At 62.5% G+C, this 56201-nt stretch carries 55 protein-coding genes; 8 read left to right on the top strand and 47 right to left on the bottom strand.

Annotation, left to right across the window (positions count from 1 at the left end; translation table 11 throughout):
• Both AAG821_RS17325 and AAG821_RS17320 read left to right on the top strand, forming a co-directional pair.
• Positions 1-999: ABC transporter ATP-binding protein (locus AAG821_RS17325; RefSeq protein WP_341916360.1), on the top strand; the 999-nt coding region annotated here is incomplete at its 5' end.
• Positions 1000-1001: 2 nt separating this feature from the next.
• The gene (locus tag AAG821_RS17320; protein WP_341911126.1) at positions 1002-1937 is read left to right on the top strand and encodes a glyoxylate/hydroxypyruvate reductase A; all 936 of its coding nucleotides are present in this window, start codon (positions 1002-1004) and stop codon (positions 1935-1937) included.
• A 4-nt stretch (positions 1938-1941) separates the two neighbouring features.
• Here AAG821_RS17320 and AAG821_RS17315 read toward each other — a convergent pair whose 3' ends face one another.
• Genes AAG821_RS17315 through AAG821_RS17260 form a run of 12 tightly spaced genes read right to left on the bottom strand, consistent with a single transcriptional unit; the run spans position 1942 to position 12485 of the window.
• On the bottom strand, positions 1942-2859 hold the full coding sequence (locus AAG821_RS17315; protein ID WP_341911124.1) for a VOC family protein: 918 nt from the start codon (positions 2857-2859) through the stop codon (positions 1942-1944).
• 16 nt (positions 2860-2875) lie between these two features.
• Positions 2876-3685 (bottom strand): aspartate dehydrogenase, encoded by an 810-nt coding sequence (locus AAG821_RS17310; RefSeq protein ID WP_341911122.1) that lies wholly within the window; start codon positions 3683-3685, stop codon positions 2876-2878.
• Positions 3685-5331: a thiamine pyrophosphate-binding protein gene (locus AAG821_RS17305; protein WP_341911121.1), complete on the bottom strand. Its 1647-nt coding sequence runs from the start codon at positions 5329-5331 to the stop codon at positions 3685-3687. The genes AAG821_RS17310 and AAG821_RS17305 overlap by 1 nt, the downstream gene beginning before the upstream one ends.
• The gene (locus AAG821_RS17300) at positions 5324-6190 is read right to left on the bottom strand and encodes an IclR family transcriptional regulator (protein WP_341911119.1); all 867 of its coding nucleotides are present in this window, start codon (positions 6188-6190) and stop codon (positions 5324-5326) included. Before AAG821_RS17300 ends, AAG821_RS17305 begins: the two co-directional genes overlap by 8 nt.
• Positions 6177-6929 (bottom strand): alpha/beta fold hydrolase, encoded by a 753-nt coding sequence (locus tag AAG821_RS17295; RefSeq protein ID WP_341911117.1) that lies wholly within the window; start codon positions 6927-6929, stop codon positions 6177-6179. Before AAG821_RS17295 ends, AAG821_RS17300 begins: the two co-directional genes overlap by 14 nt.
• Positions 6930-6987: 58 nt before the next feature.
• Positions 6988-7746 carry an SDR family oxidoreductase gene (locus AAG821_RS17290; RefSeq protein ID WP_341911114.1) on the bottom strand — a complete coding sequence of 253 codons (759 nt, stop codon included), beginning with the start codon at positions 7744-7746 and terminating at the stop codon, positions 6988-6990.
• Positions 7747-7761: 15 nt separating this feature from the next.
• A complete protein-coding gene (locus AAG821_RS17285) occupies positions 7762-8370 on the bottom strand; it encodes a cupin domain-containing protein (RefSeq protein WP_341911113.1) in 609 nt (202 codons plus the stop codon).
• Positions 8371-8410: 40 nt separating this feature from the next.
• The gene (locus AAG821_RS17280; RefSeq protein WP_341911112.1) at positions 8411-9478 is read right to left on the bottom strand and encodes an aromatic ring-hydroxylating dioxygenase subunit alpha; all 1068 of its coding nucleotides are present in this window, start codon (positions 9476-9478) and stop codon (positions 8411-8413) included.
• A 13-nt stretch (positions 9479-9491) separates the two neighbouring features.
• Complete coding sequence (locus AAG821_RS17275; RefSeq protein WP_341911110.1) at positions 9492-10286, bottom strand: ABC transporter permease; 795 nt, start codon at positions 10284-10286, stop codon at positions 9492-9494.
• Positions 10287-10316: 30 nt separating this feature from the next.
• Positions 10317-11351: an ABC transporter substrate-binding protein gene (locus AAG821_RS17270; RefSeq protein WP_341911108.1), complete on the bottom strand. Its 1035-nt coding sequence runs from the start codon at positions 11349-11351 to the stop codon at positions 10317-10319.
• Entirely contained in the window at positions 11329-12111 is a 783-nt protein-coding gene (locus AAG821_RS17265) for an ABC transporter ATP-binding protein (protein ID WP_341911105.1), read from the bottom strand. Before AAG821_RS17265 ends, AAG821_RS17270 begins: the two co-directional genes overlap by 23 nt.
• The gene (locus AAG821_RS17260; RefSeq protein WP_341911103.1) at positions 12108-12485 is read right to left on the bottom strand and encodes a recombinase-like helix-turn-helix domain-containing protein; all 378 of its coding nucleotides are present in this window, start codon (positions 12483-12485) and stop codon (positions 12108-12110) included. The genes AAG821_RS17265 and AAG821_RS17260 overlap by 4 nt, the downstream gene beginning before the upstream one ends.
• 65 nt (positions 12486-12550) lie before the next feature.
• On the opposite strand from AAG821_RS17260, the gene AAG821_RS17255 reads away from it, so the two are divergent.
• Positions 12551-14017, top strand: coding sequence for an aldehyde dehydrogenase (locus AAG821_RS17255; protein WP_341911101.1), 1467 nt, complete (start codon positions 12551-12553; stop codon positions 14015-14017).
• 10 nt (positions 14018-14027) lie between these two features.
• Positions 14028-14807 carry an SDR family oxidoreductase gene (locus AAG821_RS17250; protein WP_341911100.1) on the top strand — a complete coding sequence of 260 codons (780 nt, stop codon included), beginning with the start codon at positions 14028-14030 and terminating at the stop codon, positions 14805-14807.
• A gap of 2 nt (positions 14808-14809) precedes the next feature.
• Here AAG821_RS17250 and AAG821_RS17245 read toward each other — a convergent pair whose 3' ends face one another.
• The 8 genes from AAG821_RS17245 to AAG821_RS17210 all read right to left on the bottom strand — a co-directional run bounded on the left by AAG821_RS17245 (position 14810) and on the right by AAG821_RS17210 (position 22170).
• Positions 14810-15343, bottom strand: coding sequence for a 2,4'-dihydroxyacetophenone dioxygenase family protein (locus AAG821_RS17245; RefSeq protein WP_341911099.1), 534 nt, complete (start codon positions 15341-15343; stop codon positions 14810-14812).
• A gap of 33 nt (positions 15344-15376) precedes the next feature.
• Positions 15377-16141: an SDR family NAD(P)-dependent oxidoreductase gene (locus AAG821_RS17240; RefSeq protein ID WP_341911098.1), complete on the bottom strand. Its 765-nt coding sequence runs from the start codon at positions 16139-16141 to the stop codon at positions 15377-15379.
• Between the two features lie 8 nt (positions 16142-16149).
• Complete coding sequence (locus AAG821_RS17235) at positions 16150-17601, bottom strand: aldehyde dehydrogenase (protein ID WP_341911096.1); 1452 nt, start codon at positions 17599-17601, stop codon at positions 16150-16152.
• A gap of 27 nt (positions 17602-17628) precedes the next feature.
• A complete protein-coding gene (locus AAG821_RS17230; protein WP_341911094.1) occupies positions 17629-18351 on the bottom strand; it encodes an ABC transporter ATP-binding protein in 723 nt (240 codons plus the stop codon).
• Positions 18344-19078: an ABC transporter ATP-binding protein gene (locus tag AAG821_RS17225; protein WP_341911092.1), complete on the bottom strand. Its 735-nt coding sequence runs from the start codon at positions 19076-19078 to the stop codon at positions 18344-18346. Before AAG821_RS17225 ends, AAG821_RS17230 begins: the two co-directional genes overlap by 8 nt.
• Positions 19075-20004 carry a branched-chain amino acid ABC transporter permease gene (locus AAG821_RS17220; RefSeq protein WP_341911090.1) on the bottom strand — a complete coding sequence of 310 codons (930 nt, stop codon included), beginning with the start codon at positions 20002-20004 and terminating at the stop codon, positions 19075-19077. The genes AAG821_RS17225 and AAG821_RS17220 overlap by 4 nt, the downstream gene beginning before the upstream one ends.
• Positions 20001-20873, bottom strand: coding sequence for a branched-chain amino acid ABC transporter permease (locus tag AAG821_RS17215; protein ID WP_341911088.1), 873 nt, complete (start codon positions 20871-20873; stop codon positions 20001-20003). Before AAG821_RS17215 ends, AAG821_RS17220 begins: the two co-directional genes overlap by 4 nt.
• Before the next feature lie 76 nt (positions 20874-20949).
• The gene (locus tag AAG821_RS17210; protein WP_341911086.1) at positions 20950-22170 is read right to left on the bottom strand and encodes an amino acid ABC transporter substrate-binding protein; all 1221 of its coding nucleotides are present in this window, start codon (positions 22168-22170) and stop codon (positions 20950-20952) included.
• 274 nt (positions 22171-22444) lie between these two features.
• Between AAG821_RS17210 and AAG821_RS17205 the strand changes: the two genes are divergently transcribed.
• Positions 22445-23440 (top strand): helix-turn-helix domain-containing protein, encoded by a 996-nt coding sequence (locus AAG821_RS17205; protein ID WP_341911084.1) that lies wholly within the window; start codon positions 22445-22447, stop codon positions 23438-23440.
• On the opposite strand, the gene AAG821_RS17200 is transcribed toward AAG821_RS17205, so the two are convergent.
• The 21 genes from AAG821_RS17200 to AAG821_RS17100 form a co-directional block, all read right to left on the bottom strand.
• Positions 23407-23994, bottom strand: a complete 588-nt coding sequence (locus AAG821_RS17200) for a DUF4440 domain-containing protein (RefSeq protein ID WP_341911082.1) — start codon at positions 23992-23994, stop codon at positions 23407-23409. The two genes, AAG821_RS17205 and AAG821_RS17200, sit on opposite strands and share 34 nt — an antisense overlap.
• Position 23995: 1 nt before the next feature.
• On the bottom strand, positions 23996-25402 hold the full coding sequence (locus AAG821_RS17195; RefSeq protein WP_341911080.1) for an FAD-dependent oxidoreductase: 1407 nt from the start codon (positions 25400-25402) through the stop codon (positions 23996-23998).
• Positions 25399-26010 (bottom strand): isochorismatase family cysteine hydrolase, encoded by a 612-nt coding sequence (locus AAG821_RS17190; RefSeq protein WP_341911078.1) that lies wholly within the window; start codon positions 26008-26010, stop codon positions 25399-25401. Before AAG821_RS17190 ends, AAG821_RS17195 begins: the two co-directional genes overlap by 4 nt.
• A complete protein-coding gene (locus AAG821_RS17185) occupies positions 26007-28082 on the bottom strand; it encodes a hydantoinase/oxoprolinase family protein (protein ID WP_341916358.1) in 2076 nt (691 codons plus the stop codon). Before AAG821_RS17185 ends, AAG821_RS17190 begins: the two co-directional genes overlap by 4 nt.
• Positions 28079-29764, bottom strand: a complete 1686-nt coding sequence (locus tag AAG821_RS17180; RefSeq protein ID WP_341911074.1) for a hydantoinase B/oxoprolinase family protein — start codon at positions 29762-29764, stop codon at positions 28079-28081. The genes AAG821_RS17185 and AAG821_RS17180 overlap by 4 nt, the downstream gene beginning before the upstream one ends.
• Complete coding sequence (locus tag AAG821_RS17175) at positions 29761-30642, bottom strand: isocitrate lyase/PEP mutase family protein (RefSeq protein ID WP_341911072.1); 882 nt, start codon at positions 30640-30642, stop codon at positions 29761-29763. The genes AAG821_RS17180 and AAG821_RS17175 overlap by 4 nt, the downstream gene beginning before the upstream one ends.
• The gene (locus AAG821_RS17170) at positions 30639-31157 is read right to left on the bottom strand and encodes a 3-isopropylmalate dehydratase (RefSeq protein WP_341911070.1); all 519 of its coding nucleotides are present in this window, start codon (positions 31155-31157) and stop codon (positions 30639-30641) included. The genes AAG821_RS17175 and AAG821_RS17170 overlap by 4 nt, the downstream gene beginning before the upstream one ends.
• Complete coding sequence (locus AAG821_RS17165; protein ID WP_341911068.1) at positions 31154-32431, bottom strand: 3-isopropylmalate dehydratase large subunit; 1278 nt, start codon at positions 32429-32431, stop codon at positions 31154-31156. The genes AAG821_RS17170 and AAG821_RS17165 overlap by 4 nt, the downstream gene beginning before the upstream one ends.
• A gap of 2 nt (positions 32432-32433) precedes the next feature.
• Positions 32434-33135 (bottom strand): ABC transporter ATP-binding protein, encoded by a 702-nt coding sequence (locus AAG821_RS17160; RefSeq protein WP_341911066.1) that lies wholly within the window; start codon positions 33133-33135, stop codon positions 32434-32436.
• A complete protein-coding gene (locus AAG821_RS17155; RefSeq protein WP_341911065.1) occupies positions 33128-33880 on the bottom strand; it encodes an ABC transporter ATP-binding protein in 753 nt (250 codons plus the stop codon). The genes AAG821_RS17160 and AAG821_RS17155 overlap by 8 nt, the downstream gene beginning before the upstream one ends.
• Positions 33873-34853, bottom strand: coding sequence for a branched-chain amino acid ABC transporter permease (locus AAG821_RS17150; protein WP_341911063.1), 981 nt, complete (start codon positions 34851-34853; stop codon positions 33873-33875). The genes AAG821_RS17155 and AAG821_RS17150 overlap by 8 nt, the downstream gene beginning before the upstream one ends.
• Before the next feature lie 4 nt (positions 34854-34857).
• The gene (locus AAG821_RS17145) at positions 34858-35730 is read right to left on the bottom strand and encodes a branched-chain amino acid ABC transporter permease (protein ID WP_341911061.1); all 873 of its coding nucleotides are present in this window, start codon (positions 35728-35730) and stop codon (positions 34858-34860) included.
• Positions 35731-35786: 56 nt separating this feature from the next.
• The gene (locus AAG821_RS17140) at positions 35787-37016 is read right to left on the bottom strand and encodes an ABC transporter substrate-binding protein (protein ID WP_341911059.1); all 1230 of its coding nucleotides are present in this window, start codon (positions 37014-37016) and stop codon (positions 35787-35789) included.
• Complete coding sequence (locus tag AAG821_RS17135; RefSeq protein WP_341911057.1) at positions 37016-37864, bottom strand: GntR family transcriptional regulator; 849 nt, start codon at positions 37862-37864, stop codon at positions 37016-37018. Before AAG821_RS17135 ends, AAG821_RS17140 begins: the two co-directional genes overlap by 1 nt.
• Before the next feature lie 90 nt (positions 37865-37954).
• The gene (locus tag AAG821_RS17130) at positions 37955-40588 is read right to left on the bottom strand and encodes a cation-transporting P-type ATPase (RefSeq protein WP_341911055.1); all 2634 of its coding nucleotides are present in this window, start codon (positions 40586-40588) and stop codon (positions 37955-37957) included.
• A 91-nt stretch (positions 40589-40679) separates the two neighbouring features.
• Entirely contained in the window at positions 40680-41582 is a 903-nt protein-coding gene (locus tag AAG821_RS17125) for a polysaccharide deacetylase family protein (RefSeq protein ID WP_341911053.1), read from the bottom strand.
• A gap of 4 nt (positions 41583-41586) precedes the next feature.
• Positions 41587-42396, bottom strand: a complete 810-nt coding sequence (locus AAG821_RS17120) for an ABC transporter permease (RefSeq protein WP_341911052.1) — start codon at positions 42394-42396, stop codon at positions 41587-41589.
• Entirely contained in the window at positions 42386-43240 is an 855-nt protein-coding gene (locus AAG821_RS17115) for an ABC transporter permease (protein ID WP_341911050.1), read from the bottom strand. Before AAG821_RS17115 ends, AAG821_RS17120 begins: the two co-directional genes overlap by 11 nt.
• 18 nt (positions 43241-43258) lie before the next feature.
• Positions 43259-44314: an extracellular solute-binding protein gene (locus AAG821_RS17110; RefSeq protein ID WP_341911048.1), complete on the bottom strand. Its 1056-nt coding sequence runs from the start codon at positions 44312-44314 to the stop codon at positions 43259-43261.
• A gap of 21 nt (positions 44315-44335) precedes the next feature.
• The gene (locus tag AAG821_RS17105; protein ID WP_341911046.1) at positions 44336-45427 is read right to left on the bottom strand and encodes an ABC transporter ATP-binding protein; all 1092 of its coding nucleotides are present in this window, start codon (positions 45425-45427) and stop codon (positions 44336-44338) included.
• Entirely contained in the window at positions 45427-46953 is a 1527-nt protein-coding gene (locus tag AAG821_RS17100) for an amidohydrolase family protein (protein ID WP_341911044.1), read from the bottom strand. The genes AAG821_RS17105 and AAG821_RS17100 overlap by 1 nt, the downstream gene beginning before the upstream one ends.
• A 264-nt stretch (positions 46954-47217) precedes the next feature.
• Here AAG821_RS17100 and AAG821_RS17095 point away from each other — a divergent pair, with 264 nt between their 5' ends.
• From AAG821_RS17095 to AAG821_RS17085, 3 genes are read left to right on the top strand one after another with little or no spacing between them, the layout of a single operon-like run.
• Positions 47218-47910: a GntR family transcriptional regulator gene (locus AAG821_RS17095; RefSeq protein ID WP_341911042.1), complete on the top strand. Its 693-nt coding sequence runs from the start codon at positions 47218-47220 to the stop codon at positions 47908-47910.
• A gap of 3 nt (positions 47911-47913) precedes the next feature.
• Positions 47914-49290: an amidase gene (locus AAG821_RS17090; RefSeq protein WP_341911040.1), complete on the top strand. Its 1377-nt coding sequence runs from the start codon at positions 47914-47916 to the stop codon at positions 49288-49290.
• Positions 49290-50006 carry an aspartate/glutamate racemase family protein gene (locus AAG821_RS17085; protein ID WP_341911038.1) on the top strand — a complete coding sequence of 239 codons (717 nt, stop codon included), beginning with the start codon at positions 49290-49292 and terminating at the stop codon, positions 50004-50006. Before AAG821_RS17090 ends, AAG821_RS17085 begins: the two co-directional genes overlap by 1 nt.
• Before the next feature lie 6 nt (positions 50007-50012).
• Here AAG821_RS17085 and AAG821_RS17080 read toward each other — a convergent pair whose 3' ends face one another.
• From AAG821_RS17080 to AAG821_RS17055, 6 genes are all read right to left on the bottom strand, one after another.
• Positions 50013-51917, bottom strand: a complete 1905-nt coding sequence (locus AAG821_RS17080) for a TIM barrel protein (RefSeq protein WP_341911036.1) — start codon at positions 51915-51917, stop codon at positions 50013-50015.
• Positions 51918-51937: 20 nt separating this feature from the next.
• The gene (locus tag AAG821_RS17075) at positions 51938-52810 is read right to left on the bottom strand and encodes an SMP-30/gluconolactonase/LRE family protein (protein WP_341911034.1); all 873 of its coding nucleotides are present in this window, start codon (positions 52808-52810) and stop codon (positions 51938-51940) included.
• Complete coding sequence (locus AAG821_RS17070; RefSeq protein ID WP_341911032.1) at positions 52803-53684, bottom strand: shikimate dehydrogenase; 882 nt, start codon at positions 53682-53684, stop codon at positions 52803-52805. Before AAG821_RS17070 ends, AAG821_RS17075 begins: the two co-directional genes overlap by 8 nt.
• Before the next feature lie 83 nt (positions 53685-53767).
• Positions 53768-54481 (bottom strand): TetR/AcrR family transcriptional regulator, encoded by a 714-nt coding sequence (locus tag AAG821_RS17065; protein WP_341911031.1) that lies wholly within the window; start codon positions 54479-54481, stop codon positions 53768-53770.
• Between the two features lie 40 nt (positions 54482-54521).
• Complete coding sequence (locus AAG821_RS17060) at positions 54522-55421, bottom strand: alpha/beta hydrolase (protein WP_341911029.1); 900 nt, start codon at positions 55419-55421, stop codon at positions 54522-54524.
• 88 nt (positions 55422-55509) lie between these two features.
• On the bottom strand, positions 55510-56201 hold a 692-nt coding region (locus AAG821_RS17055; RefSeq protein WP_341916357.1), incomplete at its 5' end, for a DctP family TRAP transporter solute-binding subunit.

Raw genomic sequence — 56201 nt, 5'->3', positions numbered from 1 at the left:
CAGCGCCGCAATATGGCTGTGATGTTCATCACCCATGATTTCGGCGTGGTGGCGGAAATCGCCGACCGCGTCGTGGTGCTGCAGCATGGCAAGCTGGTTGAGCAGGGCGATGCCGACAGTGTGCTGCTACGCCCGCAGCATCCCTATACGCAAACCCTGCTGGCCGCAGTACCCACCATGGACCCGCCGGTGCGGCAGCCGCTGGATGATCGTCGCAAGGCGGTCGAGGTCATCAGCCTGAACAAGACCTATGTCACCGCCAACGGCTGGTTCCGTCCGGCCCGCCGTGTCGAAGCCGCGAAGAATGTCAGTTTCTCCATCCGGCAGGGCGAAACCCTCGGCCTGGTGGGAGAGTCGGGTTCGGGCAAATCCTCCGTGGCTCGCCTGGTGATGCAGCTGATCAAGGCCGATGGCGGCAGTATCCGGCTGGGCGACACCGATCTCACCCTGCTGCGCGACCGGGCCCTGCGCAACCAGCGCAAGCGGATCCAGATGGTGTTCCAGGATCCGTTTGCCTCGCTCAATCCGCGCCGCCAGGTCGGCCGGATCATTGCCGATGGCCCGATTGCCCATGGCGAGGCGCCGGACCAGGCTTTGCAGCGGGCGCGCGACCTGCTGCAGATGGTGGGGCTGGATGCCGGCGCGATCGAACGCTACCCGCATGAATTCTCAGGCGGCCAGCGCCAGCGCATCGGCATTGCCCGCGCCCTGGCCCTCAATCCGGAAATCCTGGTCGCCGATGAGGCGGTATCTGCCCTCGATGTCTCGGTGCAGGCCCAGGTGCTGAAGCTGCTGGAAGACCTGAAATCGCGCCTTGGCCTGTCGATGCTGTTCATCACCCATGACCTGCGCGTGGCAGCGCAGATCTGCGACCGCATCGCCGTGATGCAGCGCGGCCAGATCGTGGAGCTGAAGCCGGCGGCAGCGCTGTTTGCCGCCCCCGAACATCCCTATACGCGGGAATTGCTGGCTGCCGTGCCCGGCCGGAAGACAGCCTGACCATGCGCTGTGCCGTCATCAGCCGGAAATTCGACCTGCGCGCCTATTACGGCAAGGCCCTGGCCCAGATCGCCGACCGCATCGAAAGCGTCGACCATCCGGTCACCGACGGTGCCGAAGCGGTGCGTATCGCCCTGGCCTGGCATCCGCATGCCGATGCCTTCGAGCGCTATCCCAATCTGAAGGCTGTCTGCACCATCGGCGCTGGCGCCGATAACGTGCTGGCCTGCCCCAGCCTGCCATCGGATGTGCATGTCGTCCGCGTGGTCGATCCGGGCCAGGCGCAGATGATGGCAGGCTTTGTTACCTGGCATGTGATCTGGCACCAGCGCAAATTTGCCACCTTCATGCAGCATCAGCGCGACCGTATCTGGCAGCGCCTGGAACAGCGCCCGGCCAGCACAGTTCCGGTTGCCATTCTGGGTTATGGCAAGATCGGTGAACGCGTTGCCACGCATCTCACCGGTCTGGGCTTTCCGGTGAAGGCCTGGAGCCGCACGCCAAAGCCGATGGCGCCGGATGTACAGGGTTTCCATGGCCGTGACGGCCTGTTCGCCATGCTGGCCGAAACCGAGGTTCTGGTGAATCTTCTGCCGCTGACTCCGGAAACTCGCGGCCTGCTCAACCGTGATGTCTTTGCCGCCATGAAACCGGGCGGCTATCTGATCCAGACCGGCCGCGGCGAGCAGATGGTGGAAGCCGATTTCCTGTCAGCGCTGGAAAGCGGCCAGCTCTCCGGCGCTTCGCTCGATGTCTTTGCCGTCGAGCCGCTGCCGACAGACCACGTGTTCTGGCATCACCCGAAGATCGTGATGACACCGCATGATGCCTGCGATGTCAGTTTCGCCGCCGTCGCCGATACACTGGTGGCCACAGCAGCCGCCATCGAAGCCGGCCAGCGACCGCCACACGCGGTCGACCGTAGCCGCGGCTATTGATCAGCTAGGCTTTGGCTTTCTGACGGCGGGTCTCGCCATCGATACCGCCGGTGACCGCCCATTCGGCGAAAATTTCCGGCTTCTTCTCAAATTCTCGTGGCTGCCATTTCTCGGTCAGGTAATCCTCGTCGGTGTAATACTCGACGAGGCCGCCGCAGGGCGCCTTCACATACCAGAAGAAGGCCGATGAGATCGGATGCCGGCCCGGCCCGAGCTGAGTTTCCCAGCCCTGACGGTTGATCTGCATGCCGCCGCCGATCACCTCATGCACATCGCGCACGGTGAAGGCGACATGGTTGATTCCGGCCTTGCCCGTGGGGCTTTTCAGCAGGAAGAAATTGTGATGCCCGCCTTCGGCGTTGCAGCGCAGGAACAGGCCGGTTCCGGGATAGCTGTCGGAAATATGGAAGCCCAGCAATCGGGTATAGAAATCCTGCATCGGCGCCACATCGGGCACGAACAGCACGTAATGCCCGATATTCACCGGCTCGGCCCGCTGGTAAATCGGGCTGGGCGTATCGATGCGGCGATGCTCGTCGATGGTGTTGCTCGGCGAACCGCTGACGGTGACCTTGCGGCGACGGCTGACACGGAAGGAAATCCGCAGCCCACAGGGATCGATGCAGGAAAAACCGTCCGGCGTTTTCGTGATCGCAACACCGGCGCCCTTCAGCGTCTGTTCGATCCCGGCCAGTGCCGCCGCGTCGCTCACACCCCAGATACCCTCACGCAGGGTCGAGCCCGGCTCGAAGGCCGGGGCCAGAGATGGGTCGTCCTTGGGCTTCAGAATCACTTCCGCGCCATCGAGCGTCTCGAACCGGCCTTCGGCACCTTCTTTCAGGCCCCAGTCGGTGAAGAAGCGCCGGCACAGCGCCATGTCTTCCACGCCATAGACAATCCCGTCGACACCGGTGATGGACATCGTAAGAACTCCTGACTCAGATTTCGGTCGCGCGGACCCGGTTGAGGATCGCGCGGATGGTGCTGTAGGCGGCGAGTGATGAGGTCTTCGGATTGCTCTTCAGCGGTTTCCCCTTGATCGTCAGGTGCATGTCGCCAAAGGCGCCGCTGGCCTCGATTTCGTGAATATTCGCAGCAACCGCCGGATCGGCGATCATGCGCACTTCCGTGGCATCAAAACCAAGCCCGGCCAGAGCCACAGTCGCCGCCACATTGGCATTCTTGGGATAATCCCGCGCCGCCGCGCGGGCCGTGCCGGTATAAAACGTCGTGGCGTCCCTGAGAGTATCAAGATCAAGCACAGCTTCTGCCGGCGTGCCTTTCCAGGCGGCCGGCGGCTTGCGCGAGATATAGGACACCCGATCCAGCCCGCCAAGCGTGGCCGCATTCAGGGCATCGATGCCCGGTACCGCCCCTGCCGGCAGGATCAACTTGGCACCGCCTTCCACAGCTGCGGCTTCCAGCGCGCGATGCAGTGCTTCATCGCTCAATGCCCCGATCGAGGCCACCACAAGATCAATCCCCTGTCGCAGCAAGGCAGGACCATACTGCCGCACGGCAGCGTGGCTGGCACATTCAGCCGCCAGCATTGGCTGGAAATCCAGATCATCCAGGCTGTCGATCACCCGGTAGCCATTCAGTTCAGCCTGAACCGAGCCAACCTTTTCATGCCGCACCAGTACAGCGCCGACATCGAACAGGCCGGTGCTGAGTGCCGCAGCCCGCACCTCGGCCGCCATGGCACCATGGCCGATCAGCAGGATCGACGGGCGTTTCGGGCGCGGCATCAGGAGGCCTTGCGCACCGGTGGACCGGCAAAGGCGGTGACATAGGGGCCGATCGCCACCATATCGACCTCCAGCATGCGCGGTCCGCTTTCGGCCATGGCCTGGGCAATGGTGCTTTCGGCCTTGGTGATATCGTTCAGCAGCATGTGCTTCCAGCCCAGGCTGCGCGCCAGATCCGGGAAAGATGGTGTATGCAGATCGACGAAATACTTGCGTCCGCCGAATTTGGCATCCTGGATATTGCGGATCACGCCATAGCCGCGATCGTTCATCACGATCAGCAGCATGTCGGCCTGCTCCTGCGCGGCCGTCGCCAACTCGCCGACGCAGAGCATCAGGCCGCCATCGCCCGATAGTACTACCGTCTTGCGCCCGCGTGAGCCGATGGCAGCACCCACTCCCATCGCCGCGCCCATGCCGATGCCGCCGCCCAGCGCATGCACGCCGTTGCGGGGATCGAACAGCTTGAGCATGCGATTGCCCCAGGTGCTGTTCGACACGGTGACATCGCGGACCCAGAGGTAGTCACGCGGCACGGCTTTCTGCAGGGCATCGACCAGCTTCTCGTAAGGCCCCAAACCCTTGCGCAGCTGGGCTTCGGCCTCATTGCGTGCAGCCTTCGCATCCTTGGCAAAGCTGTCAGCCACCTTCAGCTTGCCCTTCAGACGCGCGACCAGCCCGGCCAGCGCCGGTTTGGCATCGGCAGCCATGAACAGGTCGGCAGTATAGCCACGGCCATGCGCCTGCGGATCGGCATCGATCTGCAGCATCGGTTTGGGCAGTTTCAACGTATATTTCAGCGTCTCGTTGCCGCGCAGGCGCGACCCGACCACCAGCAGCGCATCGCAACTGGCATAGAAGCTCTCTACCGGCGGCGACAGATTGAAAGCGCCTAACGTGCGCGCGTCATCCTCGGGCAGCACACCACGACCCTGCACGCTGGTGACCACGGTGAAACCCAGATCGGCGAGCGCCTTGATTTCATCGGCCGCGTGGCGGGCACCGCCGCCGGCCCAGAGCAGCGGACGCTTGGCCTTGGTCAGCATCGCCGCCATGGCATCCAGCGCGGCCGGATCGGGTTGGGCGATGCTGAGCGGTACCGGTGCAATATGCGCCGGCAGGTCAATCAGGGCTTCCTGCACATCAATCGGGATTTCCACGCTGACCGGACCGGTCGGCGCGGTCAGTGCCGTGCGCACGGCTTCCTGCAGCACGCCCAATGCGGTTTCCGGCGACCACACGCGGAAAAATGCCTTCGACACGGCCTTCAGCATGGTCGGCTGATCGGTCGCTTCGTGGATATAGCTCCAGCGCTTGTCGAGATAGGCACGCTCGATCTGGCCGGTCAGATGCAGGACCGGGGTACCGGCAGTCTGCGCTTCCACCAAGGCCCCGGCGGCATTGCCGGCTGCCGTGCCCGTGCTGGTGATGGCAACGCCAAGATGGCCACGCACCCGGGCAAAAGCGTCAGCCATGTTGACCGCCCCGGCCTCGCCACGGCTGGGCACGAAACGGATGGTATTGCGCCGGCCGAAGGCATCGAGGATCGGCATGTTGTGGATCGAAATGACGCCAAAGGCGGTGTCGACGCCGCAGGACTCAAGGAAACGTGCAGCCAGTTCGCCGACGGTGATCTGCTCAGACATGAAGCGACTCTCTAATGGGGGTGACGGCGGGCTTGGCTGATTCAGCCGGAAGCGGTTGGGGAGCGCGCGGTGCCTCGCGGCGAATCCACTGGGTGATTTCGGCAGCGGCCTGCAGGATGGCGTCCTTCAGGCCGCCATGCATGGCCTCGAGATCGACATAGGCATCGACTGCCGTGATGTTGATCGCCGCGACAATACGGCCAGCGCCATCGCGCACCGGCGCCGCCACCGAGCTGACACCGCGCTCGAAGAAGGATTGGCTGGTGGCATATCCACGGCTGCGATCCTCGGCCAGGATCATCTTGAGGTCAGAAAGGGTGGTTGGTGTCTGCTCGCTGAAGCGCGGCAGATTGTCTTCCGGGAACAGGGCCTGCAGGGCGGCATCGTCATGTTCGACCAGCAACATGCGTCCCATCACCGTGGCATGGATAGGGAAGCGGGTGCCGATATTCACCGTGCTGGAAATCGTGGTACGAGCCGGATAGCGCGCCACATACACGATCTCACGGCCATCGGCGACCGCCATGTGCGACGACAAACCGGTTTCATCGCGCAGGCGCTGCAGGATCGGCTGAGCGGCCTCGACGATATCCAGCGATGCCAGATATTCGAAGCCATGGCCAAGTACGGCCGGGCCAAGCTTGAACTGTCGCTCATCATCTTCGCGGCGGACAAAGCCCATGGCCTGCAGGGTATGCAGCAGGCGAAACACCGTGGAGCGCGGCAACTGCAGCGCCTGGGCGATATCGGGTGCGCTCAGGCTCGGCCGCTGCCGCGAGAACAGGGCCAGCACCGCCAGGCCCTGGGCCAGAGCCGGCACGATATACTTGCCTTCGGGGATACGGTCAGTTCCGCTCATGATGAGCCTCCGCAAAATCGGCAAGGATGGCTGAAAACCGCTCGGGCTTTTCCAGATAGAGCGCATGGCCGGCATTGCTGACCACGTGCACCGGCGCTTGCGGCCGCAGGGCCGCAGCCTTCAGGTTGGCCGCCGGCGGCGTGATCACATCGGCGTCGCCGTATACAAACTGTATCGGCAGTGCCACTGGAATGCGGGCGATATCCGTCAGCGCATCACCGTTTGACAGCATGCGCGCGGCCTGGCCATAGCCTGGCATCTGCACCTGGGCCATGGCATCGATCACCGCCTGGCGCATCTCTGATGTCGCATCGGGACCGAGCAGGCGCGGCCCGCGTTTTTCCGCCATGGCACGCGTACCCAGCGTGGCAACATCCTCCAGGCGACTCTCCAGCAGGCGGCGGCGATCTTCCGGCGCCATATTGGCATGGCCGACAGCGATGCTGCTGAGCGTGAGCGATAGCAACCGATCCGCATGCAGGGTGGCGAAACGGGCCGCCATCAGTGTGCCCAGCGAATGGCCGACGAGATGGCAGCGACCGATCCCCAGTGAATCGAGGAATGCCAGCAGGGCCCCCGCATAATCGCCGGCATCCGGTGTTTCCGGCGTGAGCGGCGTCGACTGGGCATAGCCCGGGGCGTCCCAGGCAATGACACGAAAGCGATCGGCCAATCCGGCAAGCTGGTGCCGCCAGGACTTTGACGCCGAACCGATGCCATGCAGCAACACAAGCGGCACCCCCCGCCCGGTTTCCAGGTAGGAAATCCGGGCGTCACCAAGGGCCGCGATGCGCGGGTCAGTTAAAGACAAAGCCGCCATTGACAGGCAAAAGTTGGCCGGTGACGAAGCCGGCGCCGTCGCTCAGCAAATAAACGACGGCCCCCACGACATCCTCGGGCATTTGCGGGCGCGCCATGGCGCGGCCCTCGACATAGAGGCGCTTGCGCTCCTCCGGCACATATTCAGTGGCTTCCACCAGCACCAGGCCGGGCGCAATGGCATTCACGGCAATACGGTCCGGCCCCAGCTCGCGCGCCAGCGAGCGCGTCATGCTGATGATCGCCCCCTTGCTGGACACATAATGCAGCAGGCGCGGCGCGCCCCACAGCGCGGTATCGGAAGCGAGATTGACAATGCGACCGCCGGCCTTCGACTTGCGCAGCAGCGGCGCCAGCGCCTTCACCATCAACCAGGTGCCACGCACATTGACCGTCATCACCCGATCCCAGGTGGCTATGTCGATTTCCTCGAAGGTCTTGCCGCCAATACCGGTGGCAATCGCAGCATTGTTGACCAGGCCATCGATATGGCCATAGCGGCGGCCAAGCTCGACCCCAAAGGCCTCCACGGAGGACGGATCGCCCAGATCGACGGCTAGGAAGACGGCATCGGCGCCCGCCTTGTGCAGGTCCGCCACCGCCGCGGTGCCCCATTCAGCATTGATATCGGCAACGACGATCGTGGCTGCACCGGCAGCGGCGCAGGCATCGGCAAAGGCCTTGCCCAGTCCGCGCCCGGCGCCGGTTACCACCACGATGCGGTCCTGCAAAATCATCGCCGCCTGATCTCCTTACTCGGCTGCCGAGGAGGACTTGGCCGCTTCGGCCGCCGCTGCGATCTCGCGGCGACGCTTGCGCAGCTCCATCAGCGGGTGGCCTTCCGGATAATCAGGAACATTCGGCTTGGACACGCCAAGCATGACGCACATCAGGGCCTCTTCCTGACCCTCATTGCGCAGGCCACGGAAGACACCCGGCGGCACCGACACCACATCGCGATCCTTCAGGACGGTGTCGAAAGTCTCGCCCTCCAGCTCGAAAAAGAGCCGCAGCTTCTGCGCCTTGAGCACGAAAAACACCTCTTCGGCGTCATAATGCACATGCAGTGGCCCTTCGCAGCCGGCTGGCAGGATCATGGTCGAGAAGGTGAAATGCTCCGACGGGATCGTATTGGTATCGCTCCCCACCCCGGTGGCGCCGGTGCCGATATAACGGCACTGGGCACGACGGTATTTCGGGTCGAAGTCGGCCTGGAATTTCAGCGCATTCCAGTCATAGGTGCGGGTCTCGTAGCGGGCAATGCGCGACTCGATCCACTGCTGCAGCGACTTCTCCTTGGGCTTTTCCCAGGTCGGGAACCAGTCCTTGGCGAATTGGGCAATCTTCTCAGCTACGCTCATAGCATCCTCCTTCAGGAAGCTTTGGATAGTTCAGGGTCGCTCAGGCTGCACCGGCCGCACGCGGCGCTTCGCCGGCCGCGGTTTTAGCTGCATTCAACGCCTGCACCTGGTCGCGGGCGGCTTTCAGCAGCACCGTGCGCACACGGCCCAGGCCGGCGTCATGCTGGTAGAGGAATTCATGCTCGCGCGCCTGCGGCGCCATGTCTTCCAGCACCACGCGATCCTGCTCCAGTACAGCCCAGTGCAGGCCTTCAAGCCGGGCGCGGTAAAGGAACTTCCAGGTGTCGCGCTGCCAGCCTTTCGGGATCTTGCGGATGCGCCAGAAGAACACGCGGCAGTGATCCTCATCGACCGGCGCCACCATGCCCACGATCGTGAAGGCGCCGCCGGGACCGGCCTGCTTGCCATAGGGAATTTCCAGACGTAGCCAGAGCGCATCGGTAACGCCGAATTCGGTCCAGTCGAAATTCACGCCGCGCTGGCCTGCCTTTTCGAACACAAAACCTGTATCCGTTTTGCGCAGCTTCATCTCGGCATGCTTGTCGCCTTCCGCCATAGAATGCGACTGCGCATGCAGATAGGCGCCGTGCATCGGGTCCATCACATTGTCGATGGCATAGCGGTAATTGCACTTCCAGTGCGCCGTGCACAGGATGGCTTCGTAATCCTCGGATACCAGTTCCTCGGGCAGAACCAGCGGCGCCGGCTCGGCATGCAGGGCATCGCCGAACCATACGAAGATGGCGCCGGCCTTCTCCTGCACATGGTAGCTGCGCACACAGCGCTTGCCTTCCATCGGTGCATTGGCCTGGGCCGGCACGCGGGCGACCACGCCATCGCCCTTCACTTCCACGCCGTGATACCAGCAGGCCACGCGGTCGCCCAGGGCCCAGCCCAGCGACAGGCGCGCGCCGCGATGGGGGCAGCGGTCTTCCAGGGCGCGCACGGCACCATCGGCATCGCGCCACAGCACGATATTCTCGGACAGCCGCGTCAGTCCTACCGGCTTGTCGCGCACCATCCAACTAGGCGCTACCGGATACCAGTAATTGCGCAAACCCCGGTTGAGCAAGGTCTCGACTTCTTGCATTTCGCTGGCAGTGGCCATGGAGCGGCTCCTCTCAGACCGCCGTGCGCGAGCGCGCCGGCAGATAATGCAGCACACGATTTTCGATCAGCACGACGATGGCATAGAGCACAATGCCGATCAGGGTCAGCAGGATGATCGCCACAAAGACCATGGCGGTATTGCCGGCGCCCTCGCCGAAGGTAAGCAGATAGCCCAGACCGGTATTGCCACCGACCAGCTCGCCCACGACAACGCCGATCACGGCCAATGTGGCAGCGATGCGCAGGCCGGCAAACAGCGGCGGCAGGGCCGCTGGGAACTCGATCTTCCAGAAGACCTGGAAACGGTTGGCTGTGAATGACTTCGCCAGTCGCACGATATCGGGGTCGATGGCGCGCACGGCCCCCAGCACATTGATCATCACCGGGAAGAAAACGATCAGGATGCAGACCAGGATCTTGGGATAGACGGTATAACCGAACCAGATGATGAACAGCGGCGCGAAGGCCACCTTGGGCGCAATCTGCAGCGCCAGGATATAAGGCGAGAGCACGAATTCTGTCGTCGGCGACATGCCCAGCACAAAACCGGCAAAAATACCGAGCAACGCGCCAAGCAGGAAACCGACAGCAACCTGCATCGCCGTGATACCGGTGTGGAAGATCAGCTTGTCCTTGGCCAGCATGCGCAGGAACTCGTCCCAGACCAGACTGGCCGGCGGGATGATGAAATGCGGAATGCCGAACCAGCCCGGCGCCCATTGCCAGACCGCGACGAACACGACGAACAGCAGGAAGCTGCCGGCCATCATGCGGCGCAGATGGGGTTGGGTGAGGACCGCTTGCATTCTTACATCACTCCCGCCGGCCGATGCCGATTACTGGACGAACTGGTTGGTGTAGAGATCCTTCACCGGGGTCTTGTCGCGGATCACACCTTCCTTGACATAGAAATCCTGCAGCGCGGTCAGGCGGCTTTCATCCACCGCGCCCAGCTTGGCCTGGCCCGGATAGACATACTGGTTGTAGAGCTTGAAGGAGGCGACGATGAACGGCACGTTACCGCTATGCTCGGGCACGGCCTTGACATAGTCGGCGGCGGCGCCTTCCGGATTATCCATGATGTCCTTCATGCCCTTCAGCGTGGCGCGGACCAGCTTCTGGATCAGTTGCGGATTCTTCTGGATCACGTCGTCGGCCGCCACGATAGCCTGGGCCATGCTCTTGAAGTGCACATCCGACGGAATGACCTCGATATTCATCTTGGCCGCCATCGCCTGGGCGGTCCATTCCGGCACCGCCGCCATAGCATCGGCCTCGCCGGCAACAAACAGCTTCCAGACGTTGACCGGACCCGCGGCCTGGGCGTTCACGTCATTCTTGGTCATGCCCTGGGTGGCGAGCATGCCCAGCAGGGCAAAATATGTGGTGTCCTGATAGGCCATCGCGGTGATGGTCTTGCCCTTCAGATCCTTGACCGTCTTGACACCCTTGTCCTTGTTGAGGACCAGCTGCATCAGTGAGCCGCCGCCCAGCAGGGCGACAGTCTTCACCGGCACGCCATTCGGACGCACGATGATCGAGGTATCGCCGATACCGCCGCCGATCACCGCATTGCCGGCACCAACCTGCTTGGCGACATCAACACCGCCCTTGCCGATCTGGAAGTCGACATTCAGCCCTTCGGCTTTGAAGTAGCCGCGCTGCTGCGCCACCATCCAGGGACCGAAGGCCGGCAGCGACTTGGGCGCCGGCAGCAGATAGGTGACGTCCTGGGCGCGCACATCCTGCATGCCGGCAGCCGCCACAACGGCCAGGCCGAGACCGGCCAGTAAAGTCTTACGCATCGTCATCATCACATTCCCCTCCATGTTGATCACTGGTGTTGCGTTACGCTGCAGCCTGCTCGACATGCAGCAAATCCATCAGGCGCTTCACATAGTCTCCGACCTTCGAATCCTGGCGCCGGGTCATCGGGTTGTCGCGGCCTGGAATCTCGACCTGAATCTCCTCGATGATCCGTCCGGGCCGGTGACTCATCACCAGGATACGGTCGGACAGTGCAATTGCCTCAACCAGGTCATGGGTAATGAACAGGGCGGTCTTGCGCGTATCCGCCAGTGTGCGGCCGAGATCCTGCTGCAACACCATCTTGGTCTGCGCATCCAGCGCCGAGAACGGCTCGTCCATCAGCAGCACGACGGGATCGACGGCCAGCGTGCGCGCCAGTGCGGCGCGCTGGCGCATGCCGCCGGAGAGCTGGTGCGGATAATGCTCGACGAAATCGCTCAGCCGGCATTTCGCCAGCAGGGCCAGGGCGGTCTCGCGCCGCTGCGCTGCTGCCGTGCCCTGGATTTCCAGGCCAAGCTCGACATTTTCACGGATCGTGCGCCAGGGCAGCAGGAGATCTTTCTGCAGCATGAAGGCGACATGGCGGTTGGGTTTGGTCACCAGCTCGCCATCGACAAAGACCTGCCCCTCGGTGGCCGGGTCGAGGCCGGAGCCCATATTCAGCAGCGTGCTCTTGCCGCAACCCGACGGGCCGATCAGCGACACCACCTCGCCGTCGGCGATGCTGAAGGTGACGTCTTCCACCGCCACCACCACTCCGCCCTGGCGCGGATTGGCAAAGCGCTTGGTGACCTGGCGAAATTCGAGCCGCGGCACACTCATGCCGCCTGCCCCTGGGCCAGGCGCTGCATCAGGCTCTGGTAATTCGCTTCGGTCCAGCTGCCTTCCGGATGGCGCGGACCAGTGGCATTCAGCCTGGCGACAATCGCCGGCAACTCTTCCACGCCTTCGCGGAACATCGCCATCAGCGTATCGGCCAGCGTGCTTTCGAAATCGGTGAGAACTGCCGGGCGGGTCTGCCAGGGAATATTCGGCGTGCGTGCGGGATGTTCGATGGCGTCAGGGCCGCCCTTGTTGGCGTCACCGTCAGCGCCGGCGGAAACGCCGGCCAGATAGGGGTTGAACTCCATCGCATCGCCCTCGTAGAAATGCGTCAGACGTTTTATTAGTAAAACGTCATTTCCTATATGCAACATCGTAGGGTTCAGCTACCGTCCTTGTAAAGCTGAATCTGTCGCAATCCTTTCATCGATCTGACCGCATGACCGTCTTACCGCTCTATCGCGCTGGCACCTGGCGCCCAGGCCGCGGCGCCCCGCTGATCACACGCAACCCCGCCAATAATGCCCTGCTGGCCAGTGTCAGCACGGCATCCGTGGAGGATGTCGACGAAGCTGTCACAGCCGCACAAGTGGCCATGCAGGATCCGGCCTGGCGCGATCTGCTGCCGCATCAGCGCGCGACCTATCTGCATCGCATTGCCGCTCTAATCGAGCGTGACTCGGAAAAGCTGGCGCAGCTGCAGCGACAGGATAACGGCAAGCCGATCCTGGAAACCCGCGCCCTGGTGGCCAGTGCCGCCGGCACCTTCCGCTTCTTCGCCGCTGCCTGCGAAACCCTGGAAGGCGACATCACGCCTTCGCGGGGCTATTACCTTTCGCTCAGCCTGCATGAGCCGCTCGGCGTCATCGCCGCGATCACGCCGTGGAATTCACCGATCGCCAGCGAGGCCCAGAAAGTGGCGCCGGCCCTGGCCGCCGGCAATGCCGTGATCGTCAAGCCCTCGGAATTCTCGCCCCTGCTGGCGCTGGAACTCGCCAAGCTGGCCGAAGAGGCCGGCCTGCCGAAAGGCCTGCTCAGCGTGCTGCCTGGCACCGGCGCCGTGACCGGCGCAGCCCTGGTCGCTCATCCCGGCATTGCCAAGGTTACTTTCACCGGCGGCACGGCCACGGGCCGGGCCATCGGCCATGTGGCCGCCGAGAAGATCATGCCGGTGTCGCTGGAACTGGGCGGCAAGTCGCCGAATATCGTTTTTGCTGATGCTGACATCGAGCAGGCGATCAATGGCGTTCTGTTCGGCATCTTCTCCAGCCAGGGCCAGAGCTGCATTGCCGGTTCGCGCATTTTCATCGAGGACTCGATCTACAGCAGTTTCCGCGACCGCCTGGTGGAGCGCACCAGGGCTTTGCGCATCGGCGATCCGGTATCGGAGCGTACCCAGATCGGCCCACTGATCACGCCGCAGCAACGCGACAAGGTGGAAGGCTATGTCAGGCTGGCGCAGCAGGAAGGCGGCAGGCTGCTCTGCGGCGGAACCCGCCCCACCGATCCCGCGCTGCAGGAGGGCAACTATTTTATCCCGGCCCTGATCGAGGGTCTGGGCAATCGCACGCGCACGGCCCAGGAGGAAATCTTCGGTCCGGTGGGCATATTGCTGCCCTTCCGCGACGAAGCCGCGCTGGTCCATGATGCCAACGATACCGTCTTCGGCCTTGCCAGCGGCATCTGGACCGGCGATTTCCGCCGCGCCTGGCGCATTGGCCGCGCACTGAATGCCGGCACGGTCTGGGTCAATACCTACAAGCAGTTCAGCATCGCCACGGCCTTCGGCGGCAATGCCGAAAGCGGACTGGGCCGTGAAAAAGGCCGCGACGGCATCAAGGCCTATATGCGGCAGAAAAGCATTTATGTAGACATGTCCGGTCGGTCAATTCCCTGGGCGGATTAAGGAAGCAAACATGGATCTGGGAATTTCAGGACGCACTGCCATTGTCTGTGCCGCCAGCAAGGGCCTGGGCCGCGCCTGTGCCGAAGCCCTGGCCGCCGAAGGCGTGCATATCATCCTCAATGCGCGCGACCAGACATCACTTACGGCAACGGCTGGCGAGATCGCGGTCCGGCATGGCGTGCGGGTGATCCCCGTCGCCGCCGATCTCTCCACCGAAGCCGGGCGCGCCACCCTGCTGGCCGCCTGTCCCGCACCGGATATCCTGGTGAACAACGCCGGCGGGCCACCGCCGGGCGACTACCACAGCTGGACCACTGCCGACTGGGAGCAGGCTCTCAATACCAATATGCGCGCACCCATTGCACTGATCGCCGCCTATGCCGATGGCATGGCGGAGCGCAAGTTCGGCCGCATCGTCAACATCACCTCCAGCGTGGTGCGCCATCCCATCGATGCCCAGGGCCTGAGCGCTGCCGCACGCAGCGGCCTGCATGGCTTCGTCGCCACCATCGTGCGCGGCCTGGCCAGGAACAACGTCACGGTCAACAATCTGCTGCCGGGTCCGTTTGCCACCGACCGCCTGCTGTCAAACTTTGCCTTCCGCGCCAAACGCGAAGGCAAACCGGTGGAGGACGTGGTTGCGGCCCGCAAGGCCGAACTGCCGGCAGGCCGCTTTGGCGACCCAGCAGAACTCGGCCGGCTCTGCGCTTACCTCTGCAGTGCCGGCGCCGGTTATGTCAGCGGCCAGAGCATCGTGCTGGACGGCGCCGCGCACCCGCAGGCGCTTTAGGCCTAGCGGAACAGCGTGTCGATATAAGCGGCGCCAATCCCGATCTTCTCATAATGGTTCCGGCATAGCTCGATGTAGTTGTGCACATCGAAATAGCCGGCGGGCTCGCCATTCTCGTCCAGCCAGATCAATGGCCCGGTGACGGTAAAGAACACCTTCATGGGATCCTTATGCTCATAGGCGACCAGCGTATGACCCTCGCCCGGGGTCTCGTAGACAAAATCACCGGCCGTGGCAGTCCAGTCATGCTCCAGATAGCCCCACTTGCCCGAGATCGTATAGGCAAAGACCTCATGGGGATGGTAGTGGCGGTTCACCAGACCGGCGCTTTTCGCCATCAGGATGTCGCACCACTTGTTCTGCGACGGTGAAATCCACAGCGGCCGCGATGACACCGTGTCGGTGAACGGCACATAGAGCCGCTCATCCTCGGTCGGTGCATTTTTCAGATACACTTCCGGCAGGGCATCGGGCTGAAACACCTTGGCAATCGGCTTCAGGTCTTTCCAGAATTCGGTCGTGGCAAGTTCGGGCATGGGGCGCCCTCCTCTCCTGCTGCGGGTTAACGATCAGATATGCATGCCGCCATCGGCCATCAGCACGCTGCCGGTGGTGAAGCTGCCAAGCTCGGAGGCATGGAACAGCACTATGCGGGCGATCTCCTCCGGCCGGCCATGACGGCCGAGCGGAATGATGGAGTCGAGTAACTTGGTTCCGTCCCGCCCTGTGGCGGCGGTTATGCCCTTCTCGATATCAAGCTGGAATCCGTTGTCGATCGGGCCCGGTGCAATCACATTGACACGGATACGGCGGGGCGCGGCCTCCTTGGCCACCGTGCGCATCAGACCGATCACGGCATGCTTGGATGTCGCATAGGCGCAGATGCCGGGATCGCTGGTGACACCCACCACACTGGAGGTAATCAGGATGCTGCCACCATCGTTCATCTGCGGCAGGCCATATTTGCAGGCCAGGAACGAGGCCCGCACATTCACGGCCATCACCGCATCGAACACATCTTCCGGATAATCCGTCACCGGGCGGATCACCCCGCTGATGCCGGCATTGCTGAACAGAACATCGATCTTGCCCCAGCGCGACACCGTCTCATTGATATAGCGCTTGGTGCCTTCGGTGCTCGCCACATCGGCGGCGCAGGCGGCAATATCCTTGCCCGGCCCGCCGATCCTGGCGATGGCCGCCTCGATGGCCGCCATGTCGCGATCCACCAGCATGACGTGGCCACCCTCGCGGCGGAATTCCGCCACCGATGCCAGCCCGAGGCTGCCGGCACCGCCGGTGACGATACAGACCTTGCCATCCAGCAGAGCCATGACGGGCCTCAGATCGGGAAACGGCCGGGCTGCGTCTCGATGGTGATCCAGCGCAGCTCGGTGAATTGATCCATGCCGGCCTTGCCACCAAAACGGCCATACCCGGACGCCTTGGTGCCACCGAAGGGCATCTGCGCTTCGTCATGCACGGTCGGGCCATTCACATGGCAGATCCCGCTGTCGATACGTCGCGCCACATCCATGGCGCGGGCGATGTTGCGGCTGAACACTGCCGCCGAAAGCCCGTACTCCGTATCGTTGGCGATCCGCACGGCATCATCGGTATCCTGTGCGCGCACCACACAGACCACGGGACCAAACGATTCTTCGTAATAAATGCTCATGTCTGGCGTGACATGATCGAGCACGGTGGCATCCATGATGGCACCCTCGGCGCGGCCGCCCGCTACCAGCTTGGCGCCTTTTGAGGTCGCATCCTTGATCAAGCCCTGCACCTTCTGCACGGCTTCCTTGCTGACCACGGCGCCCAACGGCGTATTACCCTTATGTGGGTCGCCGGCCACCAGCGTGTTGGCCTTGGCGGCGAATTTGCCGACGAATTCGTCGGCCACCTTGCGGTCGACCACCAGGCGCTCGGTCGACATGCAGATCTGGCCCTGGTTCATGAAGGCGCCAAAGGCAGCGGCCTTCACGGCCTCGTCCAGATCGGCATCATCCAGCACCAGCATCGGCGCCTTGCCACCCAGTTCCAGCAGCACCGGCTTGAGATAACGGCCTGCGGTCTCCGCGATGATCCGCCCCACCTTGGTCGAGCCGGTGAAATTGATCCGCCGCACCGCCGGATGGGCAATCAATGCCTCCACAACGGCGGCAGCATCGGCCGGGGCATTGGTGACAACATTGACTACGCCGGCAGGAAGCCCCGCCTCGAGGAGGCATTCAGCGATCAGACGATGGGTGCCAGGGCAGAGCTCAGACGCCTTCAGCACCACGGTATTGCCGCAGGCCAGCGGCATCGCCAATGCGCGGGTACCCAGGATCACCGGCGCATTCCAGGGCGCGATACCCAGGATCACGCCAACCGGCTGGCGCACCGCCATGGCAATGCAGCCCGGCTTGTCGGACGGGATCACCTCGCCGCCAATCTGGGTGGTCATGGCAGCAGCCTCACGCAGCATGCCCGCTGCCAGATGTACGTTGAAACCTGCCCAGCCAGCCGTGGCGCCAATCTCGGCCGCCATGCGGGCGATGAAATCGGGGGTCCGTGCCGCCATCGCATCGGCCGCCTTGTTGAGCAGGGCACGCCGCTCGTTGGGGCCCATTGCCGACCAGGCGGGGAAAGCCTTGGCCGCCGCATCAGCCGCGGCGCGGGCGTCGGAGACATCCGCGGCAGCAGCCTTGCTGGCGACGCTGTCGTTCAGCGGATTGCGGCGCTCGAAGGTACGGCCTCCGGCCGCCGGGATGGTCTTGCCGTCAATCAGCAGGTCGATGTTGAACATGCTGTGCTCTCCATTTTTCAAGTGAAATCAGACAGCCGAATGGGCGACACCAAGATAGGCGCGCTGTACGGCGGGATCGTTCTGCAGTGAAGATGCTGAGCCCTGCCCAACGATGCGACCGTTTTCCAGCAGATAGCCGCGGTCGGCGATGGCGAGGCTGCGCTTGGCATTCTGTTCCACCAGCAGCACGCCGATGCCGGCCTGGCGGATACGGGTCAGTGCGCCGAACAGTTCGCCGCACATCAGCGGCGACAGGCCGAGCGACGGTTCATCCAGCAGCAGAATATCGGGCGCTGACATCAGGGCGCGGCCGATGGCGACCATCTGCTGCTCGCCGCCGCTCATGGTGCGGGCCGCCTGGGTCATGCGTTCGCCCAGACGCGGGAACAGCGTCAATACGCGATTGAGATTCTCTGCCTCACCGGCGCGGGCGCGCCGGGCATAGGCCCCGAGCATCAGGTTTTCGCGCACCGTCAGCTCGCCGAAAATGCCGCGACCCTCAGGCACCAGGGCCAGGCCAGCCTCGACGATGCTATGGGCACGCAGCCTAGTCAGGTCAGTGCCATTCAGCATGACCCGGGCACCGCCCGTTGCCAGCTGGATACCGCCAACCGTCTTGAGCAGCGAGGTCTTGCCACTGCCGTTGGCACCCAGGATGACGACAATCTCGGACTGCGCGACAGTCAGAGACACATCGTCAACCGCGCGATGCTTGCCATAGGAAACCGAGAGATTGGCGATCTCAAGCATCGCTGTCTCCCAGATAAGCGCGGATCACCTCAGGATCGGCCAACACGCTTGTTGGCGTTCCTTCAGCGATACGCCGGCCGGCATTCATCACCACACAGCGATCGCAGAGCGAGCGGATCGCATCCATCACATGCTCGACCATCAGGATGGCGATGCCATCGCTGCGCAAAGAGCGCACCAGCTCTATGCCTTGCAGCAGTTCCGTCGGATTGAGGCCGGCCAGCCATTCATCCAGCAGCAGCAGTTGCGGCCGGAGCGCGAGGGCTCGGGCCAACTCCAGCCGCTTCTGGTCGATATAGGTCAGCTCGGTGGTCATCACGGCGCTGCGGCCCGTAAGGCCGACGCGGTCCAGCAGGGCATCGGCATTGGCCTCGGCGCCAGAGCCCCATTCATTTCGGGTGCCGAAGGCAAGCCCGGCCAGTACGTTTTCGCGACAGGTCATCGACCCCAGGACGCGTACCAGCTGGAATGTGCGGGCAACACCCAGGCGTGCGATACGGAATGGTGCCAGGCCCTGGATCAGGCCGCCGCGCAGGGCAACCGTACCGCCGTCAGGTTTCAGCGCGCCGGAGATCAGGTTGAGTGCGGTGGTCTTGCCGGAGCCGTTCGGTCCCAACAGGCCGACAATCTCACCATTCCGGACTATAAGCTCCAGGTCATCAACGGCAACCAGGCCGCCGAAACGACGGGTCAGGCCTTTTACAGCCAGCAGGGGCGTTGCGTTCATGGCTGCGCCCCTTTCCGCCGCGAGAATAGTTTTTCCGCCAGACCAGCGATGCCATTCGGGATGGCATAGACGATCAGCATGAAGGCAATACCGATCAGAATGCTGAAGTGATTGGGGAAGTTGGCGAGCAGGAATTCGAACAGCAGGGTCAGCGGCACGACGCCGAGGACCGGGCCGTAGAGCCGATGCACACCGCCCAGCAACGCCATGATCAGAACCTGGAAGGACGTGACCGGGTTGAAGGCGATAGCGGGATCGATATAGCTCCAGCGTGGCGCCATCACGGCGCCGCAGAGTGTCATGAAGGCGGCACTGAGTATGAACAGAGCAACCTTCGCCGCCGTCACATTGATGCCGACATGGCGCGCGACGGTCTCGTCATCACCGATCACCCGCAAGGCGAGACCAAGCCGTGAGCGCCGGATCAGGAGGCCCGTGACAAAGACAAGAACAACAAGGCCGAGCAGTTGCCAGTAAATCTGGTCTGTCGTGATATCGACAAAGACATACCGGCCCAATGTGCGGGTCTTGTTGACCTCAAACCAGGTGACCAACTGGCGTACCAGTTCGGCCAGGCCGAAGGTGAAGATGACGAAATAGACGCCAGAGAGCCGCAGGGTGGCCAGACCGACAATCAAAGCAACGGCAGTGCCGATACCAAGTGCAATCAGCAGGACAAGCGGCCAGGCCAGTACTTCACCTAGCACGGCCACCGTATAGACACCGATGCCGAAGAAGGCGACGGTGGCAAGCGAGACGTAGCGCGTCGGGCCAGAGAACAGCGCCCAGGCCGTGGCCAGCACTGTGTAGTTCAGCAGGCTGATGGCAAGCGACAGGCGGTAGCCATCAGCCACCAGCGGCACACAGGCCAGCACCGCAATTAAAGCCAGGGCCACGATAATCTTTACAGGCAAGGGCAGCATCATCGCCCGCTCCTGCCGAACAGCCCCTGTGGACGTACCAACAGGATGATCAGGAAGATCGTGTAGGTGGCCGCCAGCGTCAGACCCGGGTCAATCCAGGTCGCCACGAAGGTTTCGGTCAGGCCAAGGATCAGGCCGGCGACCAATGCCCCCAGCATGTTTCCGACACCGCCCATGATGACAATGATCAGCGCCTTCATGGTGAAAACCACACCGATATTGGCATTGAAGGTGAGGAACATCGAGACCAGCACGCCGCCCGAGGCCACCAGGGCGCCGCCCAGGGCAAAGGCAATGGCCGCAGCCGCGCGCACATCAATGGCGACCAGCTGGGCCGCAACCGGGTCGACGGCGACGGCACGCAGGGCCGTGCCGGCACGGGTGCGGGTCAGGCCCAGATAAAGCGCCAGACCGATCACAGCCGCAAAAGCGAGCGCCAGCAGACGGTTTGCGGCGATGGTGACGCCGAAAACATTCACCGGAATGGCAAGGAAGGAATAGCTGTAATAGGCGCCGCCAAACAGCACCAGCATGATGCCCTGCACGACGAACAGCAGGCCGAAGGTGGCCAGGATACTATCCACCTCAAGCGCATCGCGGGTCTTCGCCCGCTGCACCAGCGGCAGCAGCAGAATGCGATAGATCAGCCAGCTCACCAGCAGGGCCGCCGGCACGATCAGCACCAGCCCCAGCAAGGGGCTGAGGCCGGCTGCCGTAAACAGCCAGAACACGGCAAAAGCGGCGGCGACCAGAATTTCGCCGTAGGACAGATTCATGATGCGCGCCACGCCATACTGGAGCGTCAACCCCATGGCGACCAGCGCATACATGCCGCCGAGCGTAATGCCCGTCAGCAGGGCTTCGACAAACATATCAACTTGACCTTCAGAACCGAAAATGCGGGCGCGACGACAACAGGGATAGCCGCCGCGCCCGTCCCACCACCTTTTACTTCCAGGCCGGCTTCGGGATCACCATGTCCTTCATGTTCGCACCAGCCGGCGCGACACCGGTGAACATGCCGTTCTGCCACTGACCGATATAGGCGTAGGTGCCCTTCGGCGGCATGTTGTCAACCAACTTGATCTTGCCCAGCACGGTATCGAAAGTGCCGGTCTGCAGCTCCTTGATGATCGCCGCGCGGTCGATCTTGCCGACGCGCTCAACCGCCTGCTCCAGCATCTGCAGCGAGACGTAGCCGAGCTGGCTGCCCCAGTAATCCGGGTCGCGGCTGTGCATGGCAACGTGCCGCTTGCGGTATTCCACCGTGCCGGCGTTGTTTGGATCCCAACCACCAAGCGACATGATGCCCTCGGCATTGGCGCCGAAGCGCTGCGGGAACAACGGGAAGCCCGTGCCCACGCCGGTGAACATCACCTTCGGCGCAAAGCTTGCCACCTTGGACTGATCATTGATCGCCACGGTATCCGGCGGATAGCTGAAGGCGATGAAGGTGTCGGCGCCGGACCGCTGGGCCTCGCTGATCAGGGGTGACATGTCCTGGGTGCCGATCGGATAGCTCTTGTCCATCGCCAGCTTGAAGCCGGCCTTGGTCAGGCCATCGCGCGCAGCCTTCGACAGATCGATACCAAAGCCGTCGGCCACGCTGATCATGGCAACGGTGCCATTGATCTTGCCGGCCTTCTGCTGCTTGGACAGCAGATCGACCAGCGCATCGATATACTGCACGCTGGTGCCGAGGAACCAGAAGCTGTTCGGCCAGCGCTTGACCAAAGCCGGTGCCTGATCGGTCACGGCGCTGAAGGTCAGCTGCGGATAACCGTATTTGTTGAAAACCGGACCGACAGCCAGGTTGAGGCCGGTGCCCCAGGGCGGCAACAGCAGGTCGACCTTGTCCTGGGTGATCAGGCGTTCGACCGCACGCACTGCTTCTTCGGAATTCGAACGATCGTCGTATTCGATCACTTCGACCGGCACGCGTTTGCCGCCGATCATCAGGCCGCCCTTGTCGTTCAGCTCTTTGACCCAAAGCTGGTAATTCGGGATCTGCGTGATGTTCGCGCCGCCGGCATTGGGGCCGGTCTTGGAAATGGCGTAGCCGATCTTGATCTTATCCTGAGCCAGCGCCTGATTTGAGGCCACCAGCGACAGTGTGCCGGCGAAGCCGACAGCCAGCGCGGCCGCCAGTATGCGGAATCTGCGTGTCATTGTTTCTCTCCCTATCGGCCGGGGTCATGACCGCCGGCAGTGTTGTGAACGTAGCCACTGCCACGACCGGCTTCTTGCCCGAGAGGGAACCCCGACTTATCCCAGAGTGAACATCATTCCGCATACGCATGCTATTTTGCAGCGCAAAAAGTGCCTGTATTGCAACGCAATCATGCAAATCCATAGGCACAAAAACGATGCCGCTTTCCGCTTAACCTGGCCTGGGTTCGCAGCTAGACTGGAATAGTTGGGAGCCCAACGAAGGGGAGGATAAGTGAGCGCGATTGCGGTGGTCTCCACCTCGCAAGTGGCGCCGGCCGAGCGGCTGGCCCTGTGGGGTGATTTCGTCGGGCGCCATATCGGCCATCTGCAGTCCGACACCTATGGCGACAGCCGTTTCGATGGCCGGCTGGAACTCGGCGATATCGGCGGCCTCAAGCTGTGCCGCATCATCGCCAGCCGCCATCGCGTGGTGCGCACGCCAAATCAGATTCTCAATGACGATCGCGGCTATGTGAAAATCGTCGCCCAGATCGAAGGCGCCGGCCGATTCGAACAGAATGGCCGCAAGCTGGTGCTGACGCCCGGCGAATGGAGCATGTATGACACCACGCGCACCTACATCGTTTCCAACCCCGAGCCGATCAACCAGCTCGCCGTTTTGCTGCCGCGCGACCGCCTGACCCGGCTGGGTCTCAATCTGGATGATACGGCGGTGCACCGCTTTTCCGGCCGCCACGGCGTCGGCCGGCTGGTATTCGACCTGCTGTCATCGGCTTTCGCCGAACTGCCGGCGCTGGCCGGCCCACACGGCGGTGCCGAATTTGCCGATACTATCGCCAATCTGGTCCGCCTGGCTGTGCTGGACCAGATGGGTATTCAGACCGATGCGGCCATGCGCGAGACCACGCGCGACCGGGTCAAAGCCTTCATTATGGCCAATCTGCAGGATCCGATGCTGTCGCTGGATCGCATCGCCATGGCTGTCGGCTGCTCCAAGCGGAACCTGCACAAGCTGTTCGCGCTCGAAGACGAGACGCTGAACAGCCATATCTGGAATTGCCGCCTGGACCGCATCCGCCAGGATCTGGCCAATCCGGCCCTGCTGCAGCAGTCGATCACCGACATCGCCTTTGCCTGGGGCTTCAACTCATCGACGCATTTCAGCCGCAGCTTCCGTGAACGCTATGGCGTGGCGCCCCGCGCCTATCGCAGCATGGTGCACAAGGATGGGGCTTATTGGGGCGTTGCCAATACGGCACCGGTCTGAGCGCGTATTTCCGCCAAATCGTTCCAGACCTGCTGGTCCAGCAGCTTGCCGCCACCAACCGTGAACCGATCGATGAAGCGGATGCCGCTGAAGGCCCGTCCGTCGGGCCATTCGCCTTCCAGCATGCCATGGCAATAGACCGTCGCGGTTTCCATGCCCGGCACGGTATCGAAGCCTGAATAGACCTTGGCGACGCGGCGATAGCGCGGCGCCGCCCAGGCAATCAGCTCCGCAATTTGCGTGAAGCGAACGCCGCCTGGAAACACCATCGAAAATCCTTCCGCCAGGAAGTCCCGCGCCGCAGCCAGATCGCGGCGCTCCATCGCCCCGAGAAATTCGCGCACGATGCGCTCCGGCGCTGGCGGCGGTGCCTTCGGGAATTTCGGCTGGTTGCCACGGCGGTAGCTGGTCTGCTTCACCTCTTCGATGAAGGTGGTGATACCGTCTGGGACCGCCTCCAGCACGGTGCGGGTCACCTGGCTGTAGCCTTCCAGCAATCGTCCGCGCACCTCATCGTCATAGCCTTCGATCAGCGTGACGCGGATAACCGGCATATCAGCCTCCCTGTTTCACCAGTGCTGCAGCACTACGGCCGGCCTTGGCGCCCAGCACGGTCGCGGCCAACAGACCATTGCCCGACAGATAGCCATCGCGGCCACGACCCGAAATGCCGCAGGCGGCGCCGCCACCGGCAAAGAGATTGCGCATCGGTTTGCCGTCCTGTCGCAGAACGCGGGCCTCGGTATCCACTGTCAGGCCGCCCTGGGTATGGAACAGGGCGCCAGTCACCTTCACCGCATAGAAGGGCGCTGTCAGCGCCGGCTTGCCGGTGAAGTCGCGGCCGAAGCGGTCTTGCCCCTGCCCCGCCACCAGCGCGGTGGCTTCTGCAAGGGTTGCAGCCAGCGTATCCGCCGGCAGACCGCAGAGGCCCGCCAGTGCCTGAATACTGTCGGCGGTTTTCACGGCCCCGCCATTCACAGCCTCGCGATAGTCCTCGAAATCGAGGCCGAGCTTGTGCAGGCGCTCGTCGTAGATATTCCAAGCCACACCACCGGGCTGCGCAATCACGCGCATTGCCTGTTCGGAATAGCCATCATGTTCGCAGGAAAACCGCTGGCCCTCAGCATTGACCTGGAAGCCGCCTTCCATCATCAGGGCCCAAGTGATCAGGATGGCATGCGGCATCGCCACCGAGCCATGGCCCTGATAGGCACCAAGATTCTTCACACCTGCCCCCAACGCTTCACCCCAGACCAGCGCATCACCGCGGTTTCCGGTATGGCCGTAATACTGCGCGCCCGTAAGTTCAGGGATGTAGCGGCTGACCAGATCGGCATTGCCGCCGAAGCCAGAGCAGGCCAGCACCAAGGCCTCACAGCCGATCTGCTCACTCGAGCCATCGGGGCGATTGAGCAATACGCCGCGCAAGCGGCCCTCGGCATCGGCATACAGCGTGGTGACCGTGGCATCGCAGACGATATCGATACCGGCGGCATTGGCTGCTGCCAGCAGCCCAGCCACCAGATCGGCGCCGCTCCGCGAGGCCGGCGCATGCATGCGCGGCTTGCTGTGGCCAGGATACAGGAAGCCTTCAACCAGTGTCAGCGGCACATGATGTTTCTGCACCAGCCAGTCGACCGTGGGGCCGGAGGCTGCACAGATCGCCTCGACCATGACCGGATCGTTCTCGCCATGGGCTTTGGCCTGCACATCGGCGGCCATGATCTGCGGCGTATCCTCGACACCGCGGGCCGCCTGCAGTGCCGTACCGGCAGCGGGAATCATGCCCGATGACATGGCGGTCGAGCCGCTGGGCGACGGATCCCGCTCCAGAACCAGCACATCGGCCCCGGCATCGCGCGCGGCCAGCGCTGCCGTCAGGCCACAGGCGCCGGCCCCGATCACCAGCACCGGCACACTGAGCGGGAAGTCGATCCCGGCGGACGGCAGGACCCGGGTCATGCGGCGCGGATCAGGCTGGCCGCTTCGGCACAGGTCAGCTTCGGCGCCACGGTGCCGAGCGAGGCGATGCTGGCGTCATGGGCCTCCTTCGAGAAGGCCGCACAACCATCGGTCAGCAGCATCGGATGGAAATCGCGCACATGCGCATCACGGAGCGTGCTGGCAACGCCACCATTGGTGACAATACCGCCGATCAGCAGGGTCTCGACCCCCAGCTTGCGCAACACAAACTCAAGCCGGCTCATGTAGAAAGCCGAATAAGCCACCTTCTCGACCACGAAATCCGCCGGCGCCAGATCATCGATCAGGCTGTGGCCCCAGCCACCGGGCTGGAAGTCGCCCTTGCGCAGGAAGGGCCGCAACTGCTTCAGATGCGGACTGATCAGCGGCTCGCCGCCACGGCCGGGAATCAGCGTGAACTGCGTCGAGATGATCCAGCCGCCTTTCGCACGCATGGCATCGACCACCGCCTTCATATTGGCGATCAGGGTCGCAGCCCCCGGCAGGGTCGCCTTGCCACGGGCATAGGCGCCATCGGCGTGCAGAAAATCATTCTGAAGATCGACGATCAGCAGCGCGGTATATTTGAGATCAAGTGTCGCGGTCATGCAGCTTTCCGGCGAACGATCAGGTTACCGAATTTGTCGACCTCGCCCTGCAGGTCGGGTTCGATCAGGATGGTGGTATCCGACTGTTCCAGGATCGCCGGCCCTGGCACCACGGCGCCGAGCGGCAGCTCCAGCCGGCGATAAATGCCAGCCTCATGCCAGGCCCCATCGAGCCAGACCTTGCGCGTGGTACGCTTGGCCGCCTCGACACTGCCGCCCTCCGGTGGGGCCAGCAGGGCGAGGTCGAATTTCTTGCGTCGACCGATGGCTGCCACACGCAGATTGAGTACGCGGATGCCGATCTTGTCCAGCACACGGCCAAAGGTGGCGGCATAGGCGGTTTCAAAAGCCGCCTTGATGCCATCATGCGACAGCCTGATCTTGCCGCTGGCAAAATCGCCCTCCAGCGGCACGGCAACCGTATGCGTCTGGCCGAGATAGGACATATCGAGTTCGACACTGGTTGCGCGGCCCTCAAAGGCGATGCCGGCCTGATCGAGCAGTCGCGTTCCCTCGCCTGCCGCCGCGGCGATGGCGCCATCGAGCATGGCGGTATCCAACTCTTCCAGCGTGCGATTGACCGTGCGAACAAAATCATGTCGCATGTCGGCGATCACGCAGCCGAGCGCCGAGGTCACGCCGGGGAAGCGCGGCACCAGCGCGGATGCCAGGCCCACTTCCTTGATCAGGGCACCAACATGCAAAGCGCCGCCGCCGCCAAAGGGCATGGCAGCGAAGTCGCGCGGATTGTGCCCGCGTTCAATCGAGACCAGCCGGATCGCGCCGGCCATGCGGGAATTCGCCACCTTGATGATGGCTTCCGCTGCTGCCATAACATCCAGGCCAAGCGGTTCAGCAATATGCTTGGCGATGGCAGCCTTGGCGGCTTCGACATCAAGCCGTTTCAGCTTGCCGCCGATCGGACGTTCGGCATCGATACGGCCCATCACCACATTGGCATCGGTCACGGTCGGCCGATCATTGCCCAGGCCATAGGCCACCGGGCCCGGATCAGAACCGGCACTTTCCGGCCCAATCTGCAGGATACCGCCGCGATCGATCCAGGCAATCGAGCCGCCGCCGGCGCCGATCGTGGTGATCTCGATCATCGGCGCGCGCACCACCATGCCGAAATCGATGGCGGTCTGCGCACTCATCGCCGGCTCGCCATCGGCAATCAGCGAAACGTCAAAGCTGGTGCCACCCATGTCGCAGGTCACGACATTGGGATAGCCGGCTGCCACGGCAATATGCTGACAGGCGATCACGCCGGCCGCGGGGCCGGACAGCGCCGTGCGCACCGGGCGATTGGCCGCACTGTCGATGCTCATCACGCCGCCATTGGACTGCACGATCAGCAATTGCCCGCCAAATCCGTCGCCGCGCAGGCGATCTTCCAGCTTGCGCAGATAGCTGCCCACCGGCGGCTGCAGATAGGCATTCAAGGCGGCTGTCGAGGTGCGCTCGAATTCACGGATTTCCGGCAGGATATCGGAGGATGCCGTCACATAGGCATTGGGCCAGACCTGCTTAAGCGCTGCGAGTGCAACACGTTCGTTCTCGGGGTTGGCGTAGGCATTCACAAAGACGATGGCAACGGATTCCGCCCCCAGTGCCAGCAGCGCCTGTGCTGCTTTTTTCACCTCTTCCGGATCGACTGCCTGGCGGATGCTGCCATCGGCCAGCACGCGTTCGCCCACTTCCAGGCGCAGGTCGCGCGGCACCACGGGCATGAACTGGCCCCAGAGGCCCCAGGTGGACGGCCGATCACGCCGACGCATTTCCAGCACATCGCGGAAGCCGCGGGTGGTGATGATGCCGGTGCGGGCCCCCTTGCGTTCCAACAGGGCATTGGTGCCTACCGTGGTGCCATGCACCACCGTGGCAATCTGCTTCGGCTCGGTCTTCGATCGCAGGCCTTCGATAAAACCGGTGGCCTGGTCGCCACGTGTGGACGGTACCTTGGCGATATCGATCCGACCGTTTGCCTCATCGAGGAAAAACACATCCGTAAAGGTGCCGCCGACATCGACGCCAACCGCGAAGCGCGGGATTGTGGTCTGGTCAGTCATTCCGCGGCCTCCTTGGCTTTCCGGCCGTAATCACGGGTCGCACCCTCTTCAGTAATGTAACCGAGCCGTAGGTCTTCATTGATCCGTTCGGCTGTGCGTTCAGCCGCCGGGCCATAGCCGCCGCCGCCAGGCGTCTCCAGCCGGATGCGGTCGCCTTTTTTCAGTGTGACATCATGGAGCTTGGACACCATCGGCGGCTCCACGCCCTTGCCATCCTTCGGATAGACAAAACGGTTGCGCAGGGCAGGCTTACCGCCCAACACACCGGGCGGGGCATATTTGCCGCGCTCGCCAAACAGGAAGAGGTCCGCCTCTTCTTCCAGCAGTTCGATTTCGTAGACGGCACCAAGGCCGCCACGATTGCGTCCCGCGCCGCCGCTGTCCGGCCGCAGGCTCCATTCGGTGAACATCACCGGATAGGCAGCTTCGAGAATCTCCAGCGGCGGGATCGTCGCCATCGAAATCGGTGCATTGCCGTGATTGAGCCCATCGCCCTGCGGGTGGCCGCCATGGCCGCCACCGAAGAAGCTGAACATCACCCAGCGCCGGCCATCCTTGCGATGCCCCGCCAGCGACAGCGCATTGATCGTGCCATAGGCGCAGCCATTGACCCGGTCGGGCGCGATCTGGGCAAAAGCCGAAAAGATCACGTCGATAATGCGCAAGATCGTCTCGGTATAGCCGCCCACCGGCTTGGGGGCTCGCACGCTGATCAGGCTGGTTTCCGGAATGATGAATTTCACCGGCTCCAGCACGCCCGAATTGGCCGGCACGTCGGGGAAGATATGCTTGATCGCCACATAGCAAGCGGCAATGGCCGTGGAGCGCGCGATGTTCACCGGACCGGCACAGGCCGGCGAAGTGCGCGAGAAATCCAGCGTCAGGCTTTCGCCTTCGATCACAACCTCTAGGCCGATCCGCAAGGCCACATCGCGGATACCGTCATTGTCGAGGAAGTCTTCCGCCGCATAGCGTCCGTCGGGCAGATCGCGCAGCAGGCTGCGGAACTGCAGCGCCGCGCGCTTCTTCAGCTCCACCAGAGCCGCCTCCACCGTGCCGTCGCCATATTCATCCAGCAGGGCATGCAGCCGCTTTGCACCGAGATCGAGCGCATTGACCTGGCCATTCAGGTCGCCATAGAGGCTGTCGGGCAGGCGGGTATTGGCCCGCAGGATATCCACCACATCCTGGCGCAACGCACCGGCGGTGTAGAGCTTCACCGGCGGGATCACCATGCCTTCCTGGAAACACTCGGTGGCAACCGGGTTGTAGTTGCCCGGGACATTGCCGCCGACATCATGCCAATGGCCAACGGATGCCAGATAGCAGAACACCTTGCCGTCGCGGAAAAACGGCCGCACCAGCTTGAAGTCGCTTAAATGCGTGCCGCCATCATAGGGATCATTGAAGATATAGACATCGCCATCGGCCAGGTTGCCGTCGCGCGCCGCCTTGTCGATCACGGCCTTCACGGCAAAGGCCATGGCACCAACGAAGATCGGCAGGCCCGACTTGCCCTGCACCAGGGTTTCGCCGGTCGTGGCATGATAGAGGCCGTGGCTGGCGTCATGTGCCTCGGCGATGATCGGGTTGAAGGCGGAACGGAACAGCGTGGCGTCCATCTCGTCGGCAACCTGTTCGAGCCGGCCCTTCAGCACGGCAAGGGTGATGGGATCAATCATGCCTGGTCCTCGAAATGGGCAGCATCGTAGCTACGGCCTCGCTTCAGCAGTTCCGGCGTGCCGATCAGTGCGTTCAGCGCATTGAAATCCAGCATGCGGTCGCGGAAAGGCGTGGTGGTGCCGTGCTGCTGCAGGGAAGCGAAATAGGCGGTCATGCAATGCGCCAGCGCCCGGGTCAGGCCGCCCGGGAAGATGGCAATGCGGTAACCGATCTCTTTCAGCTCTGATGCCGACAGGATCGGCGTCTTACCGCCTTCGACCATATTGGCGAGCAGCGGCACACGATTGCCGAAACGGCTGGTGATGCTGCGCATCTCGTCCACACTCTGCGGCGCCTCGATGAACAGGATATCGCAACCGGCTTCCATGTAACGGCTCGCACGCTCCATGGCGGCGGCGAAGCCTTCAACCGCAATCGCATCGGTGCGCGCAACAATCAGCGTGTCATCCGACTGGCGGGCATCCAGTGCCGCCTTGATCTTGCCGACCATTTCGCCCGCCGAAACCAGGGTCTTGCCATCCAGATGCCCGCAGCGCTTCGGCGTCGCCTGATCTTCCAGCTGGATGGCCGCGGCGCCATTGCGCTCGAACAGCTTGACCGTGCGCTGCACGTTCAGTGCATTGCCAAAACCGGTATCGGCATCGACGATGATCGGATTCTCGACCCGTTCGCAGATCGCACCCAGCGTATCAGCCACCTCGGTCATCGAGACCAGGCCGATATCGGAACGACCGAAGCGGGTATAGGCGATGCTGGCGCCGGAGAGATACAGCGCTTCAAACCCGGCCTGGGCGGCAATCAGCGCGCTCAGGCCATCATAAATTCCAGGCGCCACGACGATATCGCCGTTTTGCAGACGTTCGCGCAACAGGCTCATGCGCGCGCCTCCTTTTTATGGGATGTACTCAGTTTCTTTTCCAGATGGGGCAGTAGGCCGCCATCGTCGATCATCTGCAGCAGATGCGGCGGGATCCCGTCGCAGGCATAAACCGCAGCCGTCTTCGCATCCTGCGCCTGCGCGGCGGCGGCATCGACCACAAGCTCCGCATCGGCGGGAATCGCCCCGGCCTGCGGACAGACCAGCGCCAGCAGACCGAGATTCAGGGCATTGCGATAGAAGATGCCGGCAAAGCTGGGCGCCAGAACCGCACCCACGCCAAGTTCGCGCAGGGCCATCACCGCCTGCTCGCGTGATGAGCCCATGCCGAAATTGCGCCCGCCAACCACGATATCGCCGGGTTTCACCTCTTTGGCGAAGCGCGGCTCGACCGCCTCCAGGCAATGCCGCGCCAGTTCGGCCAGTGAGCCCTTCATATACAGGCCCGGCGCGAGCACATCGGTGTCGATGTTGTCGCCGAATTTCCAGACCCGGCCCTTGATCAGCGCGCTCATGCCAGGAACTCCCGCGGATCGGTAATGACGCCGGCCACGGCTGCCGCCGCCACGGTATAGGGCGAACCGAGATAGACTTTGGAAGATCCCGCACCCATGCGGCCTTTGAAATTGCGCGCCGTGGAAGCGATGCAGATTTCGTTCTCGGCCAGCACACCCGCGCCATAGCCAGCGCAGGCGCCGCAGCCGGACGACAGCAGGATAGCGCCGGCTTCGGTCAGGGTGGCAAGCGTTCCGTCTGCCGCAGCTTCAGCAGTGGTGCGTGTCGAGGCTGGCGCGATCAGCAGCCGCGTGCCCGATGCCACCTTGCGGCCTTTCAGCACGGCTGCCGCCATGCGCAGGTCATTGATCTTGGCGCCGGTGCAGGCGCCGATATAGGCCTGATCGACAACGACCTTGCCATGATCGGAGACCGGCGCGCTGTTGGAGGGGCTGTGCGGCGCCGCCACCATGGGCGACAGTGTCGCCGCGTCGAAATCATGCTGCTCGGCCACAGCGGCACCGGCATCCGCCTGCCAGGCATCGATCTCGATCTCTGCTGCCGGCACGCCAGCCTGCAGCAGATAGTCGCGCGTCACCGCATCCGGTGCAATCAGGCCGGCCTGGGCGCCCAGTTCAGCAGCCATGTTGCTGAGCGTCATGCGTTCCTGCATCGCCAACCCACCAATGGTGTCCCCGGCATACTGGATCGCCTGATATTGCCCGCCATCCATGCCGAGCCTGGCACACATGGCGAGGATCATGTCCTTGGCCACAACGCCCTTGCCAAGCTTGCCGTACCACTGCAGCAGAATGGTTTGCGGCACGCGCAGCCAGATTTCTCCAGTGACCAGCACACCGCACATCTCGGTGGCTCCGACTCCGAACATGTAGGTACCGAAGGCACCGCCGGTGGGCGAGTGACTGTCGCCGCCGACCACGAACATGCCGGGCTTCAGATGGCCGCGCTCGGGCAGCACCACATGACAGATACCCTGCATGTCGTGGAACCGGCTGACGCCCGCCGCCTTCACCCATTTGCGCGTAAGATCGAGAATCCCTGCACTTTCGGCGTCGACCGCAGGGACATAGTGATCCGAGATCACCACCACCTTGTCCGGATCCCAGATTTTTGCCTGCAACCGTTCCAGCATCGGGGCCACGCGCCGGGGTCCGCCGGAATCATGCATCATGGCGAGATCGACTTTCGCCGTGATGACCTCACCCGGTCGCACGCTGGCGACGCCGGCAGCGCGCGCCACCAGCTTCTCAGCCAATGTCATGGGATGCGCCATGGTCAAATCCCCAGATACGAGGCTTTGAGCCCCGGATCATTGATCAGATCGGCGGCCGGGCCGCTGAGCGCGATGCGGCCATGCTCGAGCACGAAAGCGCGATGGGCAATGGCCAGTGACTGCACGACATTCTGCTCAACCAGTAGAATCGACAGGCCTTCGGCATTCAACCTGCCGATCAGGGTGAACATCTCTTCCACCAGCAGCGGCGAGAGGCCGAGTGAAGGTTCGTCCAGGATCAGCAGTTCCGGCTCGGCCATCAGACCCCGACCAATCGCCAGCATCTGCTGCTCACCGCCTGACAGCGTGCCGGCAAACTGGCTGATGCGTTCCTTCAGGCGCGGGAAGACAGCGTAAACGCGCTCGATATTGGTGGCGCGATTGCTGCGGCCGCGACGATAACTGCCGAGTTCGAGATTTTCCTGCACACTGAGATTCGGGAACACCCGACGGCCTTCGGGAACCTGGATTAGGCCCGCGGCGACAATACGATCGGAAGCAACGCCCGCAATATCTGCGCCCATGAAGCGGATACGGCCGGCCTTGGGACGATACAGGCCGGACAAATTGTTGTTCAGCGTCGATTTCCCGACGCCATTGGCGCCGAGCAACGCGACGATTTCGCCCTTCCCGACATCAAGATCGATTCCACGGAGCACATCGACTTCGCCATACCCGGCATGCAGACTGCTCACCTCAAGCATGGTGAACCTCCTGCTTTTGTGCCGCCATACGAGCGGCGGCACCATGGCCGAGATAGGCTTCGATCACCTGCGGATCGGCGGCGATCTGTGCCGGCGTGCCGCTGGCGATCAGGCTGCCGTTGTTCAGCACCCAGGCATGGTCAGACAGGTTCATCACCGCACGCATCACATGCTCGATCAGCAGGATCGTGACCCCGCCGTCGCGGATGCCGCGGATCACCGGAATGATCTCATCGATTTCGGACGGGTTAAGACCGGCCATCACTTCATCCAGCAGGATCAGTTTCGGATCGGTGGCCAGCGCCTTGGCCAGTTCCAGCCGCTTGCGGCCGGCAATGGTGAGCGCTGCCGCCGGCTTGTCGAGCTGGCTGCCGAGCCCCACACGCTGGGCCACCAGTTCGGCGTGAGCCAGGGCCTCGCGGCGTCCGGCGCGGTGCAGATGCGCGCCGACAGCAATATTTTCGCGCACATTCAGGCCGGCAAAGGGCTGCACGATCTGGAAGGTGCGGGTGACGCCAAGCAGGCAGATGCGCTCCGGTGCAAGGCCGATCAGCGACTGGCCGGCAAAGGTTATCTCGCCGCCATCGGGCTGATGAAAGCCGGAAATCTGGGCGAAGATCGTGGTCTTGCCGGCACCGTTCGGACCGATCAGCGCCGAGATGCTGCCGGCTGCGACCGTGAAGCTGACATCGTTGGTGGCAACCAGGCCACCAAAGCGCTTGCTGAGATTCCGGACCTCAAGCATGGGCGCCCCGCTTGAACAGACGACGCAGGACATTTTTGCCGAAGCTGACCTTGCCAAGGCCGAACAGGCCGTTCGGCAGGAACAATACCATGACGATCAGCAGGAGGCCGTAAAGCACCAGATTGAGGCCCGGTGCCTCGCCGAAGGCCATGCGGCCGATCTCGGCAATGGCATGCAAGGCAAAGGCGCCCAGCACGGGACCGAAGATGGTGCCCAGGCCACCGATGATCGGCACCAGCAGGGCCTCGACCGACATGCCGGGCCCAAAGGCGATATTGGGATCGATATAGAGGAACAGCTGCACATAGATCGCGCCCGCAGAGCCGGCGATGGCGCCTGAGGCCACGATGGCAGCCAGCTTGGTGGAAAACGGATCGACACCCAGTGCCCGCGCCGCATCCTCGTTCTCGCGCACCGCCATCAGCCGGGCGCCAAAGCGGGAATTCTCCAGCCGCCAAGTGAACAGCAGCGCGAGCATGACCAGGACGAGCAGCAGCCAGAAGAAGCCCGCCTTGCCGGCGAATTGCATTTGCGCGATCCCCGGCTGCAGCGGCACCAGCAGGCCGACACCGGCGCCCGTGAAGGCAAAGGTATTGGCGAGAATGCGAAACACCTCGGCGAAGGCGAGCGTCACGAGTGCGAAATACGAGCCCCGCAGGCCATAGCGGAAAACCAGCCAGCCGGTGCCCGCCCCCACTGCGCCCGCGGCGACGGCGGCCAGCGCAAAACCAGCCCAGGCATTGAAGCCGAGGTGAATCTGCAGCACCGCCGTACAATAGGCACCGGTGCCGAAGAACAGCGCATGGCCAAAGCTGAACTGCCCGCCATAGCCGCCGAGCAGGTTCCAGGCCTGGCCGAGATAGGCATAGAACAGCGCAAGCGTGAGCCAGGTGATCCAGAAATCCGATTTCACCAGCAGCGGCAGCGGCAGCAGGACAAGTGTAAAGAGGAAAATAGCAGCAAGATTGCGCATCGGATCAGGCCCTCTGGCCCAGCAGGCCGGTGGGCCGGAACAGCAGCACGATGATGAAGATCAGGAAAATGCCGAGCTGCCCCAGGCTTTCACCGAGGAACAGGCCACCCAGGCTCTCGGTGACACCGATGATTAGGCCGCCAACCAATGCGCCGACAAAACTGCCCATGCCACCCAGCACCACCACCGTGAAGGCGACCAGCACAAAAGCATGGCCGACCTGCGGGCTGACGTAGAAACTCGGCAGCAGCAGGCAGGCGGCAACGCCGAGGCAGGCACAGCCGATGCCAAATGACATGGCAAAGATATGATCGACATTGATGCCGATCAGCCGCGCGCCCTGCCGCTCCTTGGCCAGGGCGCGGATAGCGCGCCCGAGGTCTGTGCGGGCCATCAGCAGCCACAGCAGGGCCGCCACCACCAATGCGCCAACAAAGGCCACGGCCTTGGGGACCGGGATGAAGGCTATGCCGAAATCCAGCACCTCGAATGAATATGGCGTCTCGATCGTGCGGGTATCCGAGCGCCAGAGATACAGCGCCAGATTCTCGATCACCACCGAAAGACCCAGCGTCACCAGCAGGATATTCTCATCCTTGCCATGACTGGCGCGGCCAATGACAAACCGCTGCAGGCCATACCCGACCGCAAACAGCGCGATGGCGGCAACCGGCAGCGCCAGATAGGGATCGATGCCAAAGGCTGAATGCAGGAAAAACACGCCATAGAGCGCCAGCATCAGCAGGCTGCCATGGGCGAAATTGATGATATGCAGCACGCCATAGATCAGGGTCAGGCCCAGCGCGATCAGGGCATAGATCGCACCAATGGTCAGGCCGTTCAGGATCGCCGGCAACAGAATCGAAATCTCAAGCATCGCAACTCACGCTAAGGCGTGGCGGAGCCGGGGATCCGGCTCCGCCATTTCTCGACTTAAGCCTTGGGCGCCGGGAAGACCGGCTTGGCATTGGCGAAGTCCTTCGGGAAGATCACCTTGATATCCTTCTGCAGGATCTGGGTGTTCACCGGGGCGGCGCCTTCGTTCTGGCCATTGACGAACTTGGTCGGGCCATAGGGCATGAAGTGGTTCGACCAGCCCGACGACGCCAGCGCGTGATTGATTGCCGCGCGGTCGGTCGAGGCCGCACGCTCTATGGCATCGGCCAGCAGGCGCACGCATTCATGGTTGAGGAACACTTCGTAGGAGAAGAACTGCTTCTCGGCTTCCACCTTCTTCTTCAGCTCAAGCGCCACGGGATTGCGCGGGTCGAACCAGTGATTGCAGTCCATGATGAATTCCGCCGCATCGGGGAATTCCTGGACGAAGCGATACTGCGAGGCGGCACCGCCGAGAATCGAGTAAATCGCTTTCGGCCGCACCTTCTGCTGCCGCAATGTGCGGGCCAGCAGAACGAACTCGTTGTAATAATTCGACGGGATCAGCAGGTCCGGATTGCGGCCCTTGATCTTGAGCACGATGTTGTTGAAATCGCGGGTCGGATTGGCGTGCGCGATGGTCTCCAGCACCTCGAAGCCCATGCCCGGCAGCTTGGCATTCAGCGTCTGGGCCATGCCGGCACCAAACGCTGATTCCTCATGCACGATCATCACGGTCTTCGCCGGCTTGCCGGCCTGGGTGTTGAGCGCAACCAGATTGCTGATGGCACTGTCGACGATCTTGCTGAGGCCGGGGCCAAAGCGGAAGGTATTGGTCAGGCCGCGGGTGACAACCTGGTCAACCACGCCAACATCGACAACATGCGGAATGCCGTGCTTGGCAGCCGCCTGGGTGGTGGCCAGCGCGATGCCGGAGGCAAACGGCCCGACGATGGCCGAGACACCGGCCTCGTTCAGCTTCTCGACCTCGGCAGCACCCACTTCCGGCCTGGACTGGGCATCGGCATAGACGGCTTCGAGCTTGGCGCCGCCCATCGAGGCGATGCCGCCATTGGCATTGATCGTGTCGATAGCGAGCTTGGCGCCCAGGCGACACTGCTGGCCCGAGGGCGCCAGTGGCCCGGTCACCGGATGCAGGATGCCGACCTTGATCGGTGCCCGCTGGGCTTTGACGATGGCAGGAAAGCCGGTGATTCCGGCGGCAGCCGTTGCAGCGGTGCCGGCGAGGAAATGGCGGCGTGAAACTGGAAATTTGTGAATGCTCATCACTTTTTCTCCCTGTTGGTGGAGCGTGGCGAAGACTTACTTCCCCCAGTCGTCGGCGCCACGCTGGCCGACCAGGTGTTACGCTCCCCGCCACGTACACGGTCGAGGCTCATACGGAATTGATAGCGATCCGGGCGATACAGCCCGATGATGTATTCGACAGGACGGCCATTGCCATCATGCACCACGCGACTGATGCGCAGCAAAGGTGTGCCAACGGCGGTTTTCAGCAGCGGCGCCACATGGGTATCGGCCAGGGTGGCCGAGATCGTCTGGTCCGCCGCACCGATCACCACGCCAGAACGTTCCAGCAGGGCCAGGAGCGGTTCGCGCGCCAGCTCCTTGCGGCCGAATTTGCGGCCGATTTCGGCGGGCACGTAAGTGGTGAGATAGGAGAAAGGCCCGGCTTCCAGCGAGCGCACACGAACGGCACGCTGCACCTCTGCGCCGGCGTCGACCTGCAGGGCCGCAGAAACATCCGGTGCCGCGGCCTCGTAACCGAAATCGATCAACTCCACCTGGGTCTTCAGGCCCATGGCCATCAGGTTTTCGATCAGGCCCTCGACCGCACCACGCACCGGCGGCGGCTCATTGCGATGCGTGACATGGGTGCCACGACCACGACCGCGTGTGACCAGCCCTTCGGCCGCCAGCTCAGCCAGCGCCCGGCGCGCCGTGATGCGCGAGACATTGAATTGCCGCGCCAGTTCTTCCTCGCCCGGCACCTGGGCGCCGGCCGCGAGTTTACCGTCCGATATCTGACCGCGCAGGATCAGATAGATCTGGTGATACAGCGGGGTCGGCAAGCTTTCGTGGACCGCATTGCCTATATGTCGACGCATCGCCATGGGCGGTTACCCTCCGGCATTAATTCATATTGTTATATTAATATGACATTAGAGGGGGCGGTCAATCCGTCTTTTCGCTCTGTGGATAAATTATTGCGTGCGGACCACGCCAGACGGGAAGCGCCAGACTTTATAAATCTCCACCACCGCAATGAGCCCAAGGGCAGGCAGCGCAAGCATGGCGGCATGAACCAGATCGACACTCTCGAGTCGCAGCATCCTGCCGATTCCAGGCAGCTGTGCGGCAACAATCTGCAATCCCTGGGTCACCACCACGCCCCCGATCAGCAACCAGTTGGCCGACAGGGGCAGGCGGAATACAGAACGGGTTTCCGAACGGCAGTTCAGCACATGGGCGTTTTCGCACCAGACCAGCAGCCACAGTGTCAGGCCCTGGGCCGCGACACTGTCGAGACCAAGACCCCACAGCGCATAGACATACCCGCCGAAAGCCAGCAGCCCCATGGTGAAGCCGGAGAGCAGCACCTGCTCCAGCATGGTGCGGTCGAAAATCGGGCCGCCAGCCGCACGCGGCGGTTGCTGCAGCAAATTCGGCTCCGGTTTCTCGAAGCCGAGGGCTACATCCTGAATTCCGTTCGATACCAGATTGAGCCAGAGCAACTGCACCGCGGTCAGCGGCGGCGGCAAACCGAATAGAGTCGCCAGCAACATCAACAGCAGCTCTGCTGCACCCGTGGATACGCAATAGAGGATCACCTTACGTAAATTGGCATAAGCCGCCCGCCCCTCCTCGATCCCGGCAACAATCGAGGCAAAATTATCATCCACAAGAATCAGATCTGCAGCATCCCGCGCCACATCGGTGCCGCCCCTCCCCATGGCGACACCGATATCGGCTGCCTGCAAGGCGGCGGCATCATTGATGCCATCGCCGGTCACGGCAATGATATGGCCCTGTCGCTGCAGGCTCTGGACTATGGCAAGCTTCTGCAGCGGCTCCGTGCGGGCAAAAACCGAAACCCCGGCGATCATGTCATCGAGGCCGGCCAGATCGCCCTCAAGCATGCGCAGCTGCCCACCGGTCAGCACGGCAGTCTCATCTGCGGGATCGATCAGACCCAGATTGCGGGCGATCGCCCGTGCTGTCAGCGGGTGGTCGCCGGTGATCATGATGACGCGAATGCCTGCGGCACGTGCGGCACGCACAGCGGCTGGAGCCTCGGGCCGCAAAGGGTCGATCAGACCGGCAAAGCCCAACAGACTTAGACCGCGCAAGGCCTGCTCATCCGGCTGCGCAACCATGCCGGAGGCCACGGCAATGACGCGATACCCATCGGCAGCCAACGCCTGGATTGCCTGCTCGGCCTCCTGCCGGCGCGTTGCCTCCCAGGTATCAGCACCACACAGCGCCATCACGGTCTCCGGTGCACCTTTCACATAGGCCACCAACTCGTCACCCGCAGCGTGGAACGCCGCCGCATACCGACGCTCCGGCTCATATGCAATATGCCCGCGCTGCTCGATACCCTCCAACACTGCCTCGTAATCGGAACGCACCGCCAGGCGCAGGAAAGCCAGGTCGACCGCATCACCAACGCCCTCGCCGGTATGCAGGGCAGCGGCGCCGCGAAACTCCGAACAATGCGCGGCAGCAAAAGCCAGAGCTTTCACTCGTGGATGGTTCGGCAAAACGCGGACGGCAGCCACCGACGCACCGCTCGGCAGCCATACGGTTTCAATGCTGAGCCGATTGATGGTCAGGGTTCCGGTCTTGTCGGTGGCTATCAGGGTGCAGGCGCCGAGCCCTTCCACGGCAGACAGATGCCGGACCACCACCTGGCGCAGCCCCATGCGATGCACGCTGATCGACAGCACGATGGTCATCGCCACCGGCAGTGCCTCGGGGATTGCCGAAACAGCCAGGGCAATCGCCAGCAGCAGAATATCGGCCGCATCGACACCACGCAGCAGTTCCAACACTGCGATCATGCCGATCAGCACCATCGCCACCATGGCAATCTGCCGGGTGAAGACATCCATCCGCTGCAGCAACGGTGATAATGCCGATGGCATTTGCAGCGCCTGCGCCAACTGCCCCACTTCACTATGCCGACCAGTGGCAACCACCAGAGCGCGACCACGGCCGCGGCGCACGGTTGATCCGGCAAACAGCATATTGCTGCGTTCGCTGACCACAGCATCCGTGGATACCGGGCAATCCGCCTGCTTCTCGACCAGAAGGGATTCGCCGGTCAGCAGACTTTCATCGGTCGCGAGTGCCTGCGCATCGATCAACCGCAGATCGGCAGGAATCTTTATGCCGCTCTCGACCTGAACGATGTCGCCTGGCACCAGATCTTCCGTATCCAGTGATACCAGTTGGCCATCGCGCCAGGCTGGCAGCCGGCCACGGACCAGCGATTTCAGGCTGCGTGTGCGCATTTCTGCGCGCCATTCCTGCCACCCACCGATGGCGGCATTCAACAGCAGCACGGCCAGGATAAAGCCGGCATCGCGGCCATGACCGATGCTGACACTGAGCAGGGCTGCGGCAAGCAGCAAATAGATGAATGGCGACTGGAACTGGTGCAGCATAACGCCGACAAGACTTTTACCGCCCGCCTCAGGCAACCGGTTTGCGCCATGCAACTGACGCCGCCGCGCAGCCTCTGCACTGTCCAGCCCTGTTGGCGTCGCTTCCAATTGAGCCAGCGCCGCCGCGGCTGTGAGCGCGTGATATGGTAAAGCCTGATCATCTTTCATCCGGGCAGCATATGCCCGGATGCCCCCCGGCCCTTGATCGAAATCAACGCAATTCCGGGAAAAGCGACGGCGGGGTTTCCGTCAGTGCCGGTCAGCCATATGCAGCGGAGAAATGCGCCGCGATCTCGTTCCGACGGGCAACCCAGACACGATCCCCCAGGGCCGCCAGGTCGCGCAGAATGGCCTGCACTGCCGCAAAGCGGGCGGGTCGGCCGCAGATGCGCAGATGGAAGCCGATCGACAGCATCGAAGACCGGCCGGAGTCCGCCTCATCCAGCAACACGTCCAGCGCCGAACCGACATAGTTGGAGAATTGCTCGGGCTGCACAAAACCGTTGGGATGGAAGAATTTCATGTCATTGGTGTCAAAGCCATAGGGCAGAACCAGCATGCGCTGGCCGCCTGACAGCGTGTCCCAATAGGGCAGGTCGTCGTTCAGCGCATTCGAGTCATACCCGAACCCCAGTTCGGCCAGCAGGCCGCGCGTCCAAGGGCTCTGGCCACCGCGCGTCATGAATCCAACCGGAACCTTGCCGGTGGCCTTTGCAATGATATCACGGGTTCTGATGATATCGGCCCGTTCGCTATCCGGGTCGCGATAGCGTGAATGTGGCAGCCAGCGCCAGCCATGCACAGCTGCTTCATGCCCGGCTTCGACAACGGCCTGGGCCAGATCGGGCACGCGCTCCACCGTTCGGCCACACATCATGAAGGTAGCGCTGGTATTGCGGGCAGAAAACGCATCGAGGAAGCGCCACAGGCCGACGCGCATGCCGTAATCGAAGACCTGCTCCTGTACCAGGTCGCGGACCCCGGGTGGCTGTACCGACAAGACTTCGCCGAACTGCTCGGTCTCGGCATCGCCCTGTTCGATGGAAAGCTCGCCGCCTTCCTCGAAATTCACCGTCAGGGAAACCGCCAGGCGGGCGCCATTGGGCCAGACGATGTCGGGCCGGGCGCGGCCATAGCCGCGAAGATCGCGCTGGATGGTCATGGTTTTACCGGCTCTGCATCTGGCGGTTCAGACCGCCCAGCCGCTCGGCAAGGATCAGGCCAATCAGCGTCGCAATGACGATAACGCCGGAAACCGCCGCGACGCGCACATCGAGACTGCCTTCCAGAATGGCCCAGAGCTTGATCGGCAACACTTCGGTGCGTGCATCCGCCAGAAACAGGGAAATCGGAACATTGTCAAAGGATGACAGGAAGGCAACGAAGCAGCCGGCGACAATGCCGCGCCGGATCAACGGAAAAGTGATACGGCGAAACGTGTACCAGCGGCTGGCGCCGAGACTGATTGAACAGTCGATCAGCACCGGATTGAGCTGCTGCACAGCGGCGCCGACCATGCGGATGACGAAAGGCACGCAGATGATGATATGCCCCAGCACCAGCGTGGCCAGTGACAGCCGGATCGCCAGCATATTGAAAACCAGCAGCAGCGACAGGCCAAAGGCCATGGCCGGCAGCACCATCGGCGACATGAAGAGAGAATCGAGCAGGCGGGCCAGCCGGGTTTTGCTGCGGGCGATGCCGAGCGCCGCTGCCGTGCCCAATGTTGCGGAGCCGATCGTTGCCAGAACCGCAACCTTCAGGCTGGTGATGGCGGGCTGGATGATCTCGTCGGATTTGAGCAGTTCAAGATACCAGCGGACCGACCAGCTTGGCGGCGGGAATTTCAACGTGATGCCGCCGGTGAACGAAATGATCAGCACCACCGCAGTCGGTGCCAGCAACAGCAGCATGGTGAAGCCGGCCAGCAGGCCGACCGTGCCGAAATAGAGGTGGTCGCCGGGGCTACGCTGCATCGATGCCTCGCATGAATCGCCGCGATACTGCGCCAATGACGCCCACGATACCGATCACCGCGACCGTGAAAATGAGGGATAGCGCCGCGGCAAACGGCCATTCCTGAACACCCATGGCCTGCTGGTAGATATAGAGCGGCATCAGGATCATGCGCCCGCCCCCCACCAGGGTCTGGGTGATAAAGGCCGTGACCGCGGCGGCAAAGACCAGCAGCCATCCAGCAATGGCACCCGGCAGGGTCAGCGGCAGAATCACGGTGAAAAAGATGCGAAGCTGACTGGCGCCCAGCCCTTCTGCCGCCTTCATCAGATTGCGATCAACGCGCAGCAGGCTGTTGATCACCGGCAGGGCCATCAGTGGCAGCTGGATTTGCGCCAGCGCCACCACAAGTCCGCCCCAGGTATAGAGCAATCGTGCCGGCTGATCCCACAATCCGAGTGACAGCATGGTGGAGTTGACGATGCCTTCGCGGCCGAGAATGACGATCCAGGCAAAGGTGCGCACCACCGTGCTGGTCAGCAGCGGCAGCAGAATCAGGAAAGTGATAATCGTACGTCCGGTGGGGCTGGCTGCCAGATAGGCCAGACCAAGCGGATAGGATAATAGCAGGGTCAGCAGGGCCACCTCGACACCGAGCACCAGGGTGTCGAACAGAACCTGGAGGCTGAAGCCTTCCGAGAAGAACCGGACATACTGGTCCGGACCCATCTCGAGGAATTGCGGCGTGCGAAACAGGCTGAGAAAGACCAGGACCAGCAACGGCACCACGAAGGTGACGAGGAACAGCGTCGCCAGCGGCATCGCCGGCAACATCTGTTTCATCGCGGGTGATCGCAGCAGCATGATCCGCACGCCTATTGCTTAGAGTTTCACGTCTTTGTTGAAGCGCGTGATCCATTCGCCACGCAGCTTCTGGAACTTGGTCCAGTCGAGCAGCACATTGTTGGCCACCAGATCGTCCACGCTCTTGGCCACCGTCAGGTTGGCACCCGTCAGCGGCACGCGTTTGTTGGTCGGCATCATCACCCAGGGATTGGCTTCGAGGCCTTTCTGGACGTCATACGACATCACGGTATCCAGATAATCGAGCACCAGCTTGGAATTCTGGTTGTTCTTGACGATCTGCGCGCTGCTGCGTACCACCACGGCACCCGACTTCGGCTTGGCGAAGGCAATATCGACGCCCTTGGCCGCCAGCAGGGCGACGTTGTTCCAGTAATTGAAGGCGATATCGATTTCACCCTGCTGGAACAGGGCCGCCAGGGCACCCGGCGATGGCGCAATGGCGCCGACATTGGGCAGCAGCTTCTGGATGGCAGCGAAGCCCGGCTCGACATTGGTTTCCGAGCCGCCATGCAGCTTGGCGATTTCGACCATGAAGGCCGTGCCGAGGCTGGAGCCAAGACCGGTAATGCCGACCCGTCCCTTGTATTCCGGCTTCCACAGATCTTCCCAGGAGGTCGGCGGCGTTTTGATCTTCTTGGGGTTATAGGCAATACCGATCAGCTGCACGGTGATCACCGGGGCATAGCCGCGCGGGTCACGGAAAGCCTCGGGAATATCGGCATAGCTTTTCGACTTTTCGACCGGGAATTTCTCCAGGATATCGGCTTCGATCGCCGGAATCAGCGGCCCTTCGTCAAACAGAACGACATCGAAGGGCGGTGCATTGCGCGAGGCCTGAATCTTGCCGATCTGGTCGACATTCAGCAGTGGCGAGAAGCTGACGCTGCCACCGCCACTGTTTTTGGCCATGGCCGGGCCGACGACGGACTTGAATGCCTCATCGAAGCTGCCGGGATAGGTGGTGGCAACGATGGAACCGGCGGCACGCGCCATCTGCGGGATTCCACCCATGGCGCCCATCGCCATCGCAGCGGAACCCATGGTGAGAACGGATCGACGGGTAAACTGCATAATGCTTCTCCCTTGCTGTCGTTAGACGGTTACATCGGACGGCATGGCAAACAGGCCGATGCCGGTTGGGTCGGTGATCGTCAGTGCCAGCCGTGTGCCGGACGGATAGGATTTCGACGCCGGTGAACGGGGTCGATGAATCTTGATGGTTTCGCCATTCTGCGTCGCAGCCTCGATAACATCGGCGGCACCCAGTGGCAGCGTCAGCCGAATCGAGGCTTCCAGGGCCCCCGGCAGACCCGGTTCGCCGAAAGTGAAATTCTCCGGCCGGATCGAGGCCAGCACGGCAGACCCGACCGGCAAGGCGGATGGCGACGGCAGCCTGATCTCCAGGCCTGCCCGCAGCAGAACACGGTCGGGTGCGGCCAGCGTGCCTTGCAGGAAATTGGCATGGCCGATGAACTGATTGACGAACAGCGTCTCTGGCCGGTCATAGAGCGCATCCGGCGTGCCGACCTGCTCGATGCGGCCGCGATTGAGCACCACGATGCGATCGGCCATGGACAACGCCTCTTCCTGATCATGGGTGACCATGATCGAGGTGACGCCGTAGCCGGTGAGCAGGCTTTTGATCTCGATCTGCATGTCGAGACGCAGATTCTTGTCCAGTGCGGAGAAAGGTTCATCCAGCAGCACGATGCCGGGCTCGATGGCGAGCGCCCGCGCCAGCGCCACACGCTGTTGCTGCCCCCCGGAAAGCTGGCCCGGCAGGCGGTCGGCGAGATGCCCCATCTTCACCAGTGCCAGCATTTCCGCCACCTTGGCCTTGACCATGGCGGATGGTGTTTTGCGGGCCTTCAGGCCATAGGCGACATTCTCGAACACACTCAGATGCGGAAACAGCGCGTAATTCTGAAACACCATGCCGATGCGGCGGCGATTGGCCGGCATATGCTCGACGCGATAGCCATCCAGCAGAACCTCGCCAGTGCTGGGCTGCAGGAAGCCGGCAATGATCTGCAGCAGCGTGGTCTTGCCACACCCCGAGGGCCCCAGCAGCGCGATCAGCTCACCGGGTTCGATACGCAGGGTTATGCCATCCAGCGCCTGGGTGGCGCCGAACCAGTGATTGATCCCACTGAGGGCCAGGCCGTTTCCGCGCTTCTGCGTCATCACCAGGCCTCCGCAACGGACGGCAGGTCGATCACGCCACGCGTGGTGTCGGCGGCAATCGGCACGGCCAGTGAGCGCTGGTAGATACGCCCCAGCCCCTCCAGCACCGGGCCGGAGGCCGCTTCAGAGGCTTGAATGCGCTCCAGCAGGGCGGCATGGGCGGCCTGGAATTCGCCGATCAGCCCGTCCTCATCGATCCTGGTGAGTTTGCCGCCCTGCATGACGACCTCGCCATCGACCAACACCATGTCGATGCCGCTGCCGCTTTCGCCATGCACGATCTGGCGCACCGGCATGTTCAGCGGTACCAGACCCATGCTGTTCAGGCGATAGAGCACAAGGTCGGCCTTATGACCGGGTGCCAGTTTTCCAAGTTCGTGTTCGCGGCCAAGGGCCCGGGCGCCACCGAGTGTTGCCGCTTCCCAGATTTCCGCGGCGGTCGGCCAGCGCTGGTATTCGGTATTACGCACACGGCCAATGCCGGCGCCGAATTTCAACGCCAGCAGCATCGAGCAGTTGAAAGTCACCCCGCAGCCATCCGATCCCATGGCCACATTGACGCCGGCATCGCGCAGGGCACGAAAATCCGCAGCCCCGGAGCCGATCGAGGCATTGCTCCATGGATTATACTGCACGGTGGCACCGGCCTCGGCGATCAGGGCGCGATCGCGCGGCGTCAGCCAGACGCCATGCACCAGTGCCGTTTTCGGCTTGAGGAAGCCCAGCGCGGCAAGGTGCTCAACCATGCTGCGACCCCAGAAGATATCGGCCGTCACGGCCTGCAGCCGGGTCTCCAGCACATGCACGATCACCGGCAGATCCAGCTCGTCGGCCAGATGGCGGCAGTCGCGCAGAAAATCATCCGTGCAGCGCTGCGGCGCCGAGGGCGCTACCAGAACGCCTACCCGCGACGTCGATGGGTGATGCGTTTTTGCCAGATCCCGCACCAGATCCAGCAGCGCGCCACCTTTCGGGCGCGGCAGCGAGCGCAGCCATTGCAGGGTCTCGGGCGCGAAGCTCTCTTCCACGAATGGCCAGCTGTCGACCACCGCCTTGTCGATCATCGAGAAACCGACATAGGTGCGGATACCGGCATCCTTGTAGGCCTGCAGCGCAGCATCGACATGGCCGCGATCAAAGGTCTGACCCAGGCTGAGATCGTCAATGATGGTGGTTGCGCCAGTGCGCAGCGATTCCACCGCCGTCATCATGGTGCGCAGATAGATATCGCGCTCGGTCGGCGGCAGCGGCACGGCCGGACGCAGATGCGCCATCATCATTTCCATCGGCAGGTTTTCCACCCTGCCCTTGATGAAGTGGTCCCAGGAATGCAGATGCCCGTTGATCAGACCGGGCGTGGCGATCAATCCGCTGGCATCAATCCGACGGTCGGCATCGGCAATCGTGCCGGCGGGCGCGATGGCAGCGATGCGGTCGTCGGCGATCAGGATATCGACCGGTTCCGGCGCGAAGGCCGTCTGGCCGTCCCGCATGATCAAAGCACCACTGAGTACCAGCTTGCCCATGAGCCCCCTCTTTGGGGGGAGACTTAGCAATGGGTATGCCAGAGCGACGCGGAGGGATAAGCCACTGTATTTAAATTGTATTCCTATTTTGATATAAATTGGCGCCAATTTAATGGTTGTATTGTAATCAATAATATAGGCAGATGGTGAATAATTGAGCAATCAGATTGCTTCCAATATTTGGGCAGATTCGCTAAAGAGGATGGGATGAAACCTGCCCGCAAAGACCGCGAAACCGACGCCGCCGGCACGGAACCGAGAACCATGGATGACGATCCCGTCGTCCAGGGCATTCTCAAGGCGATCAGCCAAAAGCGCCTGAAGCCCGGCACCAAGCTGGGGGAGGATGCGCTGGCACAGGTTTTCGAAACCACCCGCATCCATATCCGTCAGGTGCTGGCGCACTTGGTGTCGCGCCACATCGTCACGCATTTCCCCAATCGCGGCGCCTTCATCTATCGCCCCACAGTGCAGGAAGCGCGCGATATCTTCGCAGCGCGGCGCGTGCTGGAAACCACCACGGTGGCGACCGTGATCGACAAGCTGGACGCCGATATGCGTCGCAAGCTGAAGCAGCATATCTCGCGCGAAACCGGCCATGATCGCAATGACCGCTGGGCCTCGCTGGCGCTGACCGCCGATTTTCATATTCTGATCGCGGAACTGGCCGGCAATTCGGTACTGCTCGACTTCGCCAAGGAACTGATGCTGCGCACCTCGCTGGCCATCGCCACGTTTGAAGTGCCGGGCTCCCCGGATTGCTCTCCGGATGCACATCCTGTCATCACCGACATGATCCTCGCCGGCGACAAGGCTGGTGCGCTGGCTGCGATGAACCGGCATCTTGATGAGATTGAGCATCGGCTGCATCTGGGCGCCACGGCACCGGACCCCGATGATATCGTCGCCATCTTCCAGGATATCGGCATCGCGCCAGCCAGACGCGGCGTCGCCTGATCCATGGCGATGACGGCCGGCGCATCGAAAGTGGCGGCAGCGGGCGCACCGCACTCCGTTCTTGACGCGGTCAGCCAGGCACTCGAACGCTGCCATGAACAGGATGCTCGCCTCAACAGCTTCATCACGCTGTCAGAGACCGCGCGACTTGAGGCGGCCACGCTCGACCGCCAGGGCGAACAAGGGCGACGGCTGTATGGCATGCCGCTGGGCATCAAGGATCTGATCGACACCGCCGGCCTGCGCACCACCTATGGCTCAGCCATCTACCGCGACCATATTCCCCAACAGGATGATATTCTGGTGGCGCGGGCGAAGGCCGCAGGTGCGGTGGTCATCGGCAAGACCAACACGCCGGAATTCGGCTTCGGCGCCATCTGTGCCAACGCACTCTGTGCGTCGACTGCCAATCCGCATGACCTGTCGCTGAGTTCCGGTGGTTCCAGTGGCGGTTCAGCGGCAGCGGTTGCCGCCGGCCTGGTACAGGCGGCACTCGGGACGGATTTCGGCGGCTCGGTGCGCACCCCGGCGGCATTCTGCGGTGTGATCGGCTATCGCCCCAGTATCGGACTGCTGCCGGCGCCAACCCGCCGTCTGGCCTGGGACACATTGTCCACGGCGGGATTTCTCGCGCAGACTGTCGATCAGTCGCGGCGGCTGCTTGATGCACTGGCTGGGCCGGACCCGCGCGATCCCGTCTCGCTGCGCATGACGGTGTCACCAGCAGGGACAAGTCGTCGCCTTGCCGCCTCGCGCGACCTCTGCACTGCCCCAATGTCGCGCGACATGGCTGCACGCTTTGACATGGCCCGCGCGGCCCTGCATCGCGCGGGCTATGCCACGCGAGAGGATCATCCGGATTGCACTGGGGCGATGGCAACCTTTGCCACGCTGCGCGCGGCTCATATCCACAGCAATCTGGCCATCCAGCGCGATCTGCATGATGCAGTCCTGTCGCCTACGGTGCGCTGGAACATAGAGCGCGGCAATGGCCTCTCAGCCGCGACCTACCTGCAGGCCGAAGCAGATCGCTCTGCGCTCTACCGTCGTTTCATCGATTTCTTCTCCCATGCCGATATCCTGATCACACCGGCAGCCGCCATCCTGCCGTTCGGCCGTGACGCCGGTGAAGTGAACAGCATCGACAACCAGCCGATGAACAGCGTGATCGACTATCTGGCCATCACCGCGATCATCACCCTGACCGGCTGTCCGGCTCTGTCGCTGCCCTACTGGCCGCCCGGCGAAACCCTGCCGATCGGCCTGCAACTGATCGCCGCGCCCGGCTGCGACCATGACCTGCTGGCCTTTGCATCCGAGCTGGAACAGCTGGATCAATTCGGCTTCCGTCCTCCTGCATTGTTTTCGGGAAATTTCTGATGAGCACACGACTGGGGATGCTGACGCCGTCTTCCAACACGGCACTGGAGCCGGCAACCTATGGGTTGCTGCGTCCCCTGCCAAACGTCAGCGCCCATTTCGCCCGTTTTCCCGTCACCGAAATCGCCTTGTCGGCATCCGCGCTCGGCCAGTTCGATGCCGCACCCATCCTGCAGGCCGCCACCCTGCTGTCGCATGCCAAGGTGGATGCAATTGCCTGGAACGGAACGTCGGCCAGCTGGCTTGGCTTTGATCGCGATGTGCAGCTTGCCGCCACCATCACGGCACAGACGGGCATCCGGGCAACCACGGCCATCCTGGCCATGAATGAGATTCTGCAGCGGCTGAAAGCACAGCGGCTGGCCTTTGTGACGCCCTATCTCAGCGACGTTCAGGCCAAAATCGCGAGCAATTACCAGTCCGCCGGTTATAGCTGTGTGGCCGAGCGCCATGCCGGCCTGCAGGACAACTTTTCCTTCGCCACCCTGCCGGCAGCGGAGATCGAATCAATGATCATGGCCGTTGCCGCTGACAAGCCTGACGCCATCGCCATCATCTGCACCAATATGGATGCGACACGATTGGCACCGCTGATCGAGGCGCGCACCGGAATTCCCGTTATCGACTCAATCTCTGCCACGCTGTGGGGCGCCCTGGATACACTGGGCATCACCAAGCAGCCTCTCAGGGAAATGGGCGTTATCTTCGGGTATTGACGACCGTTATAAACTCCTCAGCGGTTCACTGATCCTGCGCTGTGCCTGGGCCGCCATGCGAACCGGGGCATTCGCGGCCCCATACTGGTCATAGCCACCAACGCGCTGGCACACCTCGAAGAAAAAGCGGTCGTCAAACGTGTCGGTGAAAACGTGGAAGAATTCGCCGCCCTGGGTATCCCGGTCATACAGCACATTATGCTGGCGCAACCGTTCGATCACATCGTCGGCGAGCGGGAATTTTGCCGACAGGTCATCGTAATAGTTGGCAGGAATGGTCAGCAGCGACACGCCCTTCTCCCGCATGCTGGCCACCGCCTCGAAGATATCGGTGGTCGAGAAGGCAATGTGGTGGACGCCAGCCCCCGAGAATGTCGACACCGACCTGGCGGTCGCCGTATTGCGGTCTTCGGAGAAACTGAGGGGGAATCGAACGGCGCCATTGGCGCTACGGACGGCGCGGCTGCGCACCAGGCCATAAGGATCGGGCAACACCCAGATGCTTTCGGGCTGCAGGCCCAGCACCGACCGGTAAAACAGCACCCAGGAATCCATCTGCCCTGATGGAACCGCCTGGGCGATGTGGTCGATGACGCCGACATGATTTTCACCGCCGTCATCCTGCAGGACAAAGTCGGTCGAGAAGTCGAAATCCTGATCGACGAAATACAGCAGACTGCCATCGAGCGAACGGAAGGCCGGAATATTGCGTTCATTCGGACCGATGCGTCCCTCATACCGGGTGCATTGATAGGCATCGGCACGACTCTGGATCTGGATCTCGTCATCGACCTGCAGGCAGACCGCACAGATCGAAGGGCCGTGGACGATATAGTAGGAATGCGCAAACGAATCCGGTTCAGCATTCAGGACAATATTGGTCTCGCCCTGGCGGTACAGCGTGACGTTTTTCGATTTATGGCGGCCGGCTCGTCGGAAGCCCAGCCCGGTCAGCATAGTGGCCAGTGCATCCTTGCTCGGGCCGTCCACCGCGAATTCGATGAAAGCGATGCCTTTCAGTTCCGGCATCTGCGGGGCCGCAAAGAGTTCGACCCGCCTGGCAACGCTTTGTGTCGGCGCCGTCGTTGCTGTCTGGGTACGCAGGCGCATTTGCTCTTCCAGATAATTCAGGGAGCGCATGCCATCGACAGCGGTAAGCCGTGTGGAGGCGGCACGGAAGTCATCGTTGAAGATCTCTAGCGACAGCGGCCCGGTATAGCCGGCCTCCAGGGCTTTCAGCGTGAAGGACGTCACGTCCAAGTCGCCCTGGCCGGGGAAGCAGCGGAAATGCCGGCTCCAGGACAGGATATCCATGCTGAGCTTCGGCGCGTCGGCCAGTTGAACGAAGAAGATCTTGTTGCCGGGAATATCGGTAATGGCGTCCGGCGTATCGCCCAGCGCCAGGGTGTGGAAGCTGTCGAGCACAACACCAAGATGCGGGTGGTTGGCGGTTTTCACCACCTGCCATGCATGCCCATAAGTATTGATATGGGTGCCCCAGGCCAGGGCCTCGAGGCCGATCTTCAAACCGCGTTTTCCAGCCCGCTCCGCCAGTTCATACATCTGGGCAGCAGACCGTTCGGGATCGCCGATGGCATCCGGCGCCACATTGGAGCAGACCAGCATCAGCGGAGCGCCAAGCTCCGCCATCACATCGAATTTCTTTTCGGCGCGATCCAGATTGCGTTTGAGCTGCGCGTCTGAAACACCCTCGAAGTCGCGGAAGGGCTGAAACAGCACGATTTCGAGACCGAGGTCCTTGGCAAGACCGCGCACCTGGCGCGGCGAGCCATTGAAGAACAGCAGATCGTTCTCGAAGATTTCGACCGCATGGAACCGTGCGGCCGCCGCAGCTTCGAGTTTTTCCGACAAGGTGCCGCTCAACGAGACGGTGGCGATGGAACGACGCATGCATCCTCCAATAAGAGCGGTTAGCCGCCGAAGCGGGCTTCGGGCAATCCTTTGATCCCGACATCCAGGGCCAGCAATGCCCCGGCCAGCGGTTCAGCAGCCAGCTGCTCCGGGGACAGGAATTTACGGGCCGTGGTTACATACAGGGTGCCAAGGTCTGGACCGCCGAAGCAGAGGCAGGTTGGATTGGTCACTGGCACTGCGATCACGCGATCGATGCGGCCATCTGGCGCATAGCGCACGATCCGACCGCCGGCGAAGATTGCATTCCAGATATAGCCTTCCGCATCGACACAGGCGCCATCCGGGCGGTCCTTCACGGCCGAATGGTCGATGAAGACACGGCGATTGGCGAGAGCACCATCGGTCTCGATATCAAACGCCCAGATGGTGAATCGACGGGTATCCGACATATAGAGTGTGCGGCCATCCGGCGAGACACAGATCGTGTTGGTGACAATGATGTCGCCGAACAGCCGTGTTGCCGCACCATCAGGGTCAACGCGGTAGAAGGAGCCGTTTGGCCGGTGCAGCTGGTTGTCCATGCTGCCCACCCAGAAGCGGCCCCGGGCATCGCAGCGGCCGTCATTCAGGCGGTTGTCGAGATCGTCGCCTTCAATCCGGCTGAATAGAGTCAGTGTTTCAGTGCCCGGGTCAAAGAAATGCAGCGCCCGGTCGATGGCAACCATCAGGCCGCCAGACTCGCGCAGCGCCAGGCAGCCCAGAAAATTTCCTGGCATTGGAAAAGCGCGATGGACCCCGGTGGCCGGCAGGATGCAATGCAGGGTGGGATTCTCGATATCGATCCACCACAGCGTCTGGGTCCGCTCGCACCATAACGGCGTCTCGCCCAGCCGGTCCTGCGCGTGAATGACAGTGCGAATGTCAGGCATTGTCAGCGAGCAGCTTGGCATCGCGCTTGACCACCAGGTCGTTGAACAGCCGCGTCATGCGTTGGGCGTCTGGCGTGATGCCGGTGAAAAGCCGGAAAGCCTCGGCGGCCTGATGCACACACATGCCGGCGCCGGTCACGGTCACACAGCCTTTCCGGCGGGCCGTGCTGATCAGCTCAGTCATCAGAGGCGTATAAACAATATCGGCCACCCAGTGGCTGGGCGCGATCAGCGCCGCGTCGATCGCCATGCCGGGATATCCCATCATGCCGATTGGCGTCGCATTGACGATACCAGCTACTTGGCCCGCGACATCGGTCGGGTCGGCCACGGCACGGCAAATATCGGTTGCCGATATCTGGTTGATATCCGCAGCCAGGCTGGCGGCACGCCCGGTATCCTTGTCGAAAATATACAGATGGCGGATGCCAAGATCGACCATGGCCCAAGCAACCGCCTTGCCGGCACCGCCAGCCCCCAGCAGCAGGGCTGACTGCCCCTTGGCGGCATTCTCACCCAGGACTTCCTCGAAGCCGCGCTTGAAGCCAATACGATCGGTGTTATAGCCGGTGGTCTTGCCATCGGACCCGACCACGACCGTATTCACGGCGCCGATCTCGCGGGCCTGGGGCGATACCTCATGCAGGTGTTCCAGCACCGCTTCCTTGTAAGGGTGCGTGACATTGACTCCGGAGAAGCCAACGGTGAACAGGCTGCCGACCACGGCGCCAAGCTCACGCTTCATGATGCTGAGGTCCATCAGGTGATAGAAACCATGCGCACCCGCTGCCGCCATCGCATCCTCATGCAAGGCGGGCGATAGCGATTTCATGATATTCGTCCCGATCAACCCTACGAGATATCGATCTGTCATAATCTGCACTCATCCAATCCCAACAATGAACGTACCGGTTCGTACATTTTGGACCGACACTGAGTTACGCACCGCATTCCGGACTAACGCTTTACGAAGCGGACAATCTGCTCGATGACATTCTCACGCCGCTCCCGTACCGATTTCGCGCTGGTCATATCGCGGTCGAAGATGAGCGAGAACGTGTGCCGGTTCGATACATTGAAAAAGCACAGCGCACTGATCGCCCAATGGATCTCAATCGGGTCGAGGCCCGTGCGGAAAACCTTGCCAGCGCAGCCACGCTCGTAGATGCGGCGGACAGCAGCAATGGCGGGGACGTTGAGGCTGCGGATTTTCTTCGACTGGGCCAGATACTTGCCCTTATGGATATTCTCGTTCATCACCAGATTGATGAAGTCCTGGTTCGAGCCTTCATAGTCGTAGGTGAACCCCACCAGGCGCCGCAGCGCGGCCTCGGGCTCCAGATGATCGAGATCGAGCTGGTTTTCAATCGCGCGGATCTTGCTGTAGGCGTCTTCAAGCACGGCCACATACAGGCCCTCCTTGCCGCCGAAATAGTAATACACCATCCGCTTGCTGGTATGGGTGCGGGCAGCAATCTCGTCGATGCGGGCGCCGCTCAGGCCTTTGGCCGAGAATTCCTTGGTCGCGACATCCAGGATGTTGCGCTTGACCTTTTCCGGGTCATTGGTGCGGCTGCTCTGGCGGGGCGGACTGACGGTTGCGATCTTGGCGACCTTGCGCCGACGCCTTGGTGCAGCCCCGCTCGACCCGCCCGCCTTACGCTTCGCCATTCGACTGCCGCCCTTATGCTGTGTATCGGGTGTCATGTCCCTATACCGCATAGAGCTGACGTAACCAATTGCAAGCCGCATCAAATTCCCGGCGGACGGCCTGGGAATACTGCATGGCCCGCAAATACCCGTGAATCAGCCCCTGCCCCCTCTGCAATTTGACCGGCACCCCGCTCCGGCTCAGCACATCCGCATAGGCTAGTCCCTCATCCAGAAGCGGATCATTCTCCGCGACCGCGACAAAGGCCGGCGGCAGGCGGTGGTGATTCGGTGCCCGCAACGGCGCCACCAGGGCGCTCTGGTTGCGGACATCTTCGCTGCTGCAATACATGGCCCAGGTCTGCTGCACTGCAGCGGTGGTGATGATCGGCCCATTGGCATTGCTGGTATAAGACGGCCGTGTGAGGTCGGTATCAACAACCGGATAAAACAGCAATTGCCCTTTCAGGCTCTGGGGCCGGTCGCGGAAAACCAGGGCCATCACAGCCGCGAGATTGGCGCCGGCGCTGTCGCCGCCAACACTGACGGCATCGGTGCGGATCGCCAGATCGGATGCGGTCTCGAACACCCAGTAGACCACGGCCTCACAGTCCATCACCGCAGCCGGGAAAGGCCGTTCCGGCGCGAGGGAGTAATCCACGCTGACAACGGTCTGGCCGGTCTTGGCCACGATCCCGACGGCAATCTCGTCATGGGTCTCGGGGCTGCCCTGCACGAAACCACCACCATGCATGTAGATCAGGCAGGGTGCAGGATCGTTCTGAATTTTCCGAAATACCACGACCCTGACCGTGCGCAAGCCATGGCGCGCCACCATGACCTTTGACTCGATCCCGGCTGGCAGCGGCTGCCGGGCATCCGCCGCAATGCGATCGATGATGGCCCGGCGATCCTGTGCCGAAGCATCCGGCGCCAGCCCCGACCAGGCGGCGCGCCACATCTCCAGGAATGGACCGAGTTCTGGGTCGATCATGCAATATCACCGGTCAGGAAACGGGCGGAGCCATGGGCCCCGCCCGTCCAGGCGTTTACTTCTTGCGGATCTGTTCAAGCTCGCTGAACAGCAGCTTGACCAGGTCCGGATCGTTGGCAGCGGCATACTTGTCGACCACCGGCTTGGCAGCGGCGCGGAAGCGGGCCTTCTCGGCCGGGGCAATCTCGTTGACGGTCATGCTGCTCTTCAGCCTGGCCATCAGCTCGGTTTCGTCCTTGTCGGCCGCATCACGCAGGTAAGCCTGGGCGGCGGCTGCCGCGTCGGTGATGATCTTGCGCTCGTCGGCATTCAGCTTGTCCCAGGTCGGCTTGCCGAAAACCAGCGTCGAAGCGAACTGGATATGCTGGGTCAGCGACAGGAACTTCTGCACCTCATACAGCTTGGCCGAAACAATGGTCGTGGCCGGGTTTTCCTGGCCGTCGACCGTCTTCTGCTCCAGCGCCGTATAGACCTCGGTGAACGGCATCGGCACGGCGTTCGAGCCCAGTGCATTGAACAGGTCGATATAGGTCGGCGCCTGCAGCACACGGATCTTCAGGCCCTTCATGTCTTCGACCTTGGTGACCGGCATCTTGCTGTTGGTCAGGTTGCGGAAGCCCGCGCCCCAGTAGGCCAGCGGCATCAGCCCCTTGTCGGCGGCCAGCTCGGTCAGCTTCTTGCCGAACGGGCCGTCGAGCAGCTTGGCGGTCTCAGCATTGCTCTCGAAGACGAAGGGCAGGTCCATGA

It is taken from the genome of Ferrovibrio terrae (genome assembly GCF_943372915.1).
Lineage (GTDB): Bacteria > Pseudomonadota > Alphaproteobacteria > Ferrovibrionales > Ferrovibrionaceae > Ferrovibrio > Ferrovibrio terrae_A.
This window is presented reverse-complemented; position numbering and strand designations above follow the sequence as displayed.

What these genes read in the sequence shown, in the direction of transcription:
- AAG821_RS17320 (WP_341911126.1), top strand. Translation starts at nt 1,002, where the DNA reads ATGCGCTGTGCCGTCATCAGCCGGAAATTCGACCTGCGCGCCTATTAC.
- AAG821_RS17315 (WP_341911124.1), bottom strand. Translation starts at nt 2,859, where the DNA reads ATGTCCATCACCGGTGTCGACGGGATTGTCTATGGCGTGGAAGACATG.
- AAG821_RS17310 (WP_341911122.1), bottom strand. Translation starts at nt 3,685, where the DNA reads ATGCCGCGCCCGAAACGCCCGTCGATCCTGCTGATCGGCCATGGTGCC.
- AAG821_RS17305 (WP_341911121.1), bottom strand. Translation starts at nt 5,331, where the DNA reads ATGTCTGAGCAGATCACCGTCGGCGAACTGGCTGCACGTTTCCTTGAG.
- AAG821_RS17300 (WP_341911119.1), bottom strand. Translation starts at nt 6,190, where the DNA reads ATGAGCGGAACTGACCGTATCCCCGAAGGCAAGTATATCGTGCCGGCT.
- AAG821_RS17290 (WP_341911114.1), bottom strand. Translation starts at nt 7,746, where the DNA reads ATGATTTTGCAGGACCGCATCGTGGTGGTAACCGGCGCCGGGCGCGGA.
- AAG821_RS17285 (WP_341911113.1), bottom strand. Translation starts at nt 8,370, where the DNA reads ATGAGCGTAGCTGAGAAGATTGCCCAATTCGCCAAGGACTGGTTCCCG.
- AAG821_RS17280 (WP_341911112.1), bottom strand. Translation starts at nt 9,478, where the DNA reads ATGGCCACTGCCAGCGAAATGCAAGAAGTCGAGACCTTGCTCAACCGG.
- AAG821_RS17275 (WP_341911110.1), bottom strand. Translation starts at nt 10,286, where the DNA reads ATGCAAGCGGTCCTCACCCAACCCCATCTGCGCCGCATGATGGCCGGC.
- AAG821_RS17270 (WP_341911108.1), bottom strand. Translation starts at nt 11,351, where the DNA reads ATGTCGAGCAGGCTGCAGCGTAACGCAACACCAGTGATCAACATGGAG.
- AAG821_RS17265 (WP_341911105.1), bottom strand. Translation starts at nt 12,111, where the DNA reads ATGAGTGTGCCGCGGCTCGAATTTCGCCAGGTCACCAAGCGCTTTGCC.
- AAG821_RS17260 (WP_341911103.1), bottom strand. Translation starts at nt 12,485, where the DNA reads ATGTTGCATATAGGAAATGACGTTTTACTAATAAAACGTCTGACGCAT.
- AAG821_RS17255 (WP_341911101.1), top strand. Translation starts at nt 12,551, where the DNA reads ATGACCGTCTTACCGCTCTATCGCGCTGGCACCTGGCGCCCAGGCCGC.
- AAG821_RS17250 (WP_341911100.1), top strand. Translation starts at nt 14,028, where the DNA reads ATGGATCTGGGAATTTCAGGACGCACTGCCATTGTCTGTGCCGCCAGC.
- AAG821_RS17245 (WP_341911099.1), bottom strand. Translation starts at nt 15,343, where the DNA reads ATGCCCGAACTTGCCACGACCGAATTCTGGAAAGACCTGAAGCCGATT.
- AAG821_RS17240 (WP_341911098.1), bottom strand. Translation starts at nt 16,141, where the DNA reads ATGGCTCTGCTGGATGGCAAGGTCTGTATCGTCACCGGCGGTGCCGGC.
- AAG821_RS17235 (WP_341911096.1), bottom strand. Translation starts at nt 17,601, where the DNA reads ATGTTCAACATCGACCTGCTGATTGACGGCAAGACCATCCCGGCGGCC.
- AAG821_RS17230 (WP_341911094.1), bottom strand. Translation starts at nt 18,351, where the DNA reads ATGCTTGAGATCGCCAATCTCTCGGTTTCCTATGGCAAGCATCGCGCG.
- AAG821_RS17225 (WP_341911092.1), bottom strand. Translation starts at nt 19,078, where the DNA reads ATGAACGCAACGCCCCTGCTGGCTGTAAAAGGCCTGACCCGTCGTTTC.
- AAG821_RS17220 (WP_341911090.1), bottom strand. Translation starts at nt 20,004, where the DNA reads ATGATGCTGCCCTTGCCTGTAAAGATTATCGTGGCCCTGGCTTTAATT.
- AAG821_RS17215 (WP_341911088.1), bottom strand. Translation starts at nt 20,873, where the DNA reads ATGTTTGTCGAAGCCCTGCTGACGGGCATTACGCTCGGCGGCATGTAT.
- AAG821_RS17210 (WP_341911086.1), bottom strand. Translation starts at nt 22,170, where the DNA reads ATGACACGCAGATTCCGCATACTGGCGGCCGCGCTGGCTGTCGGCTTC.
- AAG821_RS17200 (WP_341911082.1), bottom strand. Translation starts at nt 23,994, where the DNA reads ATGCCGGTTATCCGCGTCACGCTGATCGAAGGCTATGACGATGAGGTG.
- AAG821_RS17195 (WP_341911080.1), bottom strand. Translation starts at nt 25,402, where the DNA reads ATGACCCGGGTCCTGCCGTCCGCCGGGATCGACTTCCCGCTCAGTGTG.
- AAG821_RS17190 (WP_341911078.1), bottom strand. Translation starts at nt 26,010, where the DNA reads ATGACCGCGACACTTGATCTCAAATATACCGCGCTGCTGATCGTCGAT.
- AAG821_RS17185 (WP_341916358.1), bottom strand. Translation starts at nt 28,082, where the DNA reads ATGACTGACCAGACCACAATCCCGCGCTTCGCGGTTGGCGTCGATGTC.
- AAG821_RS17180 (WP_341911074.1), bottom strand. Translation starts at nt 29,764, where the DNA reads ATGATTGATCCCATCACCCTTGCCGTGCTGAAGGGCCGGCTCGAACAG.
- AAG821_RS17175 (WP_341911072.1), bottom strand. Translation starts at nt 30,642, where the DNA reads ATGAGCCTGTTGCGCGAACGTCTGCAAAACGGCGATATCGTCGTGGCG.
- AAG821_RS17170 (WP_341911070.1), bottom strand. Translation starts at nt 31,157, where the DNA reads ATGAGCGCGCTGATCAAGGGCCGGGTCTGGAAATTCGGCGACAACATC.
- AAG821_RS17165 (WP_341911068.1), bottom strand. Translation starts at nt 32,431, where the DNA reads ATGGCGCATCCCATGACATTGGCTGAGAAGCTGGTGGCGCGCGCTGCC.
- AAG821_RS17160 (WP_341911066.1), bottom strand. Translation starts at nt 33,135, where the DNA reads ATGCTTGAGGTGAGCAGTCTGCATGCCGGGTATGGCGAAGTCGATGTG.
- AAG821_RS17155 (WP_341911065.1), bottom strand. Translation starts at nt 33,880, where the DNA reads ATGCTTGAGGTCCGGAATCTCAGCAAGCGCTTTGGTGGCCTGGTTGCC.
- AAG821_RS17150 (WP_341911063.1), bottom strand. Translation starts at nt 34,853, where the DNA reads ATGCGCAATCTTGCTGCTATTTTCCTCTTTACACTTGTCCTGCTGCCG.
- AAG821_RS17145 (WP_341911061.1), bottom strand. Translation starts at nt 35,730, where the DNA reads ATGCTTGAGATTTCGATTCTGTTGCCGGCGATCCTGAACGGCCTGACC.
- AAG821_RS17140 (WP_341911059.1), bottom strand. Translation starts at nt 37,016, where the DNA reads ATGAGCATTCACAAATTTCCAGTTTCACGCCGCCATTTCCTCGCCGGC.
- AAG821_RS17135 (WP_341911057.1), bottom strand. Translation starts at nt 37,864, where the DNA reads ATGGCGATGCGTCGACATATAGGCAATGCGGTCCACGAAAGCTTGCCG.
- AAG821_RS17130 (WP_341911055.1), bottom strand. Translation starts at nt 40,588, where the DNA reads ATGAAAGATGATCAGGCTTTACCATATCACGCGCTCACAGCCGCGGCG.
- AAG821_RS17125 (WP_341911053.1), bottom strand. Translation starts at nt 41,582, where the DNA reads ATGACCATCCAGCGCGATCTTCGCGGCTATGGCCGCGCCCGGCCCGAC.
- AAG821_RS17120 (WP_341911052.1), bottom strand. Translation starts at nt 42,396, where the DNA reads ATGCAGCGTAGCCCCGGCGACCACCTCTATTTCGGCACGGTCGGCCTG.
- AAG821_RS17115 (WP_341911050.1), bottom strand. Translation starts at nt 43,240, where the DNA reads ATGCTGCTGCGATCACCCGCGATGAAACAGATGTTGCCGGCGATGCCG.
- AAG821_RS17110 (WP_341911048.1), bottom strand. Translation starts at nt 44,314, where the DNA reads ATGCAGTTTACCCGTCGATCCGTTCTCACCATGGGTTCCGCTGCGATG.
- AAG821_RS17105 (WP_341911046.1), bottom strand. Translation starts at nt 45,427, where the DNA reads ATGACGCAGAAGCGCGGAAACGGCCTGGCCCTCAGTGGGATCAATCAC.
- AAG821_RS17100 (WP_341911044.1), bottom strand. Translation starts at nt 46,953, where the DNA reads ATGGGCAAGCTGGTACTCAGTGGTGCTTTGATCATGCGGGACGGCCAG.
- AAG821_RS17095 (WP_341911042.1), top strand. Translation starts at nt 47,218, where the DNA reads ATGGATGACGATCCCGTCGTCCAGGGCATTCTCAAGGCGATCAGCCAA.
- AAG821_RS17090 (WP_341911040.1), top strand. Translation starts at nt 47,914, where the DNA reads ATGGCGATGACGGCCGGCGCATCGAAAGTGGCGGCAGCGGGCGCACCG.
- AAG821_RS17085 (WP_341911038.1), top strand. Translation starts at nt 49,290, where the DNA reads ATGAGCACACGACTGGGGATGCTGACGCCGTCTTCCAACACGGCACTG.
- AAG821_RS17080 (WP_341911036.1), bottom strand. Translation starts at nt 51,917, where the DNA reads ATGCGTCGTTCCATCGCCACCGTCTCGTTGAGCGGCACCTTGTCGGAA.
- AAG821_RS17075 (WP_341911034.1), bottom strand. Translation starts at nt 52,810, where the DNA reads ATGCCTGACATTCGCACTGTCATTCACGCGCAGGACCGGCTGGGCGAG.
- AAG821_RS17070 (WP_341911032.1), bottom strand. Translation starts at nt 53,684, where the DNA reads ATGACAGATCGATATCTCGTAGGGTTGATCGGGACGAATATCATGAAA.
- AAG821_RS17065 (WP_341911031.1), bottom strand. Translation starts at nt 54,481, where the DNA reads ATGGCGAAGCGTAAGGCGGGCGGGTCGAGCGGGGCTGCACCAAGGCGT.
- AAG821_RS17060 (WP_341911029.1), bottom strand. Translation starts at nt 55,421, where the DNA reads ATGTGGCGCGCCGCCTGGTCGGGGCTGGCGCCGGATGCTTCGGCACAG.